The 57,040-nt window shown below is 71.5% G+C and carries 50 protein-coding genes, 2 tRNA genes and 1 pseudogene (2 of these 53 cut by a window edge); 15 read left to right on the top strand and 38 right to left on the bottom strand.

Features of this window, described 5'->3' with window-relative positions:
* On the bottom strand, window positions 1–470 hold the 5' end (the start) of the coding sequence (locus I596_RS06855; RefSeq protein WP_067645779.1) for a TonB-dependent receptor plug domain-containing protein. Its footprint begins 1,543 nt before the window's first position; 470 of the gene's 2,013 nt are visible here — the first part of the coding sequence; it begins with the start codon at window positions 468–470; the stop codon falls past the left edge of the window.
* A gap of 153 nt (window positions 471–623) precedes the next feature.
* A complete protein-coding gene (locus I596_RS06850) occupies window positions 624–995 on the bottom strand; it encodes a winged helix-turn-helix domain-containing protein (RefSeq protein ID WP_067645778.1) in 372 nt (123 codons plus the stop codon).
* A 67-nt stretch (window positions 996–1,062) separates the two neighbouring features.
* Here I596_RS06850 and modA point away from each other — a divergent pair, with 67 nt between their 5' ends.
* From modA to I596_RS06805, 9 genes are all read left to right on the top strand, one after another.
* Window positions 1,063–1,884: a molybdate ABC transporter substrate-binding protein gene (modA, locus tag I596_RS06845; protein ID WP_067645776.1), complete on the top strand. Its 822-nt coding sequence runs from the start codon at window positions 1,063–1,065 to the stop codon at window positions 1,882–1,884.
* A gap of 40 nt (window positions 1,885–1,924) precedes the next feature.
* Entirely contained in the window at window positions 1,925–2,611 is a 687-nt protein-coding gene (modB, locus tag I596_RS06840; protein WP_067645774.1) for a molybdate ABC transporter permease subunit, read from the top strand.
* Window positions 2,604–3,278, top strand: a complete 675-nt coding sequence (locus I596_RS06835; RefSeq protein WP_067645772.1) for an ATP-binding cassette domain-containing protein — start codon at window positions 2,604–2,606, stop codon at window positions 3,276–3,278. Before modB ends, I596_RS06835 begins: the two co-directional genes overlap by 8 nt.
* A 106-nt stretch (window positions 3,279–3,384) precedes the next feature.
* On the top strand, window positions 3,385–3,822 hold the full coding sequence (locus I596_RS06830) for an LEA/WHy family protein (RefSeq protein ID WP_067645770.1): 438 nt from the start codon (window positions 3,385–3,387) through the stop codon (window positions 3,820–3,822).
* 32 nt (window positions 3,823–3,854) lie between these two features.
* Entirely contained in the window at window positions 3,855–5,645 is a 1,791-nt protein-coding gene (locus tag I596_RS06825) for an acyl-CoA dehydrogenase C-terminal domain-containing protein (protein WP_067645768.1), read from the top strand.
* Window positions 5,646–5,662: 17 nt separating this feature from the next.
* A complete protein-coding gene (locus I596_RS06820) occupies window positions 5,663–6,139 on the top strand; it encodes a GNAT family N-acetyltransferase (protein WP_067645766.1) in 477 nt (158 codons plus the stop codon).
* A gap of 65 nt (window positions 6,140–6,204) precedes the next feature.
* A complete protein-coding gene (locus tag I596_RS06815) occupies window positions 6,205–6,762 on the top strand; it encodes an ECF-type sigma factor (RefSeq protein WP_067645764.1) in 558 nt (185 codons plus the stop codon).
* Window positions 6,759–9,050, top strand: coding sequence for a serine/threonine-protein kinase (locus tag I596_RS06810; protein WP_067645762.1), 2,292 nt, complete (start codon window positions 6,759–6,761; stop codon window positions 9,048–9,050). The genes I596_RS06815 and I596_RS06810 overlap by 4 nt, the downstream gene beginning before the upstream one ends.
* Window positions 9,051–9,153: 103 nt before the next feature.
* Entirely contained in the window at window positions 9,154–10,323 is a 1,170-nt protein-coding gene (locus I596_RS06805; protein ID WP_067645760.1) for a leucine-rich repeat domain-containing protein, read from the top strand.
* Window positions 10,324–10,507: 184 nt separating this feature from the next.
* Here I596_RS06805 and I596_RS06800 read toward each other — a convergent pair.
* The 8 genes and pseudogenes from I596_RS06800 to I596_RS06765 all read right to left on the bottom strand — a co-directional run.
* Window positions 10,508–11,218, bottom strand: a pseudogene (locus tag I596_RS06800) (sulfate/molybdate ABC transporter ATP-binding protein); the annotation flags it as partial.
* A gap of 85 nt (window positions 11,219–11,303) precedes the next feature.
* Entirely contained in the window at window positions 11,304–12,164 is an 861-nt protein-coding gene (gene cysW / locus I596_RS06795; protein WP_067645758.1) for a sulfate ABC transporter permease subunit CysW, read from the bottom strand.
* 16 nt (window positions 12,165–12,180) lie between these two features.
* Complete coding sequence (locus I596_RS06790; RefSeq protein ID WP_067645756.1) at window positions 12,181–13,173, bottom strand: sulfate ABC transporter substrate-binding protein; 993 nt, start codon at window positions 13,171–13,173, stop codon at window positions 12,181–12,183.
* Between the two features lie 20 nt (window positions 13,174–13,193).
* Window positions 13,194–14,048 (bottom strand): sulfate ABC transporter permease subunit CysT, encoded by an 855-nt coding sequence (gene cysT, locus I596_RS06785; RefSeq protein ID WP_067645754.1) that lies wholly within the window; start codon window positions 14,046–14,048, stop codon window positions 13,194–13,196.
* A 28-nt stretch (window positions 14,049–14,076) separates the two neighbouring features.
* Window positions 14,077–15,069 (bottom strand): sulfate ABC transporter substrate-binding protein, encoded by a 993-nt coding sequence (locus I596_RS06780; protein WP_190279006.1) that lies wholly within the window; start codon window positions 15,067–15,069, stop codon window positions 14,077–14,079.
* A gap of 127 nt (window positions 15,070–15,196) precedes the next feature.
* Window positions 15,197–16,000 carry an amidohydrolase gene (locus I596_RS06775; RefSeq protein WP_067645751.1) on the bottom strand — a complete coding sequence of 268 codons (804 nt, stop codon included), beginning with the start codon at window positions 15,998–16,000 and terminating at the stop codon, window positions 15,197–15,199.
* A 2-nt stretch (window positions 16,001–16,002) separates the two neighbouring features.
* Window positions 16,003–17,154 carry a pyridoxal phosphate-dependent aminotransferase gene (locus tag I596_RS06770; protein WP_067645749.1) on the bottom strand — a complete coding sequence of 384 codons (1,152 nt, stop codon included), beginning with the start codon at window positions 17,152–17,154 and terminating at the stop codon, window positions 16,003–16,005.
* 124 nt (window positions 17,155–17,278) lie between these two features.
* On the bottom strand, window positions 17,279–18,643 hold the full coding sequence (locus I596_RS06765; protein ID WP_067645747.1) for a formimidoylglutamate deiminase: 1,365 nt from the start codon (window positions 18,641–18,643) through the stop codon (window positions 17,279–17,281).
* Window positions 18,644–18,724: 81 nt separating this feature from the next.
* Here I596_RS06765 and hutI point away from each other — a divergent pair, with 81 nt between their 5' ends.
* Both hutI and I596_RS18725 read left to right on the top strand, forming a co-directional pair.
* Window positions 18,725–19,969, top strand: coding sequence for an imidazolonepropionase (gene hutI, locus I596_RS06760; RefSeq protein ID WP_067645744.1), 1,245 nt, complete (start codon window positions 18,725–18,727; stop codon window positions 19,967–19,969).
* Window positions 19,966–20,934, top strand: a complete 969-nt coding sequence (locus I596_RS18725) for a patatin-like phospholipase family protein (protein WP_067645743.1) — start codon at window positions 19,966–19,968, stop codon at window positions 20,932–20,934. Before hutI ends, I596_RS18725 begins: the two co-directional genes overlap by 4 nt.
* A gap of 61 nt (window positions 20,935–20,995) precedes the next feature.
* On the opposite strand, the gene I596_RS06750 is transcribed toward I596_RS18725, so the two are convergent.
* The 3 genes from I596_RS06750 to I596_RS06740 form a co-directional block, all read right to left on the bottom strand.
* Window positions 20,996–21,178: a 30S ribosomal protein THX gene (locus I596_RS06750; RefSeq protein ID WP_067645742.1), complete on the bottom strand. Its 183-nt coding sequence runs from the start codon at window positions 21,176–21,178 to the stop codon at window positions 20,996–20,998.
* Between the two features lie 61 nt (window positions 21,179–21,239).
* The gene (locus tag I596_RS06745) at window positions 21,240–22,238 is read right to left on the bottom strand and encodes a cation diffusion facilitator family transporter (RefSeq protein WP_067645739.1); all 999 of its coding nucleotides are present in this window, start codon (window positions 22,236–22,238) and stop codon (window positions 21,240–21,242) included.
* Between the two features lie 146 nt (window positions 22,239–22,384).
* Window positions 22,385–22,831, bottom strand: a complete 447-nt coding sequence (locus tag I596_RS06740; protein ID WP_083965421.1) for a MerC domain-containing protein — start codon at window positions 22,829–22,831, stop codon at window positions 22,385–22,387.
* Window positions 22,832–23,033: 202 nt separating this feature from the next.
* On the opposite strand from I596_RS06740, the gene I596_RS06735 reads away from it, so the two are divergent.
* Window positions 23,034–25,160: a TonB-dependent receptor gene (locus I596_RS06735; RefSeq protein WP_067645737.1), complete on the top strand. Its 2,127-nt coding sequence runs from the start codon at window positions 23,034–23,036 to the stop codon at window positions 25,158–25,160.
* A 219-nt stretch (window positions 25,161–25,379) separates the two neighbouring features.
* A complete protein-coding gene (locus I596_RS06730; RefSeq protein WP_067645735.1) occupies window positions 25,380–26,135 on the top strand; it encodes a hypothetical protein in 756 nt (251 codons plus the stop codon).
* A gap of 2 nt (window positions 26,136–26,137) precedes the next feature.
* Here the strand turns inward: I596_RS06730 and I596_RS06725 are convergent, their stop codons facing one another.
* The 9 genes from I596_RS06725 to I596_RS06685 form a co-directional block, all read right to left on the bottom strand.
* Window positions 26,138–26,620: a Fur family transcriptional regulator gene (locus I596_RS06725; RefSeq protein WP_067645733.1), complete on the bottom strand. Its 483-nt coding sequence runs from the start codon at window positions 26,618–26,620 to the stop codon at window positions 26,138–26,140.
* A gap of 28 nt (window positions 26,621–26,648) precedes the next feature.
* The gene (locus I596_RS06720) at window positions 26,649–27,047 is read right to left on the bottom strand and encodes a hypothetical protein (protein WP_067645731.1); all 399 of its coding nucleotides are present in this window, start codon (window positions 27,045–27,047) and stop codon (window positions 26,649–26,651) included.
* 25 nt (window positions 27,048–27,072) lie between these two features.
* Complete coding sequence (gltX, locus tag I596_RS06715) at window positions 27,073–28,479, bottom strand: glutamate--tRNA ligase (RefSeq protein ID WP_067645729.1); 1,407 nt, start codon at window positions 28,477–28,479, stop codon at window positions 27,073–27,075.
* Between the two features lie 87 nt (window positions 28,480–28,566).
* A complete protein-coding gene (locus I596_RS06710; protein WP_067645727.1) occupies window positions 28,567–28,866 on the bottom strand; it encodes a hypothetical protein in 300 nt (99 codons plus the stop codon).
* A gap of 132 nt (window positions 28,867–28,998) precedes the next feature.
* Window positions 28,999–29,973 (bottom strand): lysylphosphatidylglycerol synthase transmembrane domain-containing protein, encoded by a 975-nt coding sequence (locus I596_RS06705; RefSeq protein ID WP_190279005.1) that lies wholly within the window; start codon window positions 29,971–29,973, stop codon window positions 28,999–29,001.
* The gene (clsB, locus tag I596_RS06700) at window positions 29,966–31,285 is read right to left on the bottom strand and encodes a cardiolipin synthase ClsB (protein WP_067645723.1); all 1,320 of its coding nucleotides are present in this window, start codon (window positions 31,283–31,285) and stop codon (window positions 29,966–29,968) included. Before clsB ends, I596_RS06705 begins: the two co-directional genes overlap by 8 nt.
* Window positions 31,282–32,106 (bottom strand): endonuclease/exonuclease/phosphatase family protein, encoded by an 825-nt coding sequence (locus tag I596_RS06695; protein WP_343123797.1) that lies wholly within the window; start codon window positions 32,104–32,106, stop codon window positions 31,282–31,284. The genes clsB and I596_RS06695 overlap by 4 nt, the downstream gene beginning before the upstream one ends.
* Before the next feature lie 194 nt (window positions 32,107–32,300).
* Window positions 32,301–32,513: a hypothetical protein gene (locus I596_RS06690; protein ID WP_067645718.1), complete on the bottom strand. Its 213-nt coding sequence runs from the start codon at window positions 32,511–32,513 to the stop codon at window positions 32,301–32,303.
* 284 nt (window positions 32,514–32,797) lie between these two features.
* A complete protein-coding gene (locus tag I596_RS06685; protein WP_067645716.1) occupies window positions 32,798–34,048 on the bottom strand; it encodes a cation:proton antiporter in 1,251 nt (416 codons plus the stop codon).
* 472 nt (window positions 34,049–34,520) lie between these two features.
* On the opposite strand from I596_RS06685, the gene I596_RS06680 reads away from it, so the two are divergent.
* Window positions 34,521–35,795, top strand: a complete 1,275-nt coding sequence (locus I596_RS06680; RefSeq protein ID WP_067645714.1) for a hypothetical protein — start codon at window positions 34,521–34,523, stop codon at window positions 35,793–35,795.
* A 319-nt stretch (window positions 35,796–36,114) separates the two neighbouring features.
* Here the strand turns inward: I596_RS06680 and I596_RS06675 are convergent.
* The 7 genes from I596_RS06675 to kdsB all read right to left on the bottom strand — a co-directional run bounded on the left by I596_RS06675 (window position 36,115) and on the right by kdsB (window position 41,850).
* A tRNA-Cys gene (locus I596_RS06675) sits at window positions 36,115–36,188 on the bottom strand.
* A gap of 100 nt (window positions 36,189–36,288) precedes the next feature.
* A tRNA-Gly gene (locus I596_RS06670) sits at window positions 36,289–36,364 on the bottom strand.
* 266 nt (window positions 36,365–36,630) lie between these two features.
* Window positions 36,631–37,221 (bottom strand): CDP-diacylglycerol--glycerol-3-phosphate 3-phosphatidyltransferase, encoded by a 591-nt coding sequence (gene pgsA / locus I596_RS06665; protein WP_067645713.1) that lies wholly within the window; start codon window positions 37,219–37,221, stop codon window positions 36,631–36,633.
* 13 nt (window positions 37,222–37,234) lie between these two features.
* On the bottom strand, window positions 37,235–39,061 hold the full coding sequence (gene uvrC / locus I596_RS06660) for an excinuclease ABC subunit UvrC (RefSeq protein WP_067645711.1): 1,827 nt from the start codon (window positions 39,059–39,061) through the stop codon (window positions 37,235–37,237).
* Between the two features lie 112 nt (window positions 39,062–39,173).
* Window positions 39,174–40,601, bottom strand: coding sequence for a thioredoxin-like domain-containing protein (locus I596_RS06655; RefSeq protein ID WP_067645709.1), 1,428 nt, complete (start codon window positions 40,599–40,601; stop codon window positions 39,174–39,176).
* Window positions 40,598–41,074, bottom strand: coding sequence for a low molecular weight protein-tyrosine-phosphatase (locus I596_RS06650; RefSeq protein ID WP_067645707.1), 477 nt, complete (start codon window positions 41,072–41,074; stop codon window positions 40,598–40,600). Before I596_RS06650 ends, I596_RS06655 begins: the two co-directional genes overlap by 4 nt.
* Window positions 41,071–41,850: a 3-deoxy-manno-octulosonate cytidylyltransferase gene (kdsB, locus tag I596_RS06645; RefSeq protein WP_067645705.1), complete on the bottom strand. Its 780-nt coding sequence runs from the start codon at window positions 41,848–41,850 to the stop codon at window positions 41,071–41,073. The genes I596_RS06650 and kdsB overlap by 4 nt, the downstream gene beginning before the upstream one ends.
* Window positions 41,851–42,017: 167 nt before the next feature.
* Here kdsB and I596_RS06640 point away from each other — a divergent pair, with 167 nt between their 5' ends.
* Window positions 42,018–42,944 (top strand): DMT family transporter, encoded by a 927-nt coding sequence (locus tag I596_RS06640; RefSeq protein ID WP_067645703.1) that lies wholly within the window; start codon window positions 42,018–42,020, stop codon window positions 42,942–42,944.
* Here I596_RS06640 and ispG read toward each other — a convergent pair whose 3' ends face one another.
* From ispG to I596_RS06595, 9 genes are all read right to left on the bottom strand, one after another.
* Window positions 42,945–44,204: a flavodoxin-dependent (E)-4-hydroxy-3-methylbut-2-enyl-diphosphate synthase gene (gene ispG / locus I596_RS06635; RefSeq protein WP_067645701.1), complete on the bottom strand. Its 1,260-nt coding sequence runs from the start codon at window positions 44,202–44,204 to the stop codon at window positions 42,945–42,947.
* Window positions 44,205–44,278: 74 nt separating this feature from the next.
* Window positions 44,279–45,979: a hypothetical protein gene (locus I596_RS06630; RefSeq protein WP_067645699.1), complete on the bottom strand. Its 1,701-nt coding sequence runs from the start codon at window positions 45,977–45,979 to the stop codon at window positions 44,279–44,281.
* A 94-nt stretch (window positions 45,980–46,073) separates the two neighbouring features.
* On the bottom strand, window positions 46,074–47,324 hold the full coding sequence (locus tag I596_RS06625; RefSeq protein WP_067645697.1) for an alkaline phosphatase family protein: 1,251 nt from the start codon (window positions 47,322–47,324) through the stop codon (window positions 46,074–46,076).
* Window positions 47,325–47,415: 91 nt separating this feature from the next.
* A complete protein-coding gene (locus I596_RS06620; RefSeq protein WP_150132055.1) occupies window positions 47,416–48,717 on the bottom strand; it encodes a hypothetical protein in 1,302 nt (433 codons plus the stop codon).
* 255 nt (window positions 48,718–48,972) lie between these two features.
* On the bottom strand, window positions 48,973–50,982 hold the full coding sequence (locus I596_RS06615; RefSeq protein ID WP_067645692.1) for a hypothetical protein: 2,010 nt from the start codon (window positions 50,980–50,982) through the stop codon (window positions 48,973–48,975).
* A 292-nt stretch (window positions 50,983–51,274) separates the two neighbouring features.
* A complete protein-coding gene (lpdA, locus tag I596_RS06610) occupies window positions 51,275–53,068 on the bottom strand; it encodes a dihydrolipoyl dehydrogenase (RefSeq protein ID WP_067645690.1) in 1,794 nt (597 codons plus the stop codon).
* A gap of 50 nt (window positions 53,069–53,118) precedes the next feature.
* A complete protein-coding gene (locus tag I596_RS06605; RefSeq protein ID WP_067645688.1) occupies window positions 53,119–54,399 on the bottom strand; it encodes a hypothetical protein in 1,281 nt (426 codons plus the stop codon).
* A gap of 112 nt (window positions 54,400–54,511) precedes the next feature.
* Window positions 54,512–55,825 (bottom strand): FG-GAP repeat domain-containing protein, encoded by a 1,314-nt coding sequence (locus I596_RS06600; protein WP_067645686.1) that lies wholly within the window; start codon window positions 55,823–55,825, stop codon window positions 54,512–54,514.
* Window positions 55,826–55,867: 42 nt separating this feature from the next.
* Window positions 55,868–57,040 carry the 3' portion of a dihydrolipoyllysine-residue acetyltransferase gene (locus I596_RS06595; protein WP_067645684.1) on the bottom strand. 231 nt of this gene lie beyond the right edge of the window, so only the last 1,173 of its 1,404 coding nucleotides appear in the window; its start codon lies beyond the right edge, outside the window; the stop codon is at window positions 55,868–55,870.

The raw sequence follows: 57,040 nt of genomic DNA, 5'->3' as shown, positions 1-57,040 counted from the left end.
CGGCGGCTGACCAGGTTGACGCTGCCGCCGAGCGCATTGGGCCCGTAGAGCACCGAGGTCAGCCCCTTGGTCACGACGATCTCGGACAGGCTGTCCACGCCGAACCGCGCCAGGTCGATGTTGCCGTCGTACGGCACGTAGACCGGCACGCCGTCGATGTAGATCGGGATCTGGCGGCTGTTGAAGCCGCGGATCCAGACCATGCGCTCGCGGCGCTGGCCGACGTTCTGCAGCGTGACGCCGGGCAGCAGGTCGAGCGCCTCGGCGACGTCGCGCCGGTCGTGACGCTCGATGGCTTCGGCGTCGACGCGCTCGCTGCCCGGCGCGGGCCGCAGCGGCGGGATGCCGATCACCTCGACCACGCCGAGGCTGAAGATGTCCGACTCGGCCGCGGCGCCGGCTTCGGCAGCCGCGGCCAGGGGGATCGACGACGCGAGACAGGCGGCGATCGCCGCGGCCAGATTGCGCATTGCTGGGGTCTCCGGAAAGGGCGCCGTCGCTTGCCAGCACCGATATTTCCGTACGACTATATCGACGTGAATGCCGATTCCACAACCGTCCGCGGTGATGCCCATGCGTTCCCGCTGCCGCCGGCCCGGCGCCGGGCCGGCCGGCCGAGCCGGTCAGTCCGGCGCCAGCTGCCGCTGCAGCGCGGCCAGCGCCTTGCCGGCAGCGCGGTCGCACGCGGCCTGGATCGACCGGTAGCCGGCGAGCACCTCGTGGCCGAGCGCCGTGAGCTGGGCACCGCCGCCGCCGCTGCCGCCCTTGCTCGCCTCGATCAGCGGGCCGCGGAAGCCGGTGTTGAGCTCTTCGGCCAGCTGCCAGGCGCGCTTGTAGCTCATCTTCATGCGCCGCCCGGCCGCTGCGATCGAACCGGTATCACGGATGCCTTCGAGCAGATCGGCCTTGCCCGGCCCGAGGATGCCCTTGCGGCCGTGCATCACGCGCAAGCTGAGCGTGGGCATGCGAACGGCGGGCAGATCCTGTCGGGTCATGGCGGCTCCTCGGGCGGACATCGATGATAGCGACTCTTCCCTTCCCCACCGCCTGCCGGAGCCTCCGATGACCGTTCGCCTGCCCGCCCTCTGGCTCCGCCTCGGCCTGATGGCCGCCTCGATCCTGCTGCCGGCCGCGCCGCTGCGCGCCGCCGAGCTGCTGGTGTTCGCCGCCGCCAGCCTCAAGCCGGCGCTCGACACGATCCTCGCCACGCCGGACGCGCAGGCGATCGGAACGATCAAGGCCAGCTACGCCGCCTCCTCGCAACTGGCCCGGCAGATCGAGCACGGCGCGCCGGCGGGCCTGTTCATTTCGGCCGACCGCGACTGGATGGACTACGTCGAGCAGCGCGGCGCGATCGCGGACGGCACGCGCACGGACCTGCTCGGGAATGCCCTGGTCCTGGTCGCACCGGCGGCGAGCGCGGTCGAGCGGCGCATCGCGCCGGGCTTCGATCTGGCCGGCGCGCTCGGTACCGACGGCCGGCTGGCGATCGGCGAGCCCAACAGCGTGCCGGCCGGCAAGTACGCCAAGGCGGCACTGACCGCACTCGGCGTCTGGGACACGGCCGCCACGCGCCTGGTCGCCGCCGAGAGCGTGCGCGCCGCGCTCGCGTTCGTCGCGCGCGGCGAGGCGCCGCTCGGCATCGTCTACCGCTCCGACGCGGTGTCCGAGCCGGCCGTGCGCATCGTCGATACGTTCCCACCCGCGAGCCACCCGCCGGTGGTCTATCCGCTGGCGGTGCTGAAGGCCGGCGACGGCCGCGAGGCGCGGGCGCTGGCGGTGCTGCTGCGCGGCGCGCACGCCCGCGCGGTGTTCGAGCGGTTCGGCTTCGACGTGCTGCCGGCCGCGGCTGCGACGGCGACCGCGGCGCCGGCAGGCCGATAGCTGGCACACTCGCGTCTTTGCCGCGCCGCCCACCCACCGGATGCTGACGCCCGACGAAACCGCCGCCCTGCTGCTGAGCCTGCGCGTCGCCGTGATCAGCGTGATCGTCTCGCTGCCGTTCGCGCTCGCGCTGGCCTGGCTGCTGTCGCGCACGCGCTTCCCGGGCCGGCTGCTGGTCGAGGGACTGCTGTTCCTGCCGCTGACGCTGCCGCCGGTGGTGACCGGCTATGCGCTGCTGGTGCTGTTCGGGCGCAACGGCGCGATCGGCGAGTGGCTGGCGGCGGCCGGCATCGTCTTCGCATTTCGCTGGACCGGCGCCGTGCTGGCGGCCGCGGTGATGGGCTTCCCGTTGCTGGTGCTGTCGATCCGCGTCGCCTTCGACGGTGTCGACCGGCGCCTGGAGCGTGCCGCCGAGACGCTCGGCGCCGGCGGCTGGCGCCGCTTCGTGACGATCGTGCTGCCGCTCTCCTCCGGCGGCATCCTGGCCGGCTGCGTGCTGGCGTTCGCCCGTGCCTTCGGCGAGTTCGGCGCCACGATCAGCTTCGTCTCGAACATCCCCGGCGAGACCCGCACGCTGCCGATCGCGATCTACGAACTGATGAACGTCCCCGGCGGCGAGGCCGGCGTGCAGCGGTTGACGGTGGTCGCGTTCGCCGTCGCGCTGGCGGCTACCGTGGTCGCGGCGCTGCTCGGCGGCGCGCTGTGGAGGCGCCGCGGCGATGATTGAGGTCGCGCTGCGCCACGCCTTCTCGGACCTGGCGATCGACGTCGCCTTCCGCGCGCCGGCCCGCGTGCTGGCCCTGTTCGGCGACTCCGGCGCCGGCAAGACCACCGTCCTCAACGCGATCGCCGGCCTGCTCGAACCGGCGGCCGGCCGCATCGTGCTCGACGGCCAGGTGCTGTTCGACCGTGCCGCCGGCCTCAGCGTGCCGGTGTCGCGCCGGCAGATCGGCTATGTGTTCCAGGACGGCCGGCTGTTCCCGCACATGAGCGTGCGCGCCAACCTGCTCTACGGCGCGCGGGCGCGCCACCGGTCCGGCACGGAGCTGGATCGCATCGTCGAGCTGCTCGACCTCGCCGCCCTGCTGGCGCGCGAACCGGCCCACCTGTCCGGCGGCGAGCGCCAGCGCGTCGCGATCGGCCGCGCCCTGCTGTCCGGCCCGCGCATCCTGCTGCTCGACGAACCGCTGACCGGACTGCACCGCGAAGCGCGCGACCAGGTGCTGGACCACCTGGTCCGGCTCAAGATCGAGCTGGGCATGGCGATGATCCTGGTCTCGCACCAGCCGGCCGAGGTCATCGCGCTGGCCGACGACGTCGTGCTGCTGCAGTCGGGCACGGTGGCCGACCACCTGCCGGTGGACGGCTTCGCGCGGCGACAGGTCCGGCGCTGACGTTCCGGCACGACGCGGCCCGGACGGCGGGCTTTGCGCTGCAGCTTTTCGCGACCGGCCGAACCGGCTACTCTTGCGCGATTCAAACGATCGTTCGAGGATTTCGATGAGCATTCGCAACTCGATCGTCGCGTTCGCCGCGATGCTCGCGCTCGCCGGCTGCGGCAGCGGCCCGGTCAAGCGCATCAATCCGCCGACCGCCAGCATCCAGCAGCTGGTCGTCGAGGACGACGGCACCTGGCGCGTCACCATGCGCATCCAGAACTTCAGCACGGTGCCGATGGTGTTCGGCCGCCTCGACGCGACCGTCTCGATCGACGGCACCGAAGTGGGCAAGCTCGCGATGCCGCTCGGCATCGACATCGTCGGCAACAGCGCCGAGGTGGCCGAGACGACGCTGCGCGTTTCGGCCAAGCTGCCGGCCGCCGGCTTCGCCTACCAGCTCACCGGCGACATCGACGTGTCCGATCCGAAGAAGACCTATCCGTTCGATCGCGCCAGCCGGCTCTCGCCGGTCCCCGGACTCAAGAACACCTGGCGCTGACGCGCGCCGGCCCCGTTACCGCAGGAACCGCCATGACCGTCTACGCCGCTCCGCTTGCCGACATCCGCTTCGCCCTGTTCGACGTGCTCGGCGCCGATGCGCTCTACCAGCGCCTGCCCGGCTTCGAGGCCGCCGGTCGCGACATCGTCGACGCCGTGCTGGATGAAGCCGCCCGATTCGCCGAGCAGGTGCTGGCGCCGATCAACCAGAGCGGCGACCAGGAAGGCTGCACGCTCGACAAGGCCAGCGCCAGCGTCACCACGCCCAAGGGCTTCAAGGAAGCGTTCCGCCAGTACGTCGAAGGCGGCTGGACCGGGCTGACGACGCCGGCCGTCTACGGCGGACAGGAGCTGCCCGAAGTGGTCGGCGCGATCGTCAAGGAGATGATCGACTCGGCCAACGTCTCCTGGGGCAACTTCCCGATGCTCTCGCACGGCGCGGTCGAGGCACTCAAGGCGCACGGCGAGGACTGGCAGCGCGATGCGTTCCTCAAGCCGATCACCGAGGGCCGCTGGACCGGCACGATGTGCCTGACCGAGCCGCACTGCGGCACCGACCTCGGCCTGCTCAAGACGCGTGCCGAGCCCCAGCCCGACGGCAGCTACCGCATCACCGGCACCAAGATCTTCATCACTGCCGGCGAGCACGACCTCGCCGACAACATCGTGCACCTGGTGCTGGCGCGCCTCCCGGATGCGCCGCCCGGCGTCAAGGGCATCTCGCTGTTCATCGTGCCGAAGTTCCGCGTCGGCCGCGACGGCGCGCAGGGCGAGCGCAACGCGCTGGCGGTCGGCTCGATCGAGCACAAGATGGGCATCAAGGCCTCGGTCACCTGTGTGATGAACTTCGACGGCGCCGACGGCTGGCTGATCGGCGCGCCGAACAAGGGCCTCAACGCGATGTTCACGATGATGAACACCGCGCGCCTCGCGGTCGGCGTGCAGGGCCTGGGCCTGATCGAGCGCGGCTACCAGAACGCGCTGCGCTACGCCCGCGAGCGCGTGCAGATGCGCGCGGCCACCGGTCCGCGCTATCCGGACAAGCCGGCCGACCCGCTGATCGTCCATCCGGACATCCGGCGCATGCTGCTGACGCAGAAGGCCTTCGCCGAAGGCGGCCGGCTGCTGGCGCTGTACGCCTACACGCGCCACGACATCTCGACCCATGGCACCGACGAGGACGAGCGGCGCCGCAACGAGGAGCTGGTCTCGTTCCTGACGCCGATCGTCAAGGGCCTGCTGACCGAGCTGGCGCAGGAAGCGACCTACGACGCGATCCAGGTGTTCGGCGGCCACGGCTACATCGCCGAGACCGGCGTCGAGCAGTACGCGCGCGATGCCCGCATCACGACGATCTACGAGGGCACCACGCAGATCCAGGCCAACGACCTGCTCGGCCGCAAGATCCTGCAGCTGCGCGGCGCCGGCCTCAAGCACTTCCTCGAGGAGATCGGCGGGTTCTGCCAGCAGCACGCCGGCGACGCCGCCCTGGCCGAGTTCATCGCCCCGCTGGCGATCGCCGCCAAGGAATGGAGCGAGCTCACGCTCGAGATCGGCCAGAAGGCGCAGGGCAATCCCGACGAAGTCGGCGCAGCCGCGGTGGACTACCTGTTCTATTCCGGCTACGTCGCGCTGGCCTATTTCTGGGCGCGCAGCGTCGCCGCCGCCAACGCCTCCGCGCAACCGGCCGATTTCAAGACCGCCAAGCTGCACACCGCGCGCTTCTACTTCGCCCGCCTCCTGCCGCGCACGAGCGCCCACCGGGCGGCCATCCGGTCCGGCGCCGACACGCTGATGGCACTGCCGGACGCCCTGTTCGGATAGCGGCGGGAACGGCGGCGATGGGCGAGCGCGCGCAGATCCACATCCGGCTCGCCGGTGCCGGCGACGATGCGTTCGTGCTCGACCTGGCGCGCCGCTTCGTCGCGTTCGAGCTGCCCGCCTGGCGCCGCGCCGGCGAGTGCCTGGCCGGCATCCGCCGCGACCTGGCCCGCCACCTGGCCGAGCAGCCGGCCGGCTCGCACCTGTTCGTCGCCGAGGACGACGACGGCGAGCGCGTCGGCTTCCTGCACCTGCAGCTGACCACCGACTACTTCACCGGTGCCACCAACTGCCACATATCCGACCTGGCGGTCGCGCCCGGCCACGACCGCCGCGGCATCGGCAGCGCCCTGCTCGCCGAAGCCGAGGCCTGGGCGCGCCAGCGCCATTGCCGGCACCTGACGCTGGCGGTCTTCCCCGGCAACCAGGCCGCCCGCGCGCTCTACGAGCAGCGCGGCTTCGGGACCGAGATGCTGCGCATGGCCAAGCCGCTGTAGCGGCCGGCCGCGGCCGGCGCGGCGTCGCTTCACGCAGCTACAATCGGCAGCGGCCGGGGGAGACGATGGACGATACGGGCGCGATCACGGTTCTGCTGCAGCGGTTGTCGGCCGGCGAGCCGGGCGCCGAGTCGGACCTGCTGCCCCTGGTCTACGACGAGCTGCGCCGGATCGCCGCGCGCCACCTGTCCGGCGAGCGCGCCGGCCACACGCTGACGCCGACGGCCCTGGTCCACGAGGCCTGGCTGCGCCTGTCGGGCGAGGCCTCCTTCGCGCCCGAGGATCGCCGCCAGTTCTTCGCGATCGCTGCGCGGCGCATGCGCCAGGTGCTGGTCGACCACGCGCGCCGGCGCGATGCGGCCAAGCGCGGCGGGGGCCAGCGCGAGGACGTCACGCTGTCGGGGCTGGCCGACGGCAGCGGCGACCGCATCGACATCCTCGCGCTCGACCAGGCCCTGCGCACGCTGGAGGCCACCGACGCGCGCAAGGCGCGCGTGGTCGAGCTGCGCTACTTCGCCGGTATCGAGATGACCGACATCGCCGACCTGCTCGGCATTTCGCGAGCCACCGCGCAGCGCGACTGGGAGGTGGCGCGGGCGTTCCTGTTCCAGGCCCTCACATGACGGACCCGCGGACGCTGGCCCTGCTGGAGGCGGCGCTGGAGCGGCCCCCGGCGGAGCGCGACGCGTTCGTCCAGGCCGCTGCCGGCGGCGAACCTGCGCTCCTGGAACAGGCGCGTGCCCTGCTGGCCGCCCATGCGGCGAGCGCAGGCTTCCTGGAACCGCCGGTCTTCAAGGCACCGGTGGAACTCGGCCCGTACCGGCTGCTCGACCGCATCGGCAGCGGCGGCATGGGCCAGGTGTTTCTTGCCGAGCGGCGCGACGGCTACCAGCAGCGCGTCGCGATCAAGCTGCTCGCCGGCCTGTCGGCCGATCCCGAGACGATCCACCGCGCCGAGGCGGAGCGCCAGTTCCTGGCCTGGATCGAGCACCCCAACATCGCGCGCGTGCTCGACGGAGGGACCACCGCCGACGGACGCCCCTACGTGGTGATGGAGTACGTCGACGGCCTGCGCATCGATGCCTGGTGTCGCCAGCGCGACCTCGACGTGCAGGCGCGCGTGCGCGTGTTCCTGCAGGTGCTCGCCGCCGTCGACGCGGCGCACCGCGCGCTGATCATCCACCGCGACATCAAGCCCGGCAACGTGCTGGTCACCGGCGAGGGCCAGGTCAAGCTGCTCGACTTCGGCATCGCCAAGTCGCTCGACGGCCGCCTCGGCGGCGACGCGACCCGCACCGGCCTGATGCCGATGACGCCCGGCTACGCCAGCCCCGAGCAGCTCGCCGGGCAACCCCTGACCACCGCCTGCGACGTCTACGCGCTCGGCCTGCTGCTGTACGAGCTGCTGACCGGCGTGCAGGCGCAGGTGGCCGAAGGCCGTTCGCTGCTGGAGCTGGCGCAGTGGACGGCCACGCACACCCCGGCGCGGCCGAGCAGCCGCATCGACGGCACCGCGCTGGCGCTGCCGGCACGCGGCGCCGGCGAATGGCAGCGCACGCTGCGCGGCGACCTCGATCGCGTCGTGCTGAAGGCCCTGCAGCCGGAGCCGGGGCAGCGCTATCCCTCGGCGCAGGCGTTCGCCGACGACCTGCAGCGCTGGCTCGACAAGCGCCCGGTGCAGGCACGCGCCGGCGGCGCCTGGTACCGCACCGGCAAGCTGCTGCGGCGGCATTGGCTGCCGGCCACGGCGCTGCTCCTGGCCGTGCTGGCGCTGGCGGCCGGCTTGGCGGTGGCGCTCGACCAGGCCGGCCGCGCGCGTGCCGAAGCCGAACGCGCGCGGCGCGCCAACGCCTTCCTGACCGGCATGATCGCGCGCGCCGACCCCTACCTGCACGGCCGCCCGCCGCTGCTGGTGGACGCGCTCGACCGCGCGGTCGAGGACATTCCGCGCGAGCTCGCCGACCAGCCGGAACTGGAAGGCGACATCCGCCAGGCGCTCGGCCAGGCGTACCTGTCGCTCGAACGCGCCGACGCGGCGCGCGCGCAGCTCGAACGCGCCGCGGCGCTACGCGCCGGCGACGGCGGCGACGCGCTGGCCGAGACGCTCAAGACCCAGGCGATGCTCGAATGGAACGCTGGCGACACCGGCCGTGCCGAAAGCCTGCTGCAGCAGGCGCTGGCCGCCTGCTCGCGCGATGCGGCCGGTGACCGCCAGCGCGCCCATGTGCTCAGCGACTACGCCGCCCTGCTCGGCGACCTCGGCCGCTGGGAGGAGGCCCATCGCAGGGCCGAGGACTCGCTCGCGCTGCAGACGCGCGTGCCCGGGCCGGATGCGGCGCGCGACCGGGCCGTCACTCTCAGCAACCTCGCCTCGGCCGAGTACGGCCTGGGCCGCTACGAGGCGGCCGGCGCGAACTACGCGCGCGTACTGGACCTGCTCGAGACGATCGACCCGCTGCCCGAGCTCGACATCTCGATCAACCTCAACAACCAGGCCCTGCTGCTCGACCGCCTGGGCCGGACCGCCGACGCGCTGCCGCTGCAGGAGCGCTCGATCGCGCTCAAGCGCAGCGTGATGGGGCACGACTATCCGCGCCTGGCACTGCCGCTGTCGCACCTGGCCGGCTACTACGCCGCATTGGGCCGGCACGCCGAGGCGGCCGAGGCGATCGACGAGGCGCTGCGCCTGGCACCGACGCTGTACGAGGCCGACGACGTCAGGCTCGGCGACCTCCATGCGGTCGCGGCACGGGTCGCGCTGCAGCGCGAGGACACCGCGGCGGCGATCGACGAGGCCAACCGGGCGCTGGCGGTCTACGTCAAGGCCGGGGCGGCGAACCCGGACGACCGCGCCGCGCTGACCGCGCTGATCGCCGACGCACGGGCGCGCCAGGGTGCTGCCGCCCGGTAGGCACGGCGCGAACGGCCCGCCCGGCCGGAAATCCCGCCGCGGCATGCGACACCGCCGCGCGCTGCTGCGCCTTGGAGGGCAAGTTCCCGCCAGGTCGATTCCGATGCCGATCCATCGCCTCGCCCGTTTCATCGCCGTGCTCGCCGCCTGCGCCGCCGCGCCGCTGGCCGCCCAGGTCCCCGCCGACGAACGCGCCGCCCTGCTCGACCTCTATGCCGCGACCGGCGGCAGCGGCTGGACCGACTCGACCGGCTGGAACGGTCCGCCCGGTGGCGAATGCGCCTGGTTCGGCATCACCTGCCTCAATGACCGCGTGATGGTGCTGTCGTTGTCGAACAACCACCTGGTCGGCACGCTGCCGGCCTCGCTCGGTAATCTCACGCGCGTACAGACGGTGCTGCTCGGCAGCAACCAGCTGAGCGGCCCGCTGCCGCCGCTGGCATCGATGACCCAGCTGGCCGCGTTCTACGCCAACCGCAACCAGCTCAGCGGGCCGCTGCCGAGCCTGACCGGCCTTTCGTCCCTGAACTGGCTCGACGTGCGCGAGAACCGGCTCGAAGGACCGTTGCCGAGCCTGGCCGGGCTGAACGCGCTGACCACGCTGCGCGCCTCGGACAACCTGATCGACGGGCCGCTGCCGGTCCTTTCCGGCCTGCCGCGCCTGAACCTGCTGGAACTCTCGCGCAACCGGCTCAGCGGGACCGTTCCGCCGCTGACCGCGCTGCCCCAGCTCGCCAACCTGCTGCTCGACGACAACGCGCTGAGCGGGCCGATCCCGGACCTGTCCGAGCTGACCCGCCTGCGCGTGCTCACGCTCAGCTACAACCAGCTCAGCGGGCCGCTGCCGGTGCTGGACGGGCTGCCGATCGGCCACTTCTCGGCGGTCGGCAACCAGTTGAGCGGCACGATCCCGCCGCTGGCCGGAGCGACGGACCTGACCGAGTACAGCGTCTCGGACAACCGGCTGACCGGTGCGCTACCGGCCCTGGCCGACGCGGCGAAGCTCGACAGCTTCCGCGCCGCCGGCAACCGGCTGACCGGCAGCGTACCGCCGGTCGGCGCCGCCCTGCGCCGCCTGCGCATCGAGGACAACCGGTTGAGCGGCAGCGTGCCCGAGCCACCGCCCGGCAGCATCCTGGTCGCCGACGGATCCGCGCTGTGCCCCAACCCGCTGGCAGCGACGCCGAGTGCCGCCTGGGATGCCGCGACCGGCACCACGCCGTGGCACCGGGACTGCAATGACCGCCTCTTCGTCGACGGCTTCGAGCCGTGAGCGGGCCGGGCGCCGCACCGGATCGCACCGCAGCCGGCAGGCGCGTCCGCGATGCAAGGGCGTGTATCCATCGATCCCCGGCCGGGCCGCACCGCTCCTGCGCGCGCCCCGGGGATGAAGGCGAAGCCTAGTGCGCCAGCGCGAACCGCGGTGGCGACGGCGGGCGCCGCTCGTCGCGCGACTCGATGAAGTCGGCGACGAAGGCGGTCGCCGGCCGCCGCACGATCGCCTCCGGCGTATCGACCTGCTCGATGCGCCCGGCATTCATGACGACCACGCGATCGGCCAGTTCCAGCGCCTCGTCCTGGTCGTGCGTCACGAAGACCGTGGTGTAGCCGAGCTCGCGGTGCAGCGCACGCAGCCACACGCGCAGCTCCTTGCGGACCTTGGCGTCGAGCGCGCCGAACGGTTCGTCGAGCAACAGCACGCGCGGCTCGATCGCCAGCGCGCGCGCCAGCGCGACACGCTGGCGCTGGCCGCCGGACAGCTGATTGGGATAGCGCGCCTCCAGGCCGCCGAGCTGGACCAGGGCCAGCAGCTCGCTGCCGCGCGCGCGGATTGCCGCGCGTGGCGGGCGCTCCGCGCGCGGCCGCATGCGCAGGCCGAAGGTGACGTTGTCGAGCACGTTCATGTGCTTGAACAACGCGTAGTGCTGGAACACGAAGCCGACGCGGCGCTCCTGCACCGACAGGCGCGTCGCGTCGATCTCGCCGAAGGCGATGCTGCCCTGGTCGATGCCCTCCAGGCCGGCGATCGCGCGCAGCAGCGTGGTCTTGCCGGAGCCGGACGGTCCCAGCAAGGCGAGCAGCTCGCCCGAGGCGATGTCCAGGTCGACCGCCTCCAGCGCGCTCACCGCGCCGTAATGCTTGCCGACGTTGCGTATCGTGATCTTCACCGGTCATGCGCCTTTGCAGGAATCGATCGACCGCAGAACGATTGTTCCGCCTGCGGCGTTAACAGGATGCAAAACATCGGCGGGCTCACCTGCCCCGCAACGCCGCCAGCTCGTCGCCGTGGCGCCATTCGAGCAGGCTCTTGAGCCCCAGCGTGACCAGGGCCAGCAGCGCCAGCAGCGATGCCACCGCGAACGCCGCGGCGAACTGGTAGTCGTTGTAGAGCACTTCCACGTGCAGCGGCATCGTGTTGGTCAGCCCGCGGATGTGGCCGCTGACCACCGAGACCGCGCCGAACTCGCCCATCGCACGCGCATTGCACAGCAGCACGCCGTAGAGCAGGCCCCAGCGCACGTTCGGCAGGGTGACGTGCCAGAACACCTTCCAGCCGCCGGCGCCGAGCGTGAGCGCGGCCTGCTCCTCGCTGCTGCCCTGCGCCTCCATCAGCGGGATCAGCTCGCGCGCGATGAACGGGAACGTCACGAAGATCGTCGCCAGCACGATGCCCGGCAGGGCGAACACGATCTTGACGTCGTGCTCGATCAGCCACGCGCCGAACCAGCCGTGCGCACCGAACAGCAGGATGAACACCATGCCGGCGATGACCGGCGACACCGAGAACGGCAGGTCGATCAGCGTCGTCAGCAGGTTCTTGCCGCGAAACTCGAACTTGGCGATCGCCCAGGCCGCGGCCACGCCGAAGACCGCGTTCAGCGGTACCGCGATCGCCGCCGCGATCAGGGTCAGGCGGATCGCCGCCAGCGCGTCGCTCTCGGTGATCGCCGCGAAGTAGGCCTTGACGCCGCCGGCGAACGCCTGCGCGAACATCAACGCCAGCGGCAGCAGCAGGAACAGCGCGAGGAACGCCACGGTCAGCACGATCAGCAGCCCGCGCACGACGGCCGGCTCGCCGGTCGCCGTGCGCGCGCGGCGGCGCGTGGCGCTCACCGGGGCGCTCCGGCCGTCACTTGCGGACCTCGGCGATGATCCGGTCGAAATGCGCGCCACTGGCGAAATGCGCCGCCTGCGCGGCCGGCCAGCCGCCGAAGGCCTCTTCGACGGTGAAGGTCGCGATCGGCGGGAAGGCCGCCGCATGCGCGGCCGCCACCTCGGCGTCCACCGGACGCAGCCCGTGCTTGGCGAAGACCGCCTGCGCCGCCTTGCCGTAGTGGAAGGCCAGGTAGGCCTTGGCCAGCGCCGTCGTGCCCTTGCGCGCGGTGTTCTTCTCGACCACGGCGACCGGATTGTCCGCGCGCACGCTCAGCGACGGATAGACGATCTCGAAGCGGTCGGCCCCGAACGTGGCGAGGATCACCTTGGCCTCGCTCTCGAACGTCAGCAGCGCGTCGCCGATTCCGCGGTGGGCGAAGGTCGTGGTCGCGTCGCGGCCGCCGATGTCGAGCACCGGCACGTTGGCGAAGAACCGCTTCTCGAAGTCGATCGCCGATGCCTCCGTGGCGCCGGGCTGGCTGCGCGCGTAGTGCCAGGCCGCCAGGTAGCTGTAGCGGCCGTTGCCGGAGGTCTTGGGGTTCGGAAGCACCGCCTTGACGTCGCCGCGGACCAGGTCCGGCCAGTCGGCGACCTGCTTGGGATTGCCCTTGCGCACGACGAAGACGATCGCCGACCAGGACGGGCTGCTGCGCTCGGGGAACGCCGCCGCCCAGGTCTTGGGCAGCAGGCCGGTATCGGCGAGCACGTCGATGTCGAGCGGGCTGTTCATCGTCACGACGTCCGCCGCCAGGCCGTCGATCACCGCGCGCGCCTGCTTGCTGGAGCCGCCGTGCGACTGGTCGATGTCCACGGTCTCGCCGTGGGTCTGCTTCCAGTGCGTGACGAACAGCGGATTGAGCTCCTGGTAGAGCCCGCGGGCGACGTCGTAGCTGACGTTCAGCAGGCCGGCGGCGGTAGCGGGGCCGGCGGCCAGCACGGCCATCAGCGAAAACAGCAAGCGTTTCATCGTGGAGTCCTTGGGTTTCGTCAGGCGCCGCGGCTGCGGCTCCAGTGTTGCAACAGGTTGATCGCCAGCAGGACCAGGAACGACAGCCCGAGCATCGCCGCGGCGATCACCGTGGCGCCGGCGTAGTCGAACTCCTCCAGGCGGATCATGATCAGCAGCGGCGCGATCTCCGAGATGCCCGGCAGGTTGCCGGCGATGAAGATGATCGAGCCGTATTCACCCACCGCGCGCGCGAACGCCAGCGCGGTACCGGTCAGCAGCGCCGGCAGTGCGGCCGGCACCACGATCCGCGTGATCGTCTGCCAGCGCGTGGCGCCGAGGGTCGCGGCGGCTTCCTCCAGTTGCTTCTCGGCCTCCTCCAGCACCGGCTCGAGCGTGCGCACGACGAACGGCAGGCCGACGAAGGTCATCGCCAGCACCACGCCGAGCGGCGTGTAGGCGACCTGGACGCCGATCGCCGCCAGCGGCTTTCCGATCCAGCCGTTGGCTGCGTACAGCGAGGTCAGCGCGATGCCGGCCACGGCCGTCGGCAGCGCAAACGGCAGGTCGACCATCGCCTGGAACAGGCGCTTGCCGGGGAAGCTGTAGCGCACGAAGGTCCAGGCGATCAGCGCGCCGAACACCGCATTGATCGCAGCCGCGGCCAGCGCGCCGCCGAAGCTCAGCCACAGCGCGTGGCCCACGCGCGGCGAATCGAGCACGGCGAGGATGCCGGACCAGCCCAGGCCGGCCGCGCGCAGCAGCAGCGCGGCGAGCGGCAGCAGCACGATCAGCGACAGGTAGGCCAGCGTGAAGCCGAGCGTGAGGCCGAAGCCCGGCAGCACCGAGCGGTGCCGGCGCACGATCGGGGACGGCAGAACGGCGCTGGCGCTCATCGTGGCTCTCCTGCTCCGGCGGCCGGGGTTACGGCGCGGCGTAGATCTGGTCGAAGATGCCGCCGTCGCCGAAGAACTTCGCCTGCGCGACCTTCCAGCCGCCGAAGGCCTGGATCGTCACCAGGTCCAGCTTCGGGAACTGGTCCTGGTAGCGCGCGGCGACACCGGGATCCAGCGGCCGGTAGTGGTTGCGGGCGATGATCTCCTGCGCCTCGGGCGTGTAGAGGTAGCGCAGGTAGGCCTCGGCCAGCGCCTCGGTGCCGTGCTTCTTCGCATAGGTGTCCACCACCGCGACCGGCGGCTGGGCCAGGATCGACGAGGGCGGCACGACGATGTCGAACTTGTCGGCACCGAACTCCTTGAGGACCAGGTGCGCCTCGTTCTCCCAGGCGATCAGCACGTCGCCGAGGCCGCGCTGGGCGAAGGTGACGGTGGAGCCGCGGGCGCCGGTGTCGAGCACCGGCACGTTCTTGAACAAGGCACCGAGGAACGCCTTGGCCTTCGCCTCGTCGCCGCCCTCGCGCTTGAGCGCGAAGGCGTAGGCGGCCAGCACGTTCCAGCGCGCGCCCGCCGAGGTCTTCGGATTCGGCGTGATGACCGCGACGCCGGGCTTGACCAGGTCGTCCCAGTCGCGCACCGCCTTGGGGTTGCCCTTGCGCACCAGCAGCACGATCGTCGAGACGTACGGCGTGCTGTCGCCGGGCAGGCGCGCCTGCCAGTCGGCCGGCAGCAGGCCGCCCTTCTCGTGCAGGGCGTCGATGTCCGAGGCGATGCCCAGCGTGGCGACGTCGGCCTCCAGGCCGTCGAGGATCGCGCGCGCCTGCTTGGACGAGCCGCCGTGCGACTGCTTGATCGTCACGGTGTCGCCGGTCTTCTCCTTCCAGTACGCGGCGAACTGCGCGTTGATCTGCTGGTAGAGCTCGCGCGTGGGATCGTAGGAGACGTTGAACAGGGCGACGTCGGCGGCGTTCGCGGCGCCGATCGAAAGCAGGAACGCAAGGCCCAGGGTCAGGCGTTTCATCGGCAGGCTCCGCAGGGATCGTCGAACTAGCCTATGCAATCGACCCCGCCGCGTCCAACCTGCCGCCAGCATAACCATATGGCCGTCCAGATGGCCGTCTCCCACCGAAGCGGGCCCGCGCGCGGCCTCAGGGATCGAGCTGGAAGTCGTCGGCGTCCATCCAGGCCGGGAAACGCTGCCGGTGCGCCGCCAGCGCGGCCGGATCCAGCGTGACCGTGACGACCTGCTCCTGCGCGCCCAGGTCGACCAGCGGCTGGCCGAGGAAATCCAGTACGGCGCTGTCGCCGGCATAGGCCAGCGCGTTGCCGTCGGTACCGACCCGGTTGACGCCGGCGCAGTACGCCAGGTTCTCGATCGCGCGCGCGCGCAGCAGGGTGCGCCAGGCGTGGCGGCGCGGACTGGGCCAGTTGGCGACGAAGATCAGCAGGTCGTAGTCGAAGCGCCCGGCAGCGCGGTCGTAGCGGTTGCGCAGCCAGACCGGGAAGCGCAGGTCGTAGCAGACCTGCGGGCAGATGCGCCAGCCGTTCAGCTCGACCACCAGGCGCTCGCGTCCGCTGCCGTAGCGCTCGTGCTCGCCGGCCATCCTGAACAGGTGCCGCTTGTCGTACAACGCATGGCTGCCGTCCGGCCGCATCCAGACCAGGCGGTTGACGCAGGTATCGCCGTGACGGACGACCAGGCTGCCGGTGACGACAGCGCCGGCATCGGCAGCCGCCGCCCGCAGCCAGCGCAGGCCTTCGCCGTCCATGGTCTCGGCGTTGACCAGGGCTTCGTTGGTGAAGCCGCTCAGGAAGGTCTCGGGCAGCACGATCAGGTCGCCCTGCCCCTTCAGCGCCGCGATCCGCGCGCCGTAGTAGGCGCGGTTGGCGGCCGGGTCGTGCCAGCGCGTGTCGCCCTGGACCAGTGATACGCGCAGCGGCGGCAGGCTCATGGTCACAGCCTCTGCAGCCGCTCGGCGGCCTGCTCGAGCACGCCGTCGGTCTTGGCGAAGCAGAAGCGGATCAGGCGCGCGTCGCGCGGCGGCGTCTCGTAGAACGCCGAGACCGGGATCGCCGCGACGCCGGCCTCGCGGACCAGCCACTGGCTGAACTCGATGTCGCCGCGATCGCTCAGCGCCGAATAGTCCACGACCTGGAAATAGGCGCCGGCGACCGGCAGCAGGCGGAACTTCGACCCCGCCAGCAGCGCGCGGAAACGGTCGCGCTTGGCCTGGTAGAACGCCGGCAGGTCCAGGTAGTGCGAGGGCAGGTGCTCGAGCACATCGGCCAGCGCCCACTGCGCCGGCGAGAACGTGCAGAACGTCAGGTACTGGTGCACCTTGCGGAACTCTGCGCTCAGCGCCGGCGGCGCGATGCAGTAGCCGACCTTCCAGCCGGTGCAGTGGTAGGTCTTGCCGAACGAGGACACGACGAAGCTGCGCGCGGCCAGCTCCGGATGGCGCAGGACGCTCTGGTGGGCGGCGCCGTCGAAGACGATGTGCTCGTAGACCTCGTCGGACAGCACGAAGATGCCGGTGTCGCGCGTCAGCTCGGCCAACGCGTCCAGGTCGGCCGCGGAGAACACGGCGCCACAGGGATTGTGCGGCGTGTTGACGATGATCATGCGCGTGGCCGGCGTGATCGCATCCCTCACGCGCTGCCAGTCCACCGCAAAATCCGCGGCGAGGTTCAGCGGCACGTGCACGGCGCGTGCGCCGTTGAGCTCGATCGCCGGCTCGTAGCTGTCGTAGCACGGGTCGAGCACGATCACCTCGTCGCCGCCGCGTACCACCGCGGCGATCGCCGCGAACAGGGCCTCGGTGGCGCCCGAGGTCACCGTCACGTCCGTGTCGGCGTCGACGGCGTGGCCGTACAGCGCCTGCGTCTTGCGCGCGATCTGCTGGCGCAATGCCGGGATTCCGGTCATCGGCGCGTACTGGTTCCTGCCGGCATTCATCGCCGCCGCCAGCGCGTCGCGCAGCGCCTGCGGGCCGTCGAAGTCGGGAAAGCCCTGCCCGAGGTTGACCGCCTGGTGCTCGGCCGCGAGCTGGCTCATCACGGTGAAAATCGTCGTGCCGACCTTCGGCAGCTTGGTCTGAATCTGCATCGTTCCTCGCCTGCGTCTTCGCGCGCTGCGGGCGCGCACCATTTGGATGGCCAAACGCCGCGATGGTAGCACGCGCCGGCAGCCGGCCCGGTGACGCCCGGCCGCGGGCCGGGCGGTGCCGCGATCAGGCGGTGGCGCGCAATGCCTCGGCGGTGGCGCGATAGGCCTCGGCGATGCGCTCCTCGTCGCGGTGGCGGAAGTCGCGCACGACCCACTCGCCGCCGGCGAGCACGTGGCGCACCAGCGGGACGTTGCCGGCGAACAGCCAGGTATCGAGCAGGTGCGACGCATCGCGGCCGGCCAGCAGCGGCGCGTGCTCGTCGAGCACCAGCAGGTCCTCGCGCAGCAAGCGCCCCGCACCATCGATGCCGGCCGCCTGCCGGCCGCCGGCCCAGGCGCCGCCGAACAGCACCTCGCCGGTGCTGGGGGCCTCCGGCCGCACGGCGATGTTGCGGCGGTGCGCGGCCAGGCGCTGGCCGTACTCGAGCCAGCGCAGCTCCTCCACCGGCGAGATCGAGATGTGGCTGTCCGAGCCGATGCCGAACGCGCCACCGGCCGCGAGATAGCGCTTGAGCGGGAACAGGCCGTCGCCGAGGTTCGCCTCGGTGGTCGGGCACAGCCCGGCGACCGCGCCACTGCCGGCCAGCCGGGCCGTCTCGCGATCGGTCAGGTGGGTGGCGTGCACCAGGCACCAGCGGGCATCGACCTCGGCGTTGTCGAGCAGCCACTCGACCGGCCGCGCCTGGCGCAAGGCCAGGCAGTCCTGCACTTCGCCGATCTGCTCGGCGATGTGGATGTGGATCGGCCGGTCGCGCGCCAGGCCCGAAGCCAGCACCGTCCGCAGCGCATCGGGCGGCACCGCGCGCAGCGAATGCAGCGCGATGCCGACGCGCAGCTGCGTCGATTCGAGCGCTCGCAGCCGCTCGACCAGGGCGAGGTAGGCATCCACGGCATGGCCGAATCGTGCCTGCCGGGCGTTGAGCGGCCGGCCGTCGAACCCGCCGGTCATGTACAGCGTCGGCAGCAGGGTCAGCCCGATGCCCGCATCCTGCGCCGCCTCGACCAGGGCCAGCGCCATCGCCGCCGGATCGGCATAGCGGCTGCCGTCGGGCCGGTGGTGCAGGTAGTGGAACTCGCACACGTGCGTGTAGCCGGCCTTGAGCATCTCGACGTAGAGCTGGGTCGCGATCGCGCGCAGCGCTTCCGGACCAATGCGGCCGGCGAAGGCGTACATCACCTCGCGCCAGGTCCAGAAGCTGTCCTCGGCATTGCCCTGGCGCTCGGCCAGCCCCGCCATCGCGCGCTGGAACGCATGCGAATGCAGGTTCGCCAGCCCCGGCAGCACCCAATGGCCGAGGCGGCCGGCACCGGACGGTGCCGCGCCCTGCGCGTGCACGCGCAGGCCGCCGGCGACCCGCTCCAGGCAGGCGCCTTCGAGCCAGCCTTGCGGCGACCAGAGGTGATCGGCGGACCAGGTGGAACCTTGCATGGGCGGACTCCGGCGGCAACAGACGATCGTCTGCGGATTCTGACACGCCGCACGTGCGGGAGGCTCTGCGATAATCGCCGCATGACAACCGAGAACGCCGGATCACCCACCTGGGACGGACTGCTGCTCGACGCGCGGCTGGCGACCCTGGCCGACACCGGTCAACCGTATGGCGCCATCGAGGACGCCGCGCTCGGCTGGAAGGACGGGCACATCGTCTACGCCGGCCCGATGGCCGGCCTGCCCGACGCCCCGCACGCGCTGTCCCGCAGCGTCGAATCGGCCGGGCGCGCCTGGATCACGCCGGGCCTGGTCGACTGCCATACGCACCTGGTCTTCGGCGGCGATCGCGCGCACGAGTTCGAGCTGCGCCTCGGCGGTGCCAGCTACGAGGCGATCGCCCGCGCCGGCGGCGGCATCGCCTCCACCGTGTGCGCCACCCGCGCAGCCGACGAGGATGCCCTGCTCGCGCCATCGCTGGGACGGGCACGGCGGCTGATCGCGGATGGCGCGACCACGCTGGAAATCAAGTCCGGCTACGGACTGGACCTGGCCAGCGAGCGCAAGATGCTGCGCGTCGCCCGGCGCATCGGCGCGGTCACCGGTGCCAGCGTGCGCACCACCTTCCTCGGTGCGCATGCGCTGCCACCCGAGTTCGCCGGCCAACAGGACGCCTACGTCGACCACCTGTGCGAAACGATGCTGCCGGCGATCGCCGCGGAGAACCTGGCCGATGCCGTCGACGCGTTCTGCGAGTCGATCGCGTTCACGCCGGCGCAGACGCGCCGCGTGTTCGAGCGGGCCTGCGCGCTCGGCCTGCCGGTGAAGCTGCACGCCGACCAGCTCTCGGACCTCGGCGGCGCGGCGCTGAGCGCGGAGTTCGGCGGGCTTTCGGCCGATCACATCGAGCACACCGGCGAAGCCGGCGTGCGCGCGATGGCCGCAGCGGGCACCGTCGCGGTGCTGCTGCCGGGCGCGTTCTACGCGCTGCGCGACACCCAGCTGCCGCCGATCGAGGCGCTGCGGCGCCACGGCGTGCCGATGGCGGTCGCCAGCGACCTCAATCCCGGCACCTCGCCGCTGCTGTCGCTGCGGCTGGCGATGAACCTCGCCTGCACGCTGTTCCGCCTGACGCCGGAGGAAGCCCTGCGCGGCGCCACCGTGCAGGCGGCACGCGCGCTGGGACTGGCCGACCGCGGCCGGCTGGCGCCCGGCCTGCGGGCCGACTTCGCGCTCTGGCCGGTCGAGCGGCCGGCCGAACTGTGCTACTGGATCGGCGGCAACCTGGCCGCCGCGGTCTACGCCGGCGGCGTGCGCCTCGCGTGAGCGCCCCGCTGCCGCCGCTGGCCTTGGCACTGCAGGGCGGCGGCGCGCACGGCGCATTCACCTGGGGCGTGCTCGACCGTCTGCTCGACGAGCCGGACTTCACGGTCGAGGCGGTCAGCGCGACCAGCAGCGGCGCACTCAACGCCCTGGCGCTCGCGCAAGGCTGGATGGACGGCGGCCGCGAAGGCGCGCGTACCTGCCTGCGCGCGCTGTGGGAAAGCACGGCCAACCGCACCAGCCTGACGCGCTGGGCGTTCCAGGTCGCACCGGGCGGCCGCGACACCTGGCTGGGGCTGGGCCGCTACCTGACGCCCGAGCAGTTCAATCCGCTCGGCTTCAACCCGATCCGCGACATCGCCGAGCAACTGTTCGACTTCGAACGCCTGCGCCGCGAAGCGCCGTTCGCGATCTACGTCGCCGCCACCCGCGTACGCGACGGCGCGCTGGAACTGTTCGGCCAGGAGCGGCTGAGCGTCGAGGCCGCGCTGGCCTCCACCTGCCTGCCGCAGCTGTTCGCCCCGGTGGAGATCGACGGCGAGCATTACTGGGACGGCGGCTGGGCCGGCAATCCGGCGCTGGAGCCGCTGGTCTACCGGCACGCCAGCAACGACATCCTGTGCGTGCTGGTGCAGCCGCTGTCGCGCGCGCGGCTGCCGGTCACGCCGGCCGAGATCGCCACGCGGGTGGCTGAATTGAGTTTCTCGACGACCTTCCTGCGTGAGCTGGAAGCCTTGCGGCGCGCCCGCGAAGCCCTCGCCGGCGCGTATCCGCTGACCTGGCTGGGCCACCGCTTCAAGACGCTGCGCACGCACCTGATCGAGCCCGGCGACTCGCTCGACGGCTATCACCTGGAAAGCCGGATCAATACGCGACTGGCCTTCCTCGAGGAACTGCGCGAGCAGGGACGCCGCTGCGCCGAGGACTGGCTCACGTCCGGCCGCGATCATCCGGCCGCGATCGGCTGAACCCGGAAACGAAAATCCCCGCCGCAGCGGGGATTTCCACGAGCGGGAAAGCCGGGCCGCTTCAGGCCGACTTCTTGGCCGCCGTCTTGCGCACCGGAGCGGCCGCCTTCTTGACGGCGGTCTTCACGGCCGGCTTCGGCGCAGCGGTACCGGTCGCGGCCGACTTGGCGGCGTGCGGACGGACGTTGCCGTAGCTGCGGATGGCAATCTTTCCCTTACGGGTCTTGCGGTCACCTCGGCCCATCAGGGACTCCTGGATACTGTGGATGCGAAAGTCGCCCAGGATAGCAGCGTCGCGGCGAATCTCAAAGGACGCCCGGGCGCGGGGCGCCCGCGCAGCCGCCGTCGGGCGGGCCGGCGCAGCCGTCGTTCCGGCAGGCGGCGGTTTCCAGCTGGATCGTCGCGTGGCTGATGCCGAAGCGGTCGCGCAGCGTCGCCTGGATCGTGTGGATGGCCCGGTCGGCGACCGCACCGTCGGCCAGCCGCGCGTGCAGGGTCGCCAGGCGGCTGCCGCCGGCCAGCTGCCAGACGTGCACGTGATGGATGCCCTGCACGTCGCCGACCTCCTGTTCGAGCAGCCGCGATACCGCCGCCACTTCCAGGCCTTCGGGAACGCCCTCGAGCAGGATGTGGGCGCAGCGGCGCAACAGGCGCCAGGCGCTGTTGAGGATCAGCAGCGAGACCAGGACCGAGATCACCGGGTCGGCCCAGAGCCAATCGAGCCAGCGGATCAGCAGCGCGGCGCTCACCGCGCCGACCGAGCCGAGCAGGTCGCCGAGCACGTGCAGGCGGGCGCCGGCCGTGTTGACGTCGTCGTGGTCGTGGCCGCCGAGCACCGCCAGCACGATGGCGTTGACCAGCAGGCCCACCAGAGCCACCACCAGCATCGTGCCGGACAGGATCGGCTGCGGGTCGAGGAAGCGATGCGCCGCCTCGAACAGGATCCAGGCCACCAGCAGGATCTGCGACAGCGCGTTGGTGTAGCCGACCAGCACTTCCAGCCGCGCATAGCCGAAACTGCGCCGGGCGTCGGCCGGACGTCGTGCGAACAACACGCCGAGCCAGGCGAACAGCAGCGCCGCCGCGTCGACCAGCATGTGCGCGGCATCGGCCAGCAGCGCCAGCGAGCCGGACACGATGCCACCGATCGCCTCGACGACCAGGGTGATCGTCGTCAGCGCGAACGCGAACAGCAGCCGGCGCGCACGCCGGTCGCCGCCGAGGCGCCCGGTACCCATGCCGTCCCCGGCGTGGCCGTGCCCCTCGTGATGCGCGTGGTGATGGTGGTGGTGATGCGAGCTCATGCGGCGGCATTCTGGATTCATGCCGCCGCGTTACACAATCGCGCGCCAGGCCGTCGTCCGGCACGCAACGGCCGCCACGTCATCGCTCTTGCGTGTCCCGAACGCTGCACGAACGGCGCGGCCTACCGGGGGATTAATGACACGCCCTAGTGCCGGCAGTAGGCGCTGTGGACGTGGCCCCAATGCCCCATGCGCAGGTTGACGATGTGCGCGATGGCGACGAGGGTGCCGCCGGCAGCGAGCAGCACGGCGTGCAGATTGCCGGCATGCTCCAGGTCGATCGCCACGCCGGTCAGCAGCAGCACGACGCCGGGCACCAGGAACCAGAACGCGCGCAGGTGATGATGCCGGCGGAACCCCGCGATCATCGTCGAGAACGCGAGGATCACGGCGAAGACGACGAATCCGCGCTCGAAGGCATGGTCGGCCAGGATGCCCAGGCCCAGGGCCGGCAGCGCCGCCACCACCAGCGGCAGCAGCGCGCAGTGCACCGCACACAGGAACGAGGCGGTCGCACCGAGCCGGTCGGCAGCACGCGTGATCGGGGAGACGGTCTTCGCGACGGTCTGCGGGTCGATGCCGGGCTCGTTCATAGGTGCAACAACATAACATGTGGGGGAAAGGATCGCACCGGCAGGACCGGCCATGACTTCCTGCATTGCTGGCCGTACCGTTGAATTGTTATGGTATAACATATCTGTCAAGCGCGATACCGAAAGCGCGCCCGCAACCCGAGCGGCGCGGGCAGCAGCCGGTATCGGATCCGCCCATCCTTTCCCCCACACGCCGACCGCCATGAACCGCACCCTTCTCGCCCTTTGCATCGCCGCGGCATTCGCCGCTCCGCTTCCGCTGATCGCGGCCGACGCCGACGCGCCCCTCCCCGCGTCCGACGCCGCGCCGCCGGACGGTACCGCCACGCCCGCCGACGGCACGCCGCACCACGACGAGCAGCTCGAAGCGGTGGTGGTGCGCGCCTCGCCGCTGCGCCAGACCAGCGACCAGGTCATCGCACCGGTGGCGGTGCTTTCCGGCGCCGAGCTGGACGACGCCCGCAGCGCGACGCTCGGCGCCGTCGTCGCCCGCCTTCCGGGCGTGCAGACCACCTACTTCGGCCCCGGCGTCGGCCGGCCGGTCGTGCGTGGCCTCGACGGTCCGCGCGTGGGCGTTCTCAACGACGGCATGGCCGCCTCGGACGTCTCCAACGTCAGCCAGGACCACGCCGTGACGCTGGAACCGTTCCTGGCCAACCAGATCGAGGTGCTGAAGGGACCGCGGACGCTGCTCTACGGACCGGGCGCGATTGGCGGCGTGGTCAATGTCGCCGACGGCCGCATCCCCGAGTCGGCGCCGGCCAACGGCGCGACCGGTCGCGCCGAGATCAACGGCGACAGCGTCTCGCACGGCGGTACCGGCATGGCGCGGCTGGATGCCGGCGGCAGCAACTACGCCCTGCACATCGACGGCCTGTACCGCGAGACGCAGGACTACGACACGCCCGAGGGCGTGCTCGAGAACAGCGCGGTCAAGACGCGCAGCGGCGCGATCGGCGGCTCGGTCTTCGGCGACTGGGGCTTCCTGGGCGCCTCGGTATCGCGCTTCCTGACCGACTACGGCGTGCCCAACGGCACGCACTCGCACGACCACGAGCATGAGCACGAACATGCGGCTGGCGGCGACGACGAGCACGAGGAAGAGAACGTCACGATCGGGATGCGCCAGACCCGCTACGACGTCAAGGGCGGCCTGCAGAATCCGTTCGCGGGCATCGAGACGCTGCGCTTCGGCTTCGCGCGCACGGTCTACGACCACACCGAGTTCGAGAACGGCCAGACCGGGACGCAGTTCTTCGCCGACACCAACGAGGCGCGCCTGGAACTGGTCCATGCGCCGCTGGCCGGCTGGCGCGGCGCCTTCGGCGTGCAGGGGACCAACCGCCATTTCGATGCGATCGGCGAGGAAGCGTTCGTGCCGCCGACGCGCAGCGACAACCTCGGCCTGTTCCTGACCGAGCAGCGCGAGTGGGACCGCCTGACGCTGGAACTGGGCGCGCGCGTGGACCGTACGCGGCTCGACCCGACGGCGGCCGCGCCGCACGACCATGAGCACGAACACGCGCACGACGAGGACGACCACCCGATCGGCAAGCGGGACTTCACCTCGACCAGCTTCTCGTTCGGCGCCGGCTGGCGCCTGGCCGATGCCTGGCACCTGAAGCTCAACCTCGACCGCGCCCAGCGCGCACCGGCCGAGGAGGAGCTGTTCGCCGATGGCGCGCACGTGGCGACCAGCACCTGGGAGATCGGCAATGCGCAGCTCGGCAAGGAGACCTCGAACCAGGCCGAGCTGGGCCTGCACTACCACAGCGAATTCGTCGAGGCGAAGCTCGCCGCCTACCTGAACCGCTTCGACGACTACATCTACCTCGCCGATACCGGTACCGAGGAAGATGGGCTGCCGGTGCGCGAATGGACCCAGGCCAACGCCCGCTTCCACGGCCTGGAGGCCGAAGCCACCTTCCACCTCGCCCGCGGCCCGGCCGGCCACTGGGACCTGCGGGTCTGGGGCGACACCGTGCGGGCGCGGCTGGACGACGGCGGCGGCAACCTGCCCCGCATTCCCGCCGCGCGCTTCGGCAGCTCCATCCATTGGAGCAACGACCTGATGCGCGCCAGCCTCGGCGTCGTGCGCTATTTCGACCAGGACCGCGTCACCGCCTACGAGACGCCGACCGACGGTTTCACCCTGGTCGACGCCAACGTCGCCTGGACCGTCCACAGCAGCGATCGCACCAGCGTGGAGCTGTTCGCCAACGGCAGCAACCTGACCAACCAGACCGCGCGGCTGGCCACCTCCTACATCAAGGACGTAGCGCCACTGCCCGGCCGCTCGGTGGTGTTCGGCGTTCGCGCGTTCTTCTAGCAGGATGTCGAAAAAGGGCTTCCTGCCCTTTTCGACTCGTACGGTCGCGGCAGAGCCGCGCCCCGCTCCGCGGATCGACGGCTCGCGCCGTCGCTCCCGGGCGACCCATCCAAAGATCGCGCTGGCGGGCTGTTTCTCGACCGCCCGCAAGCGCGCCGTCGCCCCGGCGCGGCGCGCGTCCCATCGCAGCGCGCCGGCCGGCGTTTCCGAGGAGACAGCGTGTCGAGCCTGTTCCGCTTCGTGTCCGAGCTGCACGGCGAGCGCCCCTGGGGGCACGTGCTCGACGCCGGCACCGGCCGCAACTCGCTGCGCTGGGTGGCCACGCTGTGCAGCGAACGTTGGACCGCCGTCACCGGGGCCGTCGCGATGGCCGCGCAGGCCCGTGCGGCGGCCGGTGCGGCGATGCGGCCGGCCGATCGCATCGTGGTCGGCAACTGGATCGACCCGGGCCTGCTCGCCGGCGAGTCCTTCGACACGGTGCTGGCCGACTACCTGGTCGGTGCGGTCGAAGGTTTCGCCCCCTACGGCCAGGACACCCTGCTGCGACGGCTACGCTCCCTCACGCGCGGACGCCTGTACCTGATCGGCCTGGAGCCGTACGTGCCGCTGCCGGCGCCGGCCGACCCGGGCGGACGGCTGGTCTGGGAGATCGGCCGGCTCCGCGACGCCTGCCTGCTGCTGGCCGGCGAGCGCCCGTACCGGGAATTTCCGCTGGCCTGGGTGCTCGACCGGCTCGCGCGCTGCGGGTTTCGCATCGTCGCCGCGCGCCGCTTCCCGATCCGCTACGGGCGTCGCTTCGTCGACGGGCAGATCGCGATGTGCCGGGAACGCGCGCTGCGGCTGGCGGACCGGACGCTGGGCGCGGCGCTGGATGGACAGGCCCGGGCGTTGCAGGATCGCGCGCTGGCCGTCATCGCCGACAGCGGCGGCCTGCGCCTGGGCGAGGACTACGTGGTCGCCGCCGAACCGGCCTGATGTCAGTGGCTGGCGCAGTCCGCGCAGGTGCCGTGTACTTCCAGTGTCTGGCCGGCCGGGCGGAAACCGTGTTCCTTGGCCTGAAGGTTCAGCAGCCGCGAGACGCGCTCGTCGCAGACCTCGATCGCCGCCGAGCAGACGTCGCAGATCAGGAACGGCACCTGGTGTGCCTCGTTCGGATGATGGCAGCTGACGAAGGCGTTGATCGAGGCGAGCTTGTGGATGAAGCCGTTCTCGAGCAGGAAATCCAGCGCGCGGTAGACCGTGGGCGGCGCCGCGCCGCTGTGTTCGTCCTTGAGCTGGTCGAGCAGGTCGTAGGCCTTGGCGGGCTTCGGCGAAGCGGCGACCAGCTCCAGCACGCGCAGCCGCAAGGGCGTCAGCCGCAGGCCGCGCAGGTCGCAGGTGGAGGCGACCGCCTTGACGAAGGCGCCGGCATCGTGGTGGTGCTCATGGCGGCCGTGGCGTTGGCTGGCTAGGTTGGACATGGCGACCGATATGGTACCACCCGCGCCTCTACCAACCCCGACCGGTCCCCTGGGCGCGTACGACCGAGCGCTGGGAGCGCTGCCCGGCCTTGCGCAGGTCGATGCCGCAGCCGCGGCAGACCTTGGCGCCGCGGCCGTTGCGATGCCCGCACTCGGGACATTCCGGGAGGTTGGGCTTGGCGAAGCCGACGATCAGCCAGCCGATCGGCCCGAGCGCCGCGCCCCACAGCAGGCCGGCCCAGAAGCGTCCGCGCGGCCAGCCGATCAGCGCGCCGACCAGCATGCTGACCAGGGTCAGCCCGATCACCCATCCCCACAGCGTGGGATCGAGCAAGGTCGCCGTGCAGGCGTCGAGCATCTGCTGGACCGCGTCGAGATCCTCGCGATCCAGCCGGTTCAGCGCCGCCAGCGTGCATTCGGTTGCCATGGGATCAGCGCATGCGACGGGCTTTTCAGCCGGCCCGCGCCTTGGCGATCGCCGCGTCGATGCGGCGCAGCGCCTCGTCGCGGCCGGCGAGGAACACGGTCTGGTCGATCGACGGCGACACCTGGGTGCCGGTGATCGCCACGCGCAGCGGCTGCGCCACTTTGCCCATGCCTTCGCCGATCGCGGTCGCCGCATCCTGGATCGCGCCGTGCACCGCCTCGACCGACCACTCGGCCAGCGCGTGGATGCGCGCGTGCACGGCGGTCAGCGCCGGCAGCGCGGTGGCGGTCCTGAGGTGCTTGGCCACGGCGGTTTCGTCGTAGTCCGCCAGCGGTGCGTACCAGACGCGGGCCTTCTCGGCCATTTCCTTGAGCGTCTGCGCGCGCTCGCGCAGGGCGACGATGACGTCGGCCGGCTCCGGACCCGATTCCGGATCGATGCCGGCGGCGCGCAGGTGCCAGACGAAATGCGACACCAGCTCCAGCGGATCGTCGTTCTTGAGGTACTGCTGGTTCAGCCAGGCCAGCTTCTCGGTGTCGAAGCGCGCCGCCGAGTGGTTGACGTCGGCCACGTCGAACAGCTCCACCATCTGTTCGCGCGAGAAGATCTCCTGGTCGCCGTGCGACCAGCCCAGGCGCACCAGGTAGTTCAGCAGCGCATGCGGCAGGAAGCCGTCGTCGCGGTACTGCATGACGCTGACCGCGCCGTGGCGCTTGCTGAGCTTCTGGCCGTCCGCGCCGAGGATCATCGGCAGGTGCGCGAATATCGGCGCCTCGGCTTCGAGCGCACGGTAGATGTTGATCTGGCGCGGCGTGTTGTTGACGTGGTCGTCGCCGCGGATCACCTCCGTGATGCGCATGTCGATGTCGTCGACGACGACGGCGAAGTTGTAGGTCGGGAAACCGTCCGAGCGCAGGATCACCAGGTCGTCCAGTTCCTCGTTGCTCCACTCGATCCGGCCCTTGACCTTGTCCTCGAACACGACGCTGCCGGAGGTCGGGCTCTTGAAGCGGATCACTCGGTTGGGATCGTCGCGGTAGGGCGCGTCGAGGTCGCGGTAATGGCCGTTGTAGCGGGGCTTGGCGCCGCTGGCCAGGGCCGCGTTGCGCATCGCCTCGATCTCGTCCTTGCTCTCGTAGGCGTAGTAGGCCTTGCCGGCGCGGACCAGGTCGTCGGCCACCTGGCGGTAGCGGTCCATGCGCAGGGTCTGGTAGTACGGCCCCTCGTCGTGATCCAGGCCGAGCCAGCTCATGCCGTCGAGGATCGCCTGCACCGCCGCGTCCGTGGAGCGCTCCCGGTCGGTGTCCTCCACGCGCAGTACGAACTGGCCGCCGCGATGGCGCGCTTCCAGCCAGCAGTACAGCGCGGTGCGCGCCCCGCCGATGTGCAGATAGCCGGTGGGACTCGGGGCGAAGCGCGTGCGTACGGTCATTGGACAGCGTCGGGAACGGAAACGGGCGGAAAGTTTACCCAAGCGCCGTCGGCGCCGCTCGCCCGGGACACGTGCCGTGCCGGACGGCTACGGTTCCGCCGCCGTTTCCATCACCCGCCCCGGGGGCTCGACCGCGGCCGTACCCGGCGCGTCCGGCGAGGCCGTGGCCGCGTCCCCGAAGATGCGCGAGTGCAGCGTGATCAACGCGTCGCCCTCACCGCCCGGGTCGAGCCGGATCAGGTAGCCGGGCGTGCGTCCTTCCAGCGCGTCCCCGTAGCGCCGTGCCTCGATCGCGGCCAGCAGCGGCGAGGCGGCCAGGACCACCGCCCCCTCGCGATCGAAGCCCCATTGCCCGTCGGACCGCTCCGCCACCAGGATCCTGCGCATGACACCCCCGCATGCTCACGTATCCTCACATTGTCCTGGACCAGCATCGGCGCGTCGTGCGCAGACCTGCCGAAAAGTGTGGACTTTTGTGCCGATGTGTACCGCGCGAGTGGCGACCCGGCCGATCGCCGCTCAGGCGGCCTTCCGGACCCGCATCGGGCCAGCCGGGCGCCCACTGCCGGCCGCCCGGCGTGCGGCCAGGTCCAGCAGCACGAAGGTGAGCAACCCCAGCACCAGCGGGCCGAGGTAGTGCACGCAGCGATAGGCCAGCAGCGACGCCAGCACCGGCCCTTCGCCGAGCGCGCCGCCCAGCGCACCAAGGAACACGGCCTCGATCACGCCCAGGCCGGCCGGCACGCGCACCACCAGGCCGATGACCGCCGAGCCGAGCAGCGAGACCAGCAGCAGGTCGAAATCCGCCGCCGGCAGCAGGGCATGCAGCGAGGCGGCGCTGGCCAGCCAGGCCGGCACGGAAAGCGCGAACTGGCGCAGTGCCGTGCGCAATGTCGGCAGCTCGACCGCCAGGCCACGCAGCCGCCAGCGCCGGCGCCGTGCGCGGGCACAGGCGTAGGCATAGCCGGCCGCGAGCACGACCAGCACCCCGCCGAGCACCTGCAGGACCGGCGCACCGACGCGCCAGGCCGGCGGCGGCTCCGTGCGCATCAACAGCAGCGCGGCGCCCAGCACCAGCAGGTAGCCCGACCAGTTCGTCAGCAGGTTGAAGGCGACCAGCCGCACGCCGGCCCCGGCCGGGATGCCGCGCGAGGTATAGAGCCGCAGCCGCAGGCCGAGCGCCCCCAGCATCGCGCCGAGGCTGAGATTGCAGGCATAGCTGGCGAAGCCGATCGCGGCAACCTGCCCTCTCGGAAGCGCGACGCCCACCTGCCGCGCCGCGAGCAGCTCGTAGCCGGCATAGAGCGCGTAGCACACTGCACTGCAGGCGGCGGCGGTCAGGACCGCGCGTAGCGGCAGCGCGTCGAGCGCAGCGGCAGCCGCCGGCCAGTCCAGCTCGCAGCCGATCGCGACCAGCATGGCGACGACCGCCACGTAGAACACCGCCACCACGGCGCGCAGTAGCCAACGGCGCGCGACGGTCGGTCTAGGCACGGCGGCGCTTCCCGCCGGCGAGCTCGCGGGTTTCCGGTCGTGCGGGCTCCGCCGGCGCGGCCGCATCGGCGGTCACGTCGAACACCGGCACCGGCGTGCCCGCCGGCATATCGTCCGGAACCGCCGCACGCACTTCGCTGATCCGTGGCGCATGCGCCGGCAGCAGCCCGGCCAGGCGGGGGAAATGCCGCAGCAGGTGGAACAGCACGACCCCGAACACCGGCCTGAGCACCCCGCCCTGCAGCCAGCCGGCGGCATCCACCGGCGTGCACTCCTCGCGCGCGAGCCGCTCCAGGTGCGCATGCAGCCCGGCTGTGAATGCCGTGTCGTGCACCAGCACGTTGGCCTCGAGGTTCATCCACAGGCTGAGCGGGTCGAGGTTGCTCGATCCCACCGTCGCCCAGCCGTCGTCGACCAGCGCGACCTTGCCGTGGAACGGACGCCGGCAGTACTCGACGATGCGCACACCGGCCGGTATCAGGTAGCGGTACAGCGACCGCGTCGCCGCGGTCACCATCGGCATGTCCGGATGCCCCTGCAGGATCAGCAGCACGTCCACGCCGCGCCGCGCGGCGTCACGCAGGGCCTTGAGCAGCCGGTAGCCGGGCAGGAAGTAGGCATTGGCGATGACGATGCGCCGGCGCGCCGCGCGGATCGCGAGACGGTAGTGGTGCTCGATGTCGTCGGTATGCTCCGTGTTGTCGCGCGTGACGAAGGCGACGCGGGCCGGACCGCGCGCCACCGGCGCGGGATCCGGCGGGCGCCGGCCCGGCATCGGTGCGGACCGGCGCCAGCGGCGTGGCGCGGCATCGATCAGCGCGCGGCCGGCGCGGCGGATGTCCGCCACCGCCGGCCCCTCGATCTCGATCGAGTAGTCCTGCTTGGCCTGGGGACCGAAATCGGCCAGGTGGTCGGCCGAGAAATTGATGCCGCCGACGAACGCGCGCTCGCCGTCGACGACGACGATCTTGCGGTGCAGGCGCCGGAACAGGTTGGTCCGCAGGCCGAGCAGCGGCCGCCGTGGATCGAACACCCGCATCCGCACGCCCGCTTCGCGCAGGACCGCCAGGAACGCCGGCGAGAACTGCGGCGAGCCGTAGCCGTCGACGGTCAGGTCGACCGCGACGCCGGCACGGCCGGCCTGCGCCAGCGCATCGCGCAGGCCCTCGCCCACCGCGTCCTCGAACAGGATGAAGGTCTCGACCAGGACCTCGTGCTTCGCCGCGCGGATCGCCTCGAACACGCGCGGGAAGAACGCCTCGCCGTTCTCCAGCAGGCGTACGCGGTTGCCCTCGTGCCATGCCGTCCTCACAGGCGCACCTGCGCGACCAGCGGCACATGGTCGGACAGGTGCGACCAGGGCCGGGTGTCGAGTACCGCCGCTTCCTCGATGTGCAGGCCGCGCACGTAGATGCGGTCCAGCCGCAGCAGCGGCCAGCGCGCCGGAAAGGTGCGGGCCGGCGACCGTTCGCGCGCGGCGAACACCTCGCGCAAGCCGACCTCGTCGAGCGTGTCGCCGATGCGACCGCGCCAGTCGTTGAAGTCGCCGGCCACGATCACCGGCGCGTCGAGTGGAACCGACGTGGCCACGTAGTCGATCAGGCTGCCGATCTGCGAACGGCGCTGGCGCTCGCGCAGGCCCAGATGGACGCAGATCGCGTGCACGACAATGCCCGCGCCGGGCAGCGTCAACGCGCAATGCAGCAGGCCGCGGCGCTCGTGCCGCCCCACCGACACGTCGATGTTGCCGTGCTGCAGGATCGGATACTTCGACAACAGTGCATTGCCGTGGTCGCCCTGCGGATACACGGCATTGCGGCCGTAGGCGAACTGCGGCCACATGCTGTCGGCGAGGAACTCGTACTGCGGCTGGTCCGGCCAGTTCGCGTAGCGGCTGGCATGACGGCGATGGGCGCCGAGGACTTCCTGGAGGAACACCACGTCGGCGCCGCTGGCCCGTACCGCCTCGCGCAGCTCGTGCAGCACGAAGCCGCGGTTGAGGAAACCGAACCCCTTGTGCATGTTGATCGTCAGGATGCGCAGCGATGCCGGCAGCTCGACCACCGGCTCCGGCTGCACTGGCGGCTGGAGGCGCTCGATGTCCATCCGCACCGAGTCTGTCGCGGCCCGCATGAATTGCGCGTATCTCCGGCGCAACCGCCGCCCTGCGCGTTACGGTCCTCGACGCGCCGTCACGGACCGCGAAGCGGCCGGAGTCGTGCGCCCTCGTCGCGGAAGGCGCACAGGCTTCCTCCAGCGTTCAGAATCGAAACGGTACGAACGCATCCGCGCAGACGCCTTCATCCGCACAGACGCGTTCGACCTGGCTACCGGTTCTTCGCACCGCGCCGCAGACGATCGCCGTCCGGATCGTCGGCGCCGCGCTGGCGCTGCGGTTCGCGGTTCGGGTCGTCCTTGCCGCCGGCATGGCGCTGCGGATCACGACCGTGGTCGACCGGGCCGCCTTGGCGCTGTGGCTCCCGGGCCGGCTGCTTTTGGCCACCGGACTTCTGGCCGGCGGTCGGGTGGTTGCTGCCCATGTTCTGTCTCCGATGCACCGACAAGAGCGTCGGCCACGCGATATCAACGCCGGGCGAGTGAATCGCGTCTGAGATTCCGGCCGCTGCGCGCAGCGCGTTTCTCGCCGCTTCAGTGCGCGATGCCGGCCATTCACCGCCCCCCCGGACCAGCGCTGCGTTTGCCGGCCCGCGCTGCCTTGGACGCCTCCGGCCGCGACGCACCTGCCGTCGATGTCCCTGGATGGAACGTCTCGGCGACCCGCCGTCACCTTGCCGGCGAGGGGCTGGCGCGATCGCGCGCCTGGCTAGATCGCCGTTCCCCGCCCGGCGGGCAGTTCGGCCTTGCGCCGATGGAACGCGCCGACCAGCGGCGATGCCATGAACGTGGTCACCAGGGTCATCACGAAGAGCATCGTGAAGAGCTCCGGCCCGATGACACCGGCCTCGAAGCCGATCTTGATGACGATCAGCTCCATCAGGCCGCGGGCATTCATCAGCGCCCCCACCGCCAGGCTGTCGCGCCAGCCGTGGCCGCTCAGGCGCGCGCCGGCCGCACACCCGGCGATCTTGCCGATGATGGCCACCGCCAGCACGACCGCCAGCGCACCCAGGCCGGCGCCGGCGAAGGCGCTGGCGGTCGTGTTCTGACCGGCCAGCGCGAAGACGAGGGGCATGAGGAAAACGACGGCCACCGGCTCGATGCGCATCGTCAGTGCATCGAGCAGGCGATCGTCGCGCGGCAGACTGATGCCGAACAGGAATGCCCCGAAGACAGCGTGCAGCTCGATCCACTCGGCCGCTGCCGCGCAGGCCACGCAGCCGATGACGACCCAGGCGAAAGTGGAGGACGGCAACTCGCTGCCGCCGGGCCGGTGACGCAGCAACCGGGCGTAGAACGGCTTCAGAACCAGGAACACGACCGCGACGAGGCCGATGCCTCCCACGACCGTGAACAGCACCTGCGAGGTCGTGCCGCCGCGCGTGAGCGCCAGGACGAGCGCCAGCAGAACCCAGACACAGCCATCGTCGATGACCGCGGCGCTGAGCGCGAGACGACCAGGAGGCGACCGTGTCAGGTTCTGGTCCCTCAGAATGCGTGCCAACACCGGAAACGCGGTCACCGACATGGCCGCGGCGACGAAGAGAGCGAACGGCCAGAAGCTCACGCCCTCGGGCGCAAACCGCTGGTGCAGAAACGGCGAGATCGCCAGACCGAGCAGCAGCGGCACGGCAATGCCGAGGCCGCCCACCAGGGCCGCGGAGCGAACCTGCGAGCGCGTCCCTTCCGGCGCCCGCAGCTCCAGGCCGACCAGGAACATGAACAGCGCCACGCCGACCGTCGCCAGGCCCGACAGCGCAGGCAGGGACTGCTTGGCGAAGATGACCGCATGCACCTCGGGAAGCCAGGCGCCGAAGACGATCGGTCCCAGCAGCAGGCCTGCCGCCATCTCGCCGATGACGGGCGGCTGGCCGATGCGTTTCAGCACGAAGCCGCAGGTGCGCGACGCGACCAGGATCAGCGCCAACTGCACGAGCAGAAGTGTAGGTGCGTTCAAGGAATACCTTCACAGACAGGGCCGACGAGGCGCCCCGCGATGCTACTCCAAACGGTCGGACCGATCGCAGACATGGCGTACAGGCAGGACGAGCCACCGAGCTCTCGGATTCAATGGATCGCCGTTGGACATCTGGCCGATCGATCGACAAGAAGGCCCCATCGCTGCGGGCCTGGGGGAGGTCCTTGGACAGCGTCGGACCCTGTGGAGACCGGGCCGAAATCGAATGAGCGACACAACGGGCTGATTCTGCTGCCCTGCGTTCGGACCAGCGCGATTGCGTTCCCGCACATGCGCCTTGCATGCCGACGGGGCCGGTGATGAACCCGCGTCACGGGACAGCGGCCGCTGACCGCCCGGCGGGGCGGCTGCCGGTGCCGACACCGCTCGATACCCTGGTACGCTGTCGGCACCCACGCCATCGGGGAGTGTCATGGCATCGGTATCTGTCGGGCGGCACGACGATTGCCGCATGGACGTTCGAGCGGGCTGGCCCGCTTCGCTGATTCTGGCGTTGCTCGTTTTCGCGGAAAGCGCCCAGGGCGCATTGCCGACGATCGCCTGGCCACTGCAGATCGTGCGACCGCCTGGCGCGCATCCCGCGAATTCCGTCCCGACCCAGGTCGTGACGGGAGTCCAGCGCGATGGCATCGATCCCAGTCACGCGCGCTTCGGCGCGGACGTGGAGATCCGCGCCGGACGGCTGTGGATCGGCAGTCCGGGCTACTCCAGCGGCGAGGCGGGAAGTGGAGCCGTCTGGCTGCACGTGCCGCCGGGCTGGGGCGGGGAGCCCGTGGAGCAGCCGCTGCTGCCGCTGGCGCCGCTGCCCGGAACGGGATTCGGCGCCGCCATTGCCGTAGAAGCTTTCAGTAGCGCCTATGTCGCCGTCGTGTCGAAACCGGCCTTCCCGGCTGCCGGCGGCATGCGACTCGGATTCTACGATGCGGTTTCGCCGGATCTTTGGGGCATGGAGACTACGCTGCCGGACATCGGAACGGTCTGGGACGTCGACGTAGCACTGGCCAATACGACCATCGCCGTGACGCGGTACGCATCGGGTGGAGCCGAGGTGCTGATCTACGAGCCGATCTTCTTCCCGCAGCAGCTCGTCCTGAAACAAACCATCGCACTCCCTACTGGTCTCGTATGGCCGCCCGCTGGCTACGGGCGCAACGTGGAGCTTTACACGGACAAGTATCGCTACCAATGGCTGGTTGCAGGTCCGCGCGTCTATCGGCGATGGGGCGACGAAGACTTCGCGCCGACCGGCACGCTGACCGTTCCGACAACGTCCTGGTACGACTTCGGCATCATCACGCGCTATCTGGATACCCTGGTCGTGAGCGGGGCGATCGATTTCCCGGTCATCGGTTTCAGGTTTCAGTTCGATAGCGACGGCAGCTGGTCGGGGGGCTACCCAATGGCCGATCTCAACGGCTATCCGTATGTCGACGGCTGCCTGGCGCTCGCGCTCTTCGAAGAACAGTTCGTCTGCCTGGTCGTCGGTGCGAACGGACCGGAGATCCTGCTGGCGACACCCCAACCGGAAGGCGGATGGAAAGTCATCGGAACCGCGCGTGTTCCCGGCCCGGCGTCCGGCTGGAACTCGCCGTTCTCGATGGCGATGTGGGGTAACTACGTCATCGTGGGCTGGCCGGAAACGGGCGACGAGAACGGGATCGTCGATGCCGGCCAGGTCGTCGTGATGGTGCTCCATGACGGGGTCTTCGCATCCGGCTTCGATTGAAGCGCGCGGGGCGATCAACCCGATGATGGAGCGGGGTCTCGACTCGCCGCAAGGCAGGCGCGGCAGCTCGGCGAGCCGTACGGCCAGGCCTCCCTGGGTTCATCCCGGGCCCGATCGCACGCTTCCCGGCGGGAAGCCGGTGACGCTGCATGCGCAGGCGTCTTGGCCGGCGGAGCAAAGCCGGCGGCTCGTGATTCCCGAACGGCCACCGCGTCCGGTTCGATGGGCCACGGCTGGACGATGCGGGGCGACCGGGCAACAAAAAACCCGCATCGCTGCGGGCTTAGGGGACGTCCTGGGACGTCGTCGAACCATGTTGTGGAGGCCTGAGTCGGAATCGAACCGGCGTACACGGCTTTGCAGGCCGCTGCATGACCACTCTGCCATCAGGCCGATGGCTGCGAAGCTGCTTCTTCGTCGGCCCGGCGCGTACCGGGACGCCGAACCTTGAAAAAAACAAAACCTCGGCGGGCCGAGGTTTTGGTGAAAAGCCTGGAGCGGGAAACGAGACTCGAACTCGCGACCCCGACCTTGGCAAGGTCGTGCTCTACCAACTGAGCTATTCCCGCCCGGGACGCGCATCTTACGGAATGACGCACACGTGTCAACAGAAATTTGCGCGGACGGGCAAAGATCAGCGGATCGACGCGGCCGCGATCCGTGGCTCGCAGCACTGGCGGCCGATGCGCGTGGCGAGCCCGGGTGAGGTTCTCCGCGCGAAATGCGAAAGAAACCGCGCGTTCACGGCACGGCCGCGGCGCTCCTTCATGCGGAGACCGGGGGTCTGGACGCCGGCAATCGCGGCAGCGAGGCCGCAGTCGCGCGAGGAACGGATTCAGACCCGGCCGCTGTCGTTGTCGCGCAGGGCCGGCCAGGCGGCGCGCACGTAGACCAGCGCCGACCAGATCGTCAGCACCGCGGCCACCACCAGCAGCGCCTCGCCGATCCGGTACAACCGCAGCTCCGGCACGTCGCGCTGGTGCAGGCAGACCACGATCGCGACGATCTGCATCGTCGTCTTGAGCTTGCCGATCCAGGCGACGCCGACCTTGGCGCGCTGGCCGATCTCGGCCATCCATTCGCGCAGCGCCGAGATGCTGATCTCGCGGCCGACGATGACCGCGCTGGCGACCGCCATCAGCGCGGTCGGGTTCTGCTGGACCAGCAGGAACAGCGCGACCGCCACCATCAGCTTGTCGGCGACCGGATCGAGAAAGGCGCCGAAGGCGGAGGTGAGGTCGTAGCGGCGCGCGATCCAGCCGTCGAGCCAGTCGGTGACCGCGGCCAGCACGAAGACGCCGGCGGCCGCGATGTTGGACCAGCTCGCGGTCGTCGGGAAATACTCGGGCAGGTAGAAGACGACGACGATGACCGGCAGCAGAACGATGCGAAACAGCGTCAGGATCGTCGGCAGGGTCAATGTCATCGTGCGGTGTCCTTCAGCCGTGGAAGGCTGCATAGATGCGTTCGGCCAGGTCGCGGTGGATGCCCTTGACCTGCATGAGTTCCTCGACACCGGCGGCCGCCAGGCCGGCACGGCCGCCGAAGTGCTTGAGCAGGGCCGAGCGCCGCTTGGCGCCGATCCCCGCGATCTCCTCCAGACTGCTGGCCTCGCGCGCCTTCTCGCGGCGGCCGCGGTGGCCGGTGATCGCGAAGCGGTGCGCCTCGTCGCGCACCGCCTGGACCAGGTGCGAGGCCGGCGACTCCGGTCCAGGCCAGAGCGTGCGGCCGGAGTCGCCCAAGATCAAGGTTTCGTCGCCGGACCGGCGCGCCTCGCCCTTGGCGACGCCGACGACGACGAGGCCCTCGATGCCCAGTTCCGCCAGGACGTCCAGCGCCTGCCGCACCTGGCCCTTGCCGCCGTCGATCAACAGCACGTCGGGCAGCACGCCCTCGCCGTCCCGGATGCGCCGGTAGCGGCGCTGCAGGGCCTGGCCCATCGCCGCGTAGTCGTCGCCCGGCGTGATCCCGGTGATGTTGAAGCGCCGGTATTGGGATTTCTCCGGTCCTTCCGGGCCGAACACCACGCAGGAGGCCACGGTCGCTTCGCCCATCGTATGGCTGATGTCGAAGCACTCGATGCGGCGCGGCGTTTCCTCCAGTGCCAGCAGGTCGCGCAGCGCCTCGAACCGCGTCGCCAGCGTCTGGCGGCTGGCCAGCCGCGCGTCGAGGGCGGCGCCGGCGTTCTTCACCGCCAGTTCGAGGAAGCGCGCGCGTTCGGCGCGCACGCGCGCCTTGATCTCCACGCCGTGCCCGGCCTGCCCGCCGAGCGCCTCGGCCAGCAGGGCGGCCTCGTCCGGCAGGTGGCTGACCACCAGTTCCTCGGGCAGCGGCCGCTCGAGGTAGTACTGCGCGATGAACGAGGCGATCACCGCCGCCGGTTCCGCGTCGCCGCCCAGGCGCGGGAAGAAGTCGCGCGAACCGAGGCTGATGCCGTTGCGGAAGAACAGCACGCTGATGCAGGCGATGCCGTTGCGGATCGCGCAGGCGATCACGTCCATGTCGGCGCTGGCGCCCTGCACGTAGTGGCGCGCCTGGATGCGCTGCAGGGCGGTGATGCGGTCGCGGACGGTCGCCGCGCGCTCGAACTCCAGCGCGGCGCTGGCGCGTTCCATCGCCGCCACCAGCTCGTCGAGCACCAGCTTGCTGCGGCCCTCCAGGAACAGCGTCGCGTGACGCACGCTGGCCTGGTACTCGGCCGCCTCGACCAGGCCGACGCACGGTGCCGTGCAGCGGCCGATCTGGTGCTGCAGGCACGGCCGCGACCGGTTGCGGAAATAGCTGTCCTCGCAGTTGCGCAGCCGGAAGAGCTTCTGCAGCAGGCCGATGCTCTCGCGCACGGCGGCCGCGCTCGGATACGGCCCGAAATAGCGGCCGCCGCCGCTGCGCGCGCCGCGGTGGAAGGCCAGCCGCGGCCAGTCGCCGGCCGTCAGGTGGATGTACGGGTAGCTCTTGTCGTCGCGCAGCAGGATGTTGTAGCGCGGCTTTAGCGTCTTGATCAGCTGCGATTCGAGCAGCAGCGCCTCGGCCTCGGTGCGCGTCAGCGTGACCTCGATGCGCGCGATCTGCGAGACCATCGAGGCGATGCGCGGTTCCAGCCTCGGCTTCAGGAAGTAGCTGCCGACGCGCTTGCGGAGACTGCCGGCCTTGCCGACGTAGAGCAGGTCGCCGCCGGCGTCGAACATCCGGTAGACGCCGGGTCCGTTGCTGAGGGTGCTTACGTACACCTTGCCGTCGAAGACGGCGCGGTCGTCGGTGGCGGTCATCGGGCTGGCGCGTGCTGTGAGGGTTGCAGCCCTCGGCCCGACGGCCGCGCGTCGTGCCGGACCATCGCGCCAGGCGTCTTCCTACTCATCTCGACGTCCATAGCACGCTCTTCTATTCCGCGACCGCGATCCGTTTCGCCGATCCGCTGCCCAGGTCGATGCGGACGATCTCGTGGTGGCCGGTATTGGCCAGCCACAAGGCGCCGCCAGCCACCGACAGCCCGCCCGGTTCGCAGAACCGGTAGTCCACCTCCAGCCGGTGGACCTTGCCGGTCGCCGGATTGGCCAGCTTGACCGCGCCGTTGTAGCTGTCGGCGACGAACAGCACGCCGCGCGGACCGGCCGCGACCGCCAGCGGATGCTGCAGGCGCGCCGCCTCGCAGGGACCGACGGCGTCGCCGAAGTCGTAGAGTCCGGCACCGACCCAGGTCGACACGCGGCGGTCGGCCAGGCGCACCAGGCGGATTGCGGAAGCCGCCGCATCGGCGACCGCGAGCTGGGCCGTCGCCACGGCCAGCCCGCTGGGCTGGGCGAAGCAGGCCGCCTCGCCGAGGCCGTCGACACGGTCGAGCGCGCCGCCGCCGGCCAGCACGCTGGCGCGCCGGCCGATCAGGTCGACCTGCCAGATCTGGTTGAGGCCGGTCATCGCGATGTAGAGGTGATCGGCCACCACGGCCAGGTCGGTCGGCGCGCAGGCCGCCAGCCCGTGCAACGCGGCGTCGCCGATGCGCGGGTAGCCGGGCGCGCCGGTGCCGAGCACGGTGCGGACCTCGCCGTCCGCCAGGTCGACGCTGCGCACGGCGTGGTTGCCGCGATCGGCGACGTACAGTTGGTCGCGATGCAGCGCCAGCCCCTGCGGATCGCTGAACGCCGCCGCCTCGCCACGGCCGTCGAGCCAGCCGGTGTGACCGGAGCCGAACATGCGCAGCACGCGGCCGTCGTGGTCGCATTCGAGCACGCGATCGCGGCCGCTGTCGGCCACGTAGAGCAGGCGCTCGGTCGCCAGCAGCTTGCCCGGGAAACGCAGCGACGTGCGCGGCTCCGGGCGCACCGCCGGTACCGCGCTCTCGAACCGGCGCAGCCCCTGCTCGGCCGCCTCGTCCAGGAGCGCTGCCACCAGGGCGTCGAGCTGCTCGAGGTTGCCGGCGCCGGCTACGCGGGCGGCCAGGCGGCCGTCGGCGTCGACCACGGCGACCGTCGGCCAGGCGCCGACACCGTAGTCGCGCCAGGCCAGGAACTGCGGATCGCTGGCGACCGGATGGTCGATGCGCAGGCGATTGACCGCCTTGAGCACCACGGCGGACGCGCACTGCGCGCCGTACTTCGGGCAGTGGATGCCGACGATGCTGAGGCCGTCGTGATGCCGTGCCTGCAGCACGGCCAGGTCCTGCACGAGATTGGCGCAGGGGATGCTGTCGCCGCTCCAGAACCACACCAGGACGACGCGTCCGCGCAGCGTGGCCAGGCGCGGCGGGTCGTCGCTGTTGACCCACTCGAGGCCGGCCGGTAACTCCGGGGCGACCGGCCGCACCGAACTCATCGCGCCGCTTCCCGGCAGCCCTGCAGCCGCGCGGCCAGCGCAGCGACACCGTCGCGCGCCAGCGCCAGCACCTGCTCGAAGTCGCGCGACGCGCCGTAGTAGGGATCGGGCACCTCGTCGAGGCTGGCAAGGCCCGCGAACGGCAGGAACAGCCCGATCCGGTCGCGCGCCGCCGCCGGGCAGATCCGGCCGAGCGCGCGCAGGTTGGTCGCGTCCATCGCCAGCAGGTGGTCGTAGTCGGCGAAGTCGGCGGCGGCGACCTGCCGCGCGCGGTGCGCCATCATCGGATAGCCGGCCGCCTCGGCGACGGCGATCGCGCGCCGGTCCGCCGGCTTGCCGACGTGATAGTCCTCGGTGCCCGCCGAGGCGACGGCGGCCGGCAGGCCCGCCCGCGCCAGCTCGACCCGCGCGACCGCCTCGACGGTCGGCGAGCGGCAGATGTTGCCCATGCAGACGAACAGGATCCGCATCATGCCGCAGTCCCGGCCAGCAGCCGCTCGACGCGGGCGCGATCCTCGGCGGTGTCGACGCCGGGCGGGAACGGCTCCGGCGCCAGGCCGACCGCGATGGCGTGCCCGTGCTCGAGCGCGCGCAGCTGCTCCAGCGACTCGGCCTCCTCCAGCGGCGTGCGCGGCAGGGCGGCGAACGCGCGCAGGAAGCCGGCGCGATAGGCGTAGATGCCGATGTGGCGCAGGAACGGCACGCCGGCCGGCAGCAGGTCGCGCCGTGCGGCGAACGCATCGCGCGGCCACGGCAGCGGCGCGCGGCTGAAATACAGCGCCCGGCCGTCGGCCGCGCGCACCAGCTTGACGCAGTTGGGATCGAACAGCTCGGCCGCCGATGCCAGCGGCGTGGCCAGTGTCGCCATCGGCGCGCTGCCGGCGGCCAGCGTCGCGGCGACGGCGCGGATCCCGCTCGCCGGCGCGAGCGGCTCGTCGCCCTGCAGGTTGACGACGATCGTGTCGTCCGGCCAGCCCAGCTGTGCCGCGCATTCGGCCAGGCGGTCGCTGCCCGAGGCATGATCGGCGCCGGTCAGCGCGACGCGCACGCCGGTGCCGTCCAGGGCGCGGCCGATCCGCTCGTCGTCGGTGGCGACGACCACCTCCGATGCACCGGCGGCCAGCGCACGCCGGGCCACGTGCACGACCATCGGCACGCCGCCGATCGGCAGCAGCGGCTTGCCCGGCAGCCGGGTCGACCCGTAGCGGGCGGGAATGGCGACGACGAAACGGAAAGGCAGTGGGTCCATCGGTGGTACGTTCCGGGCAACCCGGCCAGCGTAATCGACACGACCGGCGAACGACAGTCCGCCGGACATGAACGGCACCCGGCTCCCGCGCGCCGGCAGCGGGCGCCGCGCCGGCGCAGCGGCTACCATACGCGCGCTTTTCCGCCCCTCGACCGGCCCCGCCCCACGTGAACGTCCCTGCCCCGGCCGCCGCCTCGCCGCTGCCCCTGCGCGCGGCGCTGCTGATGGTCGCCAGCGCCTGCCTGTTCGGCCTGATGGCGATAGCGATCCGCTACGCCTCCCGCCAGTTGCACCCGTTCGAGATCGCGTTCTTCCGCTGCCTGTTCGGCGCGCTGTTCGCGCTGCCGCTGCTGCGGGTCCACGGCCTGTCGATCCTCAAGACCGACAAGTTCGGCTTCTACGTCGCGCGCTGCATGATCGGCATGCTGTCGATGCTGGCCGGCTTCTGGGCGATCGTCCACCTGCCGCTGGCGCAGGCGATCGCGCTGTCGTATTCCTCGCCGCTGTTCGTCACGATCGGCGCCGTGCTGTTCCTCGGCGAGGTCGTGCGGCTGCGCCGCTGGAGCGCGGTCGTCGCCGGCTTCATCGGCGTGCTGGTCATCATGCGGCCGAACGGCGAAGGCTTCGCGATCGACAGCCTGGTCGCGATCCTCGCCGCGGCGATGAGCGGCATGGTGACGATCAGCATCAAGTTCCTGTCGCGCTCGGAGCCGCCGGACCGCATCGTGCTGCTGACCACGATGCTCTGGGTACCGCTGTCGCTCGGCCCGGCACTGACCGTCTGGCAGTGGCCGCAGCCGGGCATCTGGCCGTGGCTGGTCCTGGCCGGCGCGCTCGGCACCGGCGGCCACTACTGCTGGACGCGCGCCCTCAAGCTGGCGGATGCCTCGCTGCTGGCACCGCTGAGCTACCTGCAGCTGCTGGTGGTCGCCGGCCTGGCCTGGCTGCTGTTCGACGAGAACCTGGACGGCTACACCGCGCTCGGTGCCGCCATCATCATCGGCGCCAGCCTCTACATCGCCCGGCGCGAGGCGCGCCTGGCGCGCCAGCGGCGCGAGGAGCCGGTCGTGGTGCGGTCCGAGCCCCAGGCCTAGCTATTGCCGCGGCGCGTAGCGGCGCGCGACGTAGTCGTCGACCACGCCGACGAACTCCTGCGCGATGTTCTCGCCGCGCAAGGTCATCGCCTTCTCGCCGTCGATGAAGACCGGCGCCGCCGGTGCCTCGCCGGTGCCCGGCAGCGAGATGCCGATGTTCGAGTAGCGCGACTCGCCGGGTCCGTTGACGATGCAGCCCATGACCGCCAGCGTCATGTTCTCGACGCCGTCGTACTTGATCCGCCATTCCGGCATCTTGGCCCGCACGTGGTCCTGCACCGTGCGCGCCAGCTCCTGGAAGAACGTGCTGGTGGTGCGGCCGCAGCCCGGGCAGGCCGTCACCAGCGGCGTGAACGCGCGCAGGCCCATCGTCTGCAGCAGTTCCTGCGCGACGATGACCTCGCGCGTGCGTGACTCGCCCGGCTCCGGCGTCAGCGAGATGCGGATCGTGTCGCCGAGACCTTCCTGCAGCAGGACGGCGAGCGCGGCCGCCGACGCGACGATGCCCTTGGAGCCCATGCCGGCCTCGGTCAGCCCCAGGTGCAGGGCGTAGTCGCAGCGGGCGCCCAGGTCGCGGTAGACGGCGATCAGCTCCTGCACGCCGGAAACCTTGCACGACAGCACGATGCGCTCGCGCGGCAGGCCCAGCTCCTCGGCGCGGGCCGCCGAATCGAGCGCCGAGCGGATAAGGGCCTCGCGGGCGACGCGGGCCGCGTCCCAGGGCTGCGCGCGCCGGCTGTTCTCGTCCATCTGCGCGGCGACCATCGCCTGGTCGATCGAGCCCCAGTTGGCGCCGATGCGGACCGGCTTGCCGTGGCGCAGCGCGGTCTCGATGATCGCCGCGAACTGCGTGTCCTTCTTCTTGCCGAAGCCGACGTTGCCGGGATTGATCCGGTACTTGGCCAGCGCCTCGGCACAGGCCGGCTCGCGCTCCAGCAGCAGATGGCCGTTGTAGTGGAAGTCGCCGATCAGCGGCACCGAGCAGCCGGTCATCGCCAGGCGGTCGCGGATCCTCGGCACGGCGGCCGCGGCCTCGGCGGTATTGACGGTCAGCCGCACCAGCTCCGACCCTGCCCGCGCCAGCTCGGCCACCTGCCGGGCGGTGCCGACGATGTCGGCGGTATCGGTATTGGTCATCGACTGCACGACCACCGGGCCGTCGCCGCCGATGCAGACAGCGCCGATGGGCACGCCGACGCTGCGGCGACGCGCAACGGGGCCGGCAGGAAGCGAAACGGTCGGATCGGTGGCTGTGGACATCGTGGAGCGCTGGCGGAAACGGCGGTGCCCGGTGCGGGCTGAACGGCGCCGGGACGGTGCGGATGCGCAGTCTACTAGACCGCGGCGGCGGGCGCCTCGTCGGGTTCGGCCGGCGGCAGCGCCAGATGCAGGTGCGAACCGGTGCGGTCGATCACGCCCGGCCCGAGGATCTCGCGCGAACCGGTCGTGTTCCACCAGCGCCACGGATCGGCCGGCAGCGTCAGCTCGAGCCGCGCCGGCGCGCGATCGAACAAGGCCGGCGTCAGCAGGGCGGTGTAGCCACTGCCGTGCTGCGTGTGCAGCGATTCCAGCAGGATGCCGCGCAGCGGCGGACGGCCGCTCTGCCCGTCGTCCAGGCTGCGCACGGCGACCGGCAGGGCGCGCCGCGCCAGCAGCTCGACGCCGGCCTCGACCCGGCCGTCGGGGTCGACACGGATCCAGCGGACCACGCCGACCAGCCAGTCCGCCTGCCCGGCCGCGGTGGCCGGCAGGCTGAGGCCGATCGCGTCGCCGACCTTCATGCGCGCCAGCTCGCTCTCCGCGCTTCGCTCCCACAGCAGGCGGTAGCCGCCCGGGCTCTGGTCGACGACACGGGCCGCCCCGGAAAGGACGCGCAGCATCTCCGCGCCGCCCTGGGTCCAGGCCGCCGGGCGGTCGTGGCCGGCGGCCGTGATCCCGAGCGCGTCCTGCAGGAAGCTGTCGAAGTCCAGGCCACCGGCCAAGGTCCGGTGCAGGTCGTGCAGGCCGATCACCGCATCGAGCGCATGGCCGCCACCGAGCCGCGAATGGCCGCGCGGGCCGCCGTCGGTCAGGCTGACCACCAGTCGCCGGACCAGGTCGATGCCGACCTGGACGCCGGGCCCGCCCGCAGCGCGCAGGCCGACGCGCGCCGCACCGGGCGGCAGCGCCACGATCTGGCCCTCGATGTAGGCCAGCACGCGCGCGACGTCCACGCCGATCTGCCCGGCGTGTCCCGGCTCGGCACCGTCGGGCAGGTGGCCAGGCTCGCGATCACCGGCCGGATCGATCGCGCGCAGCCCCTCGGTGAATCCTTCGCGCAGGTCGCAGTAGGCGGCCAGCACGCGCGTCAGCGCGACGACGGCCGGCAGCTCGCGCCGCGAGTAGCGGTAGGGATTGGCCAACGCCAGCAGCAGCGCGTGCTGGTAGACCAGGCGCGGCGTACGCAGCGCGACGCCCTGGGCATCCTCGGCGACACGATCGTCGAGCCGTACCGAAGCGGCGAAGCGATGCACGCTGTGCAGCAGCTGCCAGGCGCCCGCAGCGGGCACGCGATACAGCGCGTAGGCGCGCTGCATGCGCTCGCCGCCGTGCTGCAGCGCGCGCAGGGCCGCCAGCGCCACCCGCCCTCCCTTGAGCAGCGGCACGGCACCGGCCGGCGCGCAGCCGTCGTACACGACCTGGAGATAGCCCAGGGCCAGCGCCTGGTGGAATTCCTCGGCGCGCGCGACCAGCTCGGCCTTCTGCGGCTGCAGCGGCAGCGTGGCGGCGGCCACCTGCTGCTCGATCATCTCCAGCGCCTGCCCGATCACCGGGCGCATCGCCTCCAGCGCGTCGAGCCGTTCGAACGGATTGGCCCGCAACCGGTTCATCGCGTGCAGGCGCTCGGCCAGTTGGCGGGCCACCAGTGCGACGCTGGCCATCGGCAGGTCGGCGAGCCAGCTGCGCAGGCTGCGCGGATCGAGTGCCGGATCGCCGGACGTGGCGGTGCGCCGCTCCGGAATCGTACGCACCAGTTGCCGGTAGAAGTCGCTCACGCGCTGTGGTTCCGATCGTTGCGGCGGCCCGCCGTGGCCGCAGGCCCACCTTACGGGCAGCGACCGCGGCAAGGCAACCTGGAAGGATCGCGCCCTACGGCACCAGCAGCGCGCGCACCGCCGCCAGGCTGCCGTCGGTGCGACCCGGGACCAGGCCGAGCAGGTGGGCGAGCAACGGATAGACATCGACGTTGTCGAACGGCGGCACCACCGCACCGCGGCGAAATGCCGGGCCGCGCGCGATGAAGATCGCCTGCATGCTCGGCAGCGCCGGATCGTAGCCGTGCTCGCCGAGCGAGAAATGCGCCAGCGCCGCGATGCGGCGGCGCGTGGAGATCACCCAGCCTTCGTCGGCCAGGCACAGCAGCGAAGGAATGCGCCGGTGGCTGCCGTAGTGGAAGCGTGCCGGCAGGTCGCGCTTGCGCCAGCATTCCATGTGCGCGTGCCGGCCGAGCAGCGCGCGCTCGACCACGTCCCCCCGGCCCGGCTGCGGCCGCAGGCCGGCCAGCACACCGGCGGTCACGATCTCGATCTCGGCCTCGTCGACGAAATCCTCCAGGTAGACGACGCGCTCGGGCGCGACGGCCGCCATGCCGTGGTCGGAGACCACCAGCAGGTTGACGCGGTCCTCCAGGCCACGCGCCGCGAGGCCGGCCAGCAGGCGCCCGACGGCGGCATCGACCGTGCCGATCGCCGCCTCGACCGCCGGCGAGGCCGGACCGTCGTGGTGGCCGGCCTTGTCCACGTGCTCGAAGTACAGCGAGATGAAGGCCGGGCGCTCGGCCACCGGCCGGTCGAGCCAGCCGAGCACGGTATCCACGCGGGCCTCGGGCGTGATCGCCGGATCGAACGGCACCCATTCGTCCGGATGCGCGCCGTGCACCGGCGCCTCCGATCCCGGCCAGAACATCGTCGCCGCGCGCCGGCCGGCGCGCTGCACGCGCGTCCAGATCGGCTCGGCCTGGTCCCACCAGCGCGCATCCTGCACCGCAGCCCGGTTGGACGTGGCGAAGCGCTGCCCCGGCAGCGCCGGGTCGGTCATGGTGTTGTGGATGACGCCGGTGCGGTCCGGGCGCAAGCCGGTCACCAGCGTGTAATGGTTCGGGAACGTCAACGTCGGGAACGAGGGGCGCAGCGCCTCGGCATGCGCCCCCTCCGCGGCCAGGCGATCGAGCGCCGGCGTCAGGCCGCGCCCGAGATAGTCCGGCCTGAAGCCGTCCAGCGACACCAGCACCACCGGCGCCTGCGGTACCGGCCCCGGGGCGCGGACGCTGGCGCAGCCGGCCGCCAGCAGGGCCAGCGCCAGGATCGTCCAGCATCGCAGGACCGTCATCGGAATCTTCATCGGGCACGCGCTCCGGCCGGGGTATCGCCGGCAATGCTGCCAACGCGCGATGTCCTGCCGATGTCGGCCGGCACGTCCCGCACCGGACCACTCAAGGCAAGGGCTCCCGTGATCCGGCCGCGCGATCGAACGGTGCGAACCCCAGCTGCCGCAAGGCCGCCAGGCGTTCGGCGGCGATGTCCGCGCGGTCGAAGTAGACCTCCCGCAGCAGTGCTTCGTCCGCCGCCGGTGCAGCGGTGCGCAGGCGCTGCGCGATGCGGCGGCTGTCGTCCGCGAGGTACGCGGCCTTCCTGGCCAGGTGCACTGCGTTGACGATCGCGAACAGCCCGACCGCGATCACGGCGGCGCCCAGCGTGCGCCGCGCGAGCGGCCGGCCCGGCAGCGCCGTCGCCAGCAGGCCGGCCCAGCCCAGCCAGAACAGCGAAGAGAAACTGACGTAGCGGCTCGAAAAGGCCTGGTCGCTGCCGTAGGTGCCGACCCGTCCGGCGGCGGCGAGGACCGCGGCGACCAACGCGAACAGGCACAGGCCCAGCCACGGCAGGCTGGCGCGCCGGTCCTTGGCCTGCACCGCCGCCCAGCCCGCGCTGACCAATCCGGCGGCCGCCAGGCCGGGGGCCAGGTCGGTCGCGAAACGCGCGATGCCGCCGCCGAGGAAGTTCAGCACGTAGAGCAGCGCGGCCGATACCGAGACCGTCCCCGCCGCTCCGCCGGGCGAGGCCGCGAGATATTGCACGCTCACGGCTGCGCCGGCGGCGAGCCACGGCAGCGCGAACGACACGCGCCGTCGCAACGGCAGGTCGTCGCGCAGTGCCAGCAACACCACCGCCATCGGGATCAGGGCAATCGCGGTCGCGAAGCTGAGATAGGCCACCGCCGCCGCCAGCAATGCGAGCGCCTGCCCCGCCCAGCTCGGCGCCGGCACCGTGATGCAGCGGACCACCACCGCCACGCCGGCCAGGCACAGGAACACCGCCACCTGCCAGCCCCATTGCAGGTTGGCCAGGTGACCCGGGTACAACGTGAACAGCACGAGCAGCAGCCAGGACACGTCCGCGCCGCGGGCCTTCGCGACGCTGTCGCGCGCGATCAGCGCGATCACGCCGGCATAGGCGAACAGCAGCAGCACGCTGACCAGGCAGTCCAGCCACGGCCGCCCGCCCGACAGCCAGGTCGTGGCCAGCAGGACCGCATAGGCGGCCGTGTGCAGGTGCCCGCCGTGGAAGCGCCAGAAGTCCGATGTGGCCAGCGCGCCGGCCTGCCAGGCCTGGTAGATCGGGACCAGGTCCAGGTGGTCCCACAGCATCAGCGAAAGGTGCCAGCGCAGCGTCGCCGCCAGCAGGAACGCGCCGAGCACGGCGGCGGCGACGCGGACGGCGATGGGCAGAGCGGGCATGCAGCCTCGGTTGTCGGGAGGGCGAACCGGTTCCGCGCGGGGCTGGCGGGCCGGCGCGCGATTGTCGCCGAAGCCCTGCATGCCGGAAACCGCGGACGACGCGGCGCGGACACGACGCCACGACCGACCGTGGCGCCGTACCGGCCAGGCGCGCGCCCGGCTGCCGCCGCTCCCGAACCGGCCGCACCGCCCGCGCGTTCGGGACGGGAACGAGGAAGCGCGCCCGGGCTCGTGCCCGGGCGGCGATGCGACGTCCTACGGCCCGGCGACCGGGCGCGTCAGCCGCAGGTTGTCGAGCATGATCCGCGGCGCGGCGTAGGTGCCGCCGAGCGTCGCCTTGAGCCGAAGCGTGTCGAACGTCGCGCCTTCGATCGCCAGCGTCCGCAAGGCCAGGTTGTCGCGACCGGGACTGCCGCCGGCGATCGTGAAGCTCGCACTGCCGACGAGGCTGTCGTGGAAGTAGGCCTCCAGACGGACCTCGATGCCGCCCCAGGGACCGTTCTCGTAGTGGACCAGGTCCAGGCGTGCCCCGACCGCCGGCGTGTCGAGGTCCAACTGGGCGCTCGAAAGCGGGCCGACGGTGAAGTTGGCGCCGGGGACGAGGGCGGTGCCGAAGGTCAGCAGGTTCGGTGCCGAGCCGTACGTCGGAAAGTCGTCGAACAGCATGCGGGCATCCTCGACGATCACCTCGGTGCCGAGCTCGCCGGCCACGAATGGCTCGCCGTCCGGATAGGCGCCGTCGACGCCGTTGACCTCGCGCCAGGTCGTGCCGCCGTGAACGAAGACCGGGCCGCGGAAGCCCTCGGCGAGTTCGTCGTAGCCGATCGTCACGACCGTCGAGGTCGCGGCCGGCGCCTCGTCGAAGACCTCGCGGAAGACGCCGTCGTTCTCGAGCTTCACGACGGCCAGGTCGACCGCGCGCGCACCGGCCGACCGCATCGCCGCCCCCGCCACCACCGGCTGGCCGGCGGTCAGCGTCAGTGCCGTGGCGTCGCTGAACACGCCGGCGGCGGCGAGGTCGAACGTCGCGATGCCGCCGTCGGCGAAGCTCGGGTCGAGCCGGCCGTCGGCGGTCAGTCGCAGTGCGATGAACTGCGAACGCCCGCCGGTTGCGTAGCTGGCGCTCAGCACCAGGCGGCCGTCGCTCTGGCGCACCAGGCCGCTCGGATAGCGGTTCCATGCGTCCGGCGCGATGGCGACCCGCGCGTAGCCGGGCAGCGTGCCGTCGCCGAAACGCACGTCCGTCGTGCCGTCGGCGTGCAGGCGCCCCACGACCAGACCGACCCCGTCGGCGCCTTCGTGATGGCCGGCGAACACGATGTGGCCGGAAGGCTGCTCCACCAGATAGCCGATACCGTTGACCGTGGAGCTGCTGTCCGGCAGCCGGAAGACGCGACGGCCGCCGTCGCCGAACCCCGGATCGGGCGCGCCGGAGGCATCCAGCCGGTGGATCCAGTACGCGTCGCTGGCGAAGTCCTCTTCAGCCCAGGAGCCGGCCACCAGCAGGCCGTCGTCCGCACCGACGTGCACGGCGCGCAGGAAGCCGGCGCGCGCGGGCGCGTCCTGGCCGAGCAGCACCTGCCCGTCACGGTCGCCGAAGGCGGCATCGGGCGCACCCGCTGCGGTGTAGCGGGCGACCACCGCGCGACTGATGCCGCCTGCGCCGGCGAGCTCGCCGGCCACGACGATGCGCCCGCGGCTGTCGACGGCGAGCGCGTTGAACCGCGCCCCGCCCAGCCGGATGACGCCGGCATCGCCGAAGTCGCGATCGACGGAACCATCGGCGGCGAGCTTGACGACGAAGCCGGTCAACGGGCCGAACGCCTGGGCGGTGCCGGCGACGAGGATCGAGCCGTCGCCGAGGACCTGCATCGCCTCGACCACCTGCATGGCCGTGCCGACCACCAGGTCCGGCAGCACGACCAGTCCCGGATCGGCCGGATCGCTACCGAACGAGGCATCGGCGCTGCCATCGGGATTCAGGCGCACCACCAGGCCCAGCGCATGCGGATCGAACGGCGCGCTCGGCGTGAACCGGTCGCGCGAGCCGGCGAGCAGCAGCTTGCCGTCGGGCTGGGCGGCGACCTGCGTGGGGCGCAGCCGGTCGTTGGGGTTGGACGACGCCAGGAAGGCCACGCCGTCCTGGCCGAACCGCCTGTCGGGATCGCCGTCGCGGGCCAGGGCCGGCCCGGCCAGGATCGATCCGGCCAGCAAAAGGCCGGCGAGCCGGGTCACCCGCGCCAGCCGATGAATGAATGCGGACATCGTTGCTCCTCAGGTTCGTGCACGAACGGCCGCCGCGGACGACCCGACGGCGGGCGGCCAGGGAGCTGCCGCCGCGACCCGCAGGGGCGGCCACGGCGCGAACCGTCCTGTCCACAGACGAGAAGCGACGAAAAAGGCCATCGGAACGCCGCAGCCGGAGCGCAAACGCGCATCGAGCGCCCCATGGGGGCGCGTGTTCTCGCTCGGCCGGCGCAAACGTACGCGCGCAGCCTTGCGCTGCGCGGACACGGACGCCCGGCGGCATCGCCACCGGGCGCGCGCGGCCTGGAGGTCAGCCGCGCTTTTTCGGGATGTACAGGTCGGTGATGGTCCCTTCGTAGACCTCGGCCGCCAAGCCGACCGACTCGCTCAGCGTCGGGTGCGGATGCACGGTCAGGCCGATGTCCGCCGCTTCGGCACCCATCTCGATCGCGAGCGCGAGCTCGGCGATCAGGTCGCCGGCGTTCGGCGCGACGATGCCGGCACCGATCAGGCGGTGCGTGGCTTCGTCGAAGATCAGCTTCGTGAAGCCCTCGGTGCGGCCGATGCCGACCGCGCGCGCGGAAGCGATGTGCGGAAACTTGCCGATGCCATAGGCGACGCCGGCCTTCTTGGCCTCGCCTTCGGTCATGCCGACCCAGGCGATTTCCGGATCGGTGTAGGCCACGCTCGGGATCACGCGTGCCACGAACTCGCTCTTCTGGCCGGCGGCGACCTCGGCCGCCACCTTGCCCTCGTGCGTGGCCTTGTGCGCGAGCATCGGCTGGCCGACCAGGTCGCCGATCGCGAAGATGTGTGGCACGTTCGTGCGCATCTGCCGATCGACCGGGATGAAGCCGCGGTCGGTGACGGTGACGCCAGCCTTGTCCGCGTCGATCTTGCCGCCGTTCGGCGAACGCCCGACCGCGACCAGGATGCGGTCGTAGGTCTGCGGCGCCGGCGCGCCCTCGCCTTCGAAGGTCGCGGTCAGACCCTTCCCGCCCGCCTCGATGCCGGTCACCTTGACCTTCAGGTGGATGCCGCCGTAGCGCTTGGACAGGCGCTGCTGCAAGGGCTTGACGAGATCGGCGTCGGCGCCGGGCATCAGCTGGTCCATCAGCTCGACGACGGTCACCTCGCTGCCGAGCGCGTCGTAGACGCAGGCCATCTCCAGGCCGATGATGCCGCCGCCGACGACCAGCAGCTTCTTCGGCACGTCGGTCAGGTCCAGCGCGTCGGTCGAATCCATCATGCGCGGATCGTCCCAGGGAAAGCCCGGCAGCTTCACCGCCTGCGAACCGGCGGCGATGATCGCCTTCTCGAAGCGCACGATCTTCCTGCCATCGGCGCCCTCCACTTCCAGTTCGTTCGGCGAGACGAAGCGGCCGGTGCCCTGCACCACCGTGACCTTGCGCTGCTTGGCCATGCCGGACAGGCCCTTGACCATCTGGCCGACGGTCTTCTCCTTGTGGCCGCGCAGCTTGTCGAGGTCGATCTTCGGCGCGCCGAAGTCCAGGCCGATGTCGGCCGCGTGCGCGGCCTCCTCGATCACGCGCGCAGCGTGCAGCAGGGCCTTGGACGGAATGCAGCCGACGTTGAGGCAGACGCCGCCGAGCGAGGTGTAGCGCTCGACCAGCACGGTGTCCTGGCCGAGATCGGCGGCGCGGAACGCGGCGGTGTAGCCGCCCGGACCCGAGCCGAGCACCAGGACCTGGCAGCGGAGGTCGGGCTCGCGGCCGCTCGCCGGCGCCGCGGTCGGCGCGGGTGGCGACGCCGGCTGGGCCGCGGCCGCGGCCTTCGCTTCGGCCGGTGCCTTCGCTTCGGCGGGGGCCTTCGCCGCGGCCGGCGCCGCGCCGGCGGCGGCATCGGCGGCCTCGACGATCGCGACGACGCTGCCTTCGCTGACCGTGTCGCCGATCTTGACGCGCAGTTCCTTGACGACCCCGGCCACCGACGAGGGCACTTCCATGGTGGCCTTGTCCGATTCCAGCGTGACCAGTCCCTGGTCCTTCTTCACCGTGTCGCCCGGCTGCACCAGCAGCTCGATGACCGGAATGTCGCTGTAGTTGCCGATGTCGGGAACGGTGATTTCGCTGCTGGTGGCCATGTCGGAAAGGATCGTCGGTTGAGATGGGAAGAAGCGTGACGGCCGCGCGGTCAGCGCGGCGCGAGCTGGCAGGACAAGGCGGCGATGCCGGTCGAGGGCCCGGAACCGGCCACGCCGCCGCCACCGACCTCGGTGAAGCTTCCGGCAACGGCGAGGCGGCCGTCCGGCAGCGTCAGCGCCTTGTTCGGATTCTCGCCGATGCCGCCGGCGACTTCGACCCATTCGCCGGCCACGAGCTTGGCGAAGCGGCGGATCGGCGTGCCTTGCGTATCGGCGGTGAAGCTGCCGACTGCGTACAGCGCCGGCCCGGTGCCGTCGTCGTAGACCTCGAAGTCGCGCACTTCGGTCGGCATCGGGAAGCCGCGGCCGACCGCCGACAGCGTCGTGCCGTCCCAGCGCGCCACCGCGAACATCGGCACGTTGCCGACCGCCGATGCGTCGAAGCGGCCGCCGATGTAGAGCGCGTCCTGGAACACGGCCAGCGCCTGCACCTGCGAGATCGTGCTGGTCGCGCGCTTGACGCCGCCGCCGACCGAGAAGAAGCCGGTGCCGTCGAAGCCCATGACGTTCTTCGACTCGACCACGACCTCGCCACCGCTGCCATCCGGCAGGCGGATGCGATCGAAGCGGCCGCCGACGTAGAGGTCGCCGCGGTACTCGACCATCGTCATGATGATCGGCGCGACCAGGCCTTCGAAGCCGGTGCTGTGGGTCTCCCAGGTCGTGCCGTCCCAGAACGCCAGCAGCGGCAGCTGCGGGATGCCGGTGGTGCCGCCGATCGCGAGGCGCCCCTGGTAGACCCGGCCGGCCCAGCCGAACGTCAGGCCCGGGAAGCTCGCGCCGGCCAGTGCGCCGGCCGTGGTGCCGTCCCACGAGAACACCACGTTGCTGTTGGGCACCGGCGTGCCGCCGTTGCTGATGCCGTTCTGGCTGCCGACGACGTAGAGCTTCTCGCCGGTGCCGGCGTCGAACGCCACGAAGTCGGTGACGAAGCCGTCGTCGAGCGTGGTGGAGCCGAGCGCGTGCGTGGTGCCGGCCGCCAGGTCGATACGGGCGACGCCGTTGCTGACGCCGTTGAACGCCGAGCCGGCCGAGCCACCGGCATAGGCATCGCTGCCCCAGCGGCCGATGCCGTTGAGCGATCCGCCGGGCGTGCCGAGCGCGGTTTCCCAGCCGCAGATCGCCTGCGGCGGCACCTCGAAGCCGTTGGAGAAGATCGGGTCCTTCTCGTCGCCGGTGGGGACGGACGCCGCCAGCGGCGCGGTGGCCGCCAGGGTCAGCAGCACGGCGGCGCCGAGCGCCGGGATCGCGGCCGGATAGAGCTTGTTCATGCCTGCACTCCTCGTGTGGGTATCGTTCGAGCGGGGTCAGCGAAAAGCGGCCATCCTGGCGGTCGGGACGCGCGGTCGTGCGTGCACCGCGCGAAAATGCCGGAATGGTGCGTCAGCGCAGGCCCTCCAGCTCGAACCCGTCGGCGAAGAGCAGATCCTCGACGACCAGGCGATTGATGAAGACGACGACCGAGGGCTGGCCCGAATAGCCGATCGCCAGGTCCAGCCGGCCATCGCCGTCGATATCGGCGGCCGCGAGCGCGGTGCCCGATGCGGCGGCGTCGTAGCTCCAGTCCGGCGTGGTCGCCGGCAGGCCCGGGCGGTTCATGTACAGGTAGGCACGTCCGCTGGAGAAGTCGATGTCGACGATGTCCGGCAGGCCGTCGCCGTCGAAATCGGCGACCAGCAGGTCCTGGTGGCTGGCGGCCTGGCCCGACGTCCAGGCATCGGTGAAGCCGCCCTGGCCGTCGTTGATGTAGATGTGCAGGCGGTCGTCGACGCCGAGCACGATGTCCTGCCGGCCGTCGCCGTCCATGTCGGCGAAGGCGATGCCGCGATCGCCCTGGCCGCCGCCCAGGCTCAGCGACGGCGTCGTTTCCGGCAGGGTGCCGGCATTGAAATGCACGCCGCTGGTGAAGCCGACCCACTTGGCCAGGCCGATCTCGGGGCGCCCGTCGCCGTCCAGGTCGCCGGCGGCGACGCTGTTCTGGATCGAGGACTCGGCCGATTGCCAGACCGGTGTCGTCGTCAGGTGCCCGGCATCGTTGCGGAACAGGTAGGCCGGACGATGGACGTCGGGCTGGCTGCGTCCCTGGTTGGCGGTCAACAGGTCCAGGTCGCCGTCGCCGTCGATGTCGACCAGCTCCATGCCGACGGCCCAGGCCGGCTGGGCGCTCAGCCAGCCCGGCGTGGTCGCCAGTCCCGAGGCGCTGCCGAAGTAGATCGCATTGGCTGCGTACGCGCTGCCGCCGTTGGCGACGACCAGGTCGTTGGTGCCGTCGCCGTCGATGTCGGCGATCGCGGCGTCGCCGGAGTGGACCTGGTCGGCCGAGATCCAGCCGGCCTCGGCCTGCAGCGCGGTGCCGGTGTTGAAGTAGACGAAGTTGCGCCAGTCCTCGTACGGCGGGAAGCTCGATGACTGGTAGCAGACGGCGGCCAGGTCGGGCCGGCCGTCGCCGTTGAGGTCGCCGAACGCCAGGCCGCCGACCTGGACGCGGAGCGTGTTCTGCCAGTCCGGCGTGGCACCGAACGGCAGCTTCGCCGCGCCGCGCGGCGCCGGCAGCGTCGAGGCGGGCGGCTGCGCAACCGCGATCGTCCGCCCGTCCGCGCTCACCTCGACCGGGACCGCGCCGGCATCGCTGGCCAGGACCGCCAGCGCGAGCACCACCCGGGCATGGCGCGCCACCGCCCGCCAGCGGCCGGACATGCGGCCGCGGATCGGTCGTGCGGGCGGGTGGCCGGGCATCGCCTAGAGCAGCACGCGCCGCAGGTCGGCCATGACCTGGCCGAGATAGGCCGTGAAGCGTGCGGCCGAGGCGCCGTCGATCACGCGGTGGTCGTAGCTCAGCGACAGCGGCAGCAGCAGGCGCGGCTGGAACGCCTTGCCGTCCCAGACCGGCCGGGTCTGCGTCTTGGAGACGCCGAGGATCGCCACTTCCGGCGCATTGATGATCGGCGTGAACGCGGTGCCGCCGATGCCGCCGAGGCTGGAGATCGAGAAGCAGCCGCCGGACATGTCGGCCGGCCCGAGCTTGCCCTCGCGCGCCTTCCGGGCCAGCTCGCCGGTCTCCACGGCGATGTCGAGCACGCCCTTCTGGTCGGCGTCGCGCAGCACCGGCACCACCAGGCCGTTCGGCGTATCGGCCGCGAAGCCGACGTGGAAGTACTTCTTGAGGATCAGGCTGTCGCCGGCGGGATCGAGCGAGGCGTTGAAGTCGGGGAACTTCTTCAGCGCCGCCACCACCGCCTTGATCAGGAAGGCCAGCATGGTGACCTTGACGCCGGCCTTTTCGTTTTCCTTGTTGAGCGCCACGCGCAGCGCTTCGAGGTCGGTGACGTCGGCGTCGTCGTGCTGGGTGACGTGCGGGATCATCGCCCAGTTGCGCGCCAGGTTGGCGCCGGAGATCTTCTTGATCTTCGACAGCGGCCGGTGCTCGATCGGACCGAACTTGCTGAAATCGACCTGCGGCCACGGCAACAGGTTCAGGCCGCCGCCGGCCGGCGCCGGAGCCGCCGGGCCGCTGCCGGCCAGTGCCTTCTTGACGAAGGCCTGCACGTCCTCGCGCGCGATGCGGCCGTTGCGCGCGGTGCCCGTCACGCGGCGCAGGTCCACGCCGAGCTCGCGCGCGAACAGGCGGACCGCCGGACTGGCGTGCGGCACCTTCTCCGGCAGCACGGTATCGGCGCCGAACGCGATCGGCGGCGTGCGCGGCCCGGAAACCTCCGGATCGATGTCGGGCGCCAGCGCGGCGGTCTGCAGCTCGCTCAGCTCGGCCGGCCGGCGCGTGTCGATCACCGCCTTCTCGGGCTTGCCGGCGTCCGCCGCCGGTGCGGCCTTCGATGCCGGCGCCGCGGCGGCCGGCGCCGCCGGCGCAACAGCGGGCGCCGCCTCCGCCGCCGGTGTCGCAGCCGCGGCGGCCGC

The organism is Dokdonella koreensis DS-123 (genome assembly GCF_001632775.1).
GTDB classification, from domain to species: Bacteria; Pseudomonadota; Gammaproteobacteria; order Xanthomonadales; family Rhodanobacteraceae; genus Dokdonella; species Dokdonella koreensis.
The sequence above is the reverse complement of the archived record's forward strand: the minus strand, read 5'-3'. Positions and strand labels throughout refer to the sequence as shown.

Excerpts from the sequence above, each read along its gene's own strand:
- I596_RS06850 (WP_067645778.1), bottom strand. The coding sequence starts at position 995 with ATGACCCGACAGGATCTGCCCGCCGTTCGCATGCCCACGCTCAGCTTG.
- modA (WP_067645776.1), top strand. The coding sequence starts at position 1,063 with ATGACCGTTCGCCTGCCCGCCCTCTGGCTCCGCCTCGGCCTGATGGCC.
- modB (WP_067645774.1), top strand. The coding sequence starts at position 1,925 with ATGCTGACGCCCGACGAAACCGCCGCCCTGCTGCTGAGCCTGCGCGTC.
- I596_RS06835 (WP_067645772.1), top strand. The coding sequence starts at position 2,604 with ATGATTGAGGTCGCGCTGCGCCACGCCTTCTCGGACCTGGCGATCGAC.
- I596_RS06830 (WP_067645770.1), top strand. The coding sequence starts at position 3,385 with ATGAGCATTCGCAACTCGATCGTCGCGTTCGCCGCGATGCTCGCGCTC.
- I596_RS06825 (WP_067645768.1), top strand. The coding sequence starts at position 3,855 with ATGACCGTCTACGCCGCTCCGCTTGCCGACATCCGCTTCGCCCTGTTC.
- I596_RS06820 (WP_067645766.1), top strand. The coding sequence starts at position 5,663 with ATGGGCGAGCGCGCGCAGATCCACATCCGGCTCGCCGGTGCCGGCGAC.
- I596_RS06815 (WP_067645764.1), top strand. The coding sequence starts at position 6,205 with ATGGACGATACGGGCGCGATCACGGTTCTGCTGCAGCGGTTGTCGGCC.
- I596_RS06810 (WP_067645762.1), top strand. The coding sequence starts at position 6,759 with ATGACGGACCCGCGGACGCTGGCCCTGCTGGAGGCGGCGCTGGAGCGG.
- I596_RS06805 (WP_067645760.1), top strand. The coding sequence starts at position 9,154 with ATGCCGATCCATCGCCTCGCCCGTTTCATCGCCGTGCTCGCCGCCTGC.
- I596_RS06790 (WP_067645756.1), bottom strand. The coding sequence starts at position 13,173 with ATGAAACGCTTGCTGTTTTCGCTGATGGCCGTGCTGGCCGCCGGCCCC.
- cysT (WP_067645754.1), bottom strand. The coding sequence starts at position 14,048 with ATGAGCGCCAGCGCCGTTCTGCCGTCCCCGATCGTGCGCCGGCACCGC.
- I596_RS06780 (WP_190279006.1), bottom strand. The coding sequence starts at position 15,069 with ATGAAACGCCTGACCCTGGGCCTTGCGTTCCTGCTTTCGATCGGCGCC.
- I596_RS06775 (WP_067645751.1), bottom strand. The coding sequence starts at position 16,000 with ATGAGCCTGCCGCCGCTGCGCGTATCACTGGTCCAGGGCGACACGCGC.
- I596_RS06770 (WP_067645749.1), bottom strand. The coding sequence starts at position 17,154 with ATGCAGATTCAGACCAAGCTGCCGAAGGTCGGCACGACGATTTTCACC.
- I596_RS06765 (WP_067645747.1), bottom strand. The coding sequence starts at position 18,643 with ATGCAAGGTTCCACCTGGTCCGCCGATCACCTCTGGTCGCCGCAAGGC.
- hutI (WP_067645744.1), top strand. The coding sequence starts at position 18,725 with ATGACAACCGAGAACGCCGGATCACCCACCTGGGACGGACTGCTGCTC.
- I596_RS06750 (WP_067645742.1), bottom strand. The coding sequence starts at position 21,178 with ATGGGCCGAGGTGACCGCAAGACCCGTAAGGGAAAGATTGCCATCCGC.
- I596_RS06745 (WP_067645739.1), bottom strand. The coding sequence starts at position 22,238 with ATGAGCTCGCATCACCACCACCATCACCACGCGCATCACGAGGGGCAC.
- I596_RS06740 (WP_083965421.1), bottom strand. The coding sequence starts at position 22,831 with ATGAACGAGCCCGGCATCGACCCGCAGACCGTCGCGAAGACCGTCTCC.
- I596_RS06735 (WP_067645737.1), top strand. The coding sequence starts at position 23,034 with ATGAACCGCACCCTTCTCGCCCTTTGCATCGCCGCGGCATTCGCCGCT.
- I596_RS06725 (WP_067645733.1), bottom strand. The coding sequence starts at position 26,620 with ATGTCCAACCTAGCCAGCCAACGCCACGGCCGCCATGAGCACCACCAC.
- I596_RS06720 (WP_067645731.1), bottom strand. The coding sequence starts at position 27,047 with ATGGCAACCGAATGCACGCTGGCGGCGCTGAACCGGCTGGATCGCGAG.
- gltX (WP_067645729.1), bottom strand. The coding sequence starts at position 28,479 with ATGACCGTACGCACGCGCTTCGCCCCGAGTCCCACCGGCTATCTGCAC.
- I596_RS06710 (WP_067645727.1), bottom strand. The coding sequence starts at position 28,866 with ATGCGCAGGATCCTGGTGGCGGAGCGGTCCGACGGGCAATGGGGCTTC.
- I596_RS06695 (WP_343123797.1), bottom strand. The coding sequence starts at position 32,106 with ATGCGGGCCGCGACAGACTCGGTGCGGATGGACATCGAGCGCCTCCAG.
- I596_RS06690 (WP_067645718.1), bottom strand. The coding sequence starts at position 32,513 with ATGGGCAGCAACCACCCGACCGCCGGCCAGAAGTCCGGTGGCCAAAAG.
- I596_RS06680 (WP_067645714.1), top strand. The coding sequence starts at position 34,521 with ATGGACGTTCGAGCGGGCTGGCCCGCTTCGCTGATTCTGGCGTTGCTC.
- pgsA (WP_067645713.1), bottom strand. The coding sequence starts at position 37,221 with ATGACATTGACCCTGCCGACGATCCTGACGCTGTTTCGCATCGTTCTG.
- uvrC (WP_067645711.1), bottom strand. The coding sequence starts at position 39,061 with ATGACCGCCACCGACGACCGCGCCGTCTTCGACGGCAAGGTGTACGTA.
- I596_RS06655 (WP_067645709.1), bottom strand. The coding sequence starts at position 40,601 with ATGAGTTCGGTGCGGCCGGTCGCCCCGGAGTTACCGGCCGGCCTCGAG.
- I596_RS06650 (WP_067645707.1), bottom strand. The coding sequence starts at position 41,074 with ATGATGCGGATCCTGTTCGTCTGCATGGGCAACATCTGCCGCTCGCCG.
- kdsB (WP_067645705.1), bottom strand. The coding sequence starts at position 41,850 with ATGGACCCACTGCCTTTCCGTTTCGTCGTCGCCATTCCCGCCCGCTAC.
- ispG (WP_067645701.1), bottom strand. The coding sequence starts at position 44,204 with ATGTCCACAGCCACCGATCCGACCGTTTCGCTTCCTGCCGGCCCCGTT.
- I596_RS06625 (WP_067645697.1), bottom strand. The coding sequence starts at position 47,324 with ATGAAGATTCCGATGACGGTCCTGCGATGCTGGACGATCCTGGCGCTG.
- I596_RS06620 (WP_150132055.1), bottom strand. The coding sequence starts at position 48,717 with ATGCCCGCTCTGCCCATCGCCGTCCGCGTCGCCGCCGCCGTGCTCGGC.
- I596_RS06615 (WP_067645692.1), bottom strand. The coding sequence starts at position 50,982 with ATGTCCGCATTCATTCATCGGCTGGCGCGGGTGACCCGGCTCGCCGGC.
- lpdA (WP_067645690.1), bottom strand. The coding sequence starts at position 53,068 with ATGGCCACCAGCAGCGAAATCACCGTTCCCGACATCGGCAACTACAGC.
- I596_RS06605 (WP_067645688.1), bottom strand. The coding sequence starts at position 54,399 with ATGAACAAGCTCTATCCGGCCGCGATCCCGGCGCTCGGCGCCGCCGTG.
- I596_RS06600 (WP_067645686.1), bottom strand. The coding sequence starts at position 55,825 with ATGTCCGGCCGCTGGCGGGCGGTGGCGCGCCATGCCCGGGTGGTGCTC.